The sequence below is a fragment of the Halanaerobium kushneri genome, assembly GCF_900156285.1.
Classification (GTDB): domain Bacteria; phylum Bacillota; class Halanaerobiia; order Halanaerobiales; family Halanaerobiaceae; genus Halanaerobium; species Halanaerobium kushneri.
The window spans coordinates 57672-115342 of record NZ_FTNC01000008.1; the positions used below are offsets into that span (position 1 = coordinate 57672).

Annotated in this window: 46 protein-coding genes (2 of these 46 cut by a window edge); 43 read left to right on the plus strand and 3 right to left on the minus strand. The window is 36.1% G+C overall.

Translation table 11 applies throughout. From position 1 onward, the window contains the following. The 23 genes from BW929_RS07030 to BW929_RS07140 all read left to right on the plus strand — a co-directional run. On the plus strand, positions 1-1193 hold the 3' portion of the coding sequence (locus BW929_RS07030) for an ABC transporter substrate-binding protein (RefSeq protein WP_084566120.1). 127 nt of this gene lie to the left of the window's left edge; only the last 1193 of its 1320 coding nucleotides appear in the window; its start codon lies beyond the left edge, outside the window; it ends in the stop codon at positions 1191-1193. 90 nt (positions 1194-1283) lie between these two features. Further along, the gene (locus tag BW929_RS07035; protein WP_076544666.1) at positions 1284-2150 is read left to right on the plus strand and encodes a carbohydrate ABC transporter permease; all 867 of its coding nucleotides are present in this window, start codon (positions 1284-1286) and stop codon (positions 2148-2150) included. Continuing rightward, complete coding sequence (locus BW929_RS07040) at positions 2144-2986, plus strand: carbohydrate ABC transporter permease (protein ID WP_076544667.1); 843 nt, start codon at positions 2144-2146, stop codon at positions 2984-2986. Before BW929_RS07035 ends, BW929_RS07040 begins: the two co-directional genes overlap by 7 nt. Before the next feature lie 33 nt (positions 2987-3019). Then, positions 3020-4837: a hypothetical protein gene (locus BW929_RS07045; protein WP_076544668.1), complete on the plus strand. Its 1818-nt coding sequence runs from the start codon at positions 3020-3022 to the stop codon at positions 4835-4837. A gap of 13 nt (positions 4838-4850) precedes the next feature. Next, positions 4851-6197, plus strand: a complete 1347-nt coding sequence (locus tag BW929_RS07050) for a glycosyltransferase family 4 protein (protein WP_076544669.1) — start codon at positions 4851-4853, stop codon at positions 6195-6197. Positions 6198-6220: 23 nt separating this feature from the next. Beyond that, positions 6221-7966, plus strand: a complete 1746-nt coding sequence (locus BW929_RS07055; RefSeq protein ID WP_076544670.1) for an alpha-amylase family glycosyl hydrolase — start codon at positions 6221-6223, stop codon at positions 7964-7966. A gap of 181 nt (positions 7967-8147) precedes the next feature. Further along, the gene (locus BW929_RS07060; RefSeq protein ID WP_076544671.1) at positions 8148-9122 is read left to right on the plus strand and encodes a D-2-hydroxyacid dehydrogenase; all 975 of its coding nucleotides are present in this window, start codon (positions 8148-8150) and stop codon (positions 9120-9122) included. A 62-nt stretch (positions 9123-9184) separates the two neighbouring features. Further along, entirely contained in the window at positions 9185-10312 is a 1128-nt protein-coding gene (locus BW929_RS07065) for a glycerate kinase family protein (RefSeq protein WP_076544672.1), read from the plus strand. A 259-nt stretch (positions 10313-10571) separates the two neighbouring features. Next, positions 10572-11843 (plus strand): MFS transporter, encoded by a 1272-nt coding sequence (locus BW929_RS07070; protein ID WP_234978072.1) that lies wholly within the window; start codon positions 10572-10574, stop codon positions 11841-11843. A 45-nt stretch (positions 11844-11888) separates the two neighbouring features. Then, on the plus strand, positions 11889-13265 hold the full coding sequence (locus BW929_RS07075; protein ID WP_076544674.1) for an MATE family efflux transporter: 1377 nt from the start codon (positions 11889-11891) through the stop codon (positions 13263-13265). Positions 13266-13368: 103 nt separating this feature from the next. After that, the gene (locus BW929_RS07080; protein ID WP_076544675.1) at positions 13369-14430 is read left to right on the plus strand and encodes a LacI family DNA-binding transcriptional regulator; all 1062 of its coding nucleotides are present in this window, start codon (positions 13369-13371) and stop codon (positions 14428-14430) included. Then, complete coding sequence (locus tag BW929_RS15620) at positions 14411-14665, plus strand: substrate-binding domain-containing protein (RefSeq protein ID WP_076544676.1); 255 nt, start codon at positions 14411-14413, stop codon at positions 14663-14665. Before BW929_RS07080 ends, BW929_RS15620 begins: the two co-directional genes overlap by 20 nt. A gap of 39 nt (positions 14666-14704) precedes the next feature. Next, complete coding sequence (locus tag BW929_RS07090; protein WP_084566121.1) at positions 14705-16654, plus strand: glycoside hydrolase family 127 protein; 1950 nt, start codon at positions 14705-14707, stop codon at positions 16652-16654. 124 nt (positions 16655-16778) lie between these two features. Further along, positions 16779-18827 carry a glycoside hydrolase family 31 protein gene (locus tag BW929_RS07095; RefSeq protein ID WP_076544677.1) on the plus strand — a complete coding sequence of 683 codons (2049 nt, stop codon included), beginning with the start codon at positions 16779-16781 and terminating at the stop codon, positions 18825-18827. 107 nt (positions 18828-18934) lie between these two features. Beyond that, positions 18935-20155, plus strand: a complete 1221-nt coding sequence (locus BW929_RS07100; RefSeq protein ID WP_076544678.1) for an ABC transporter substrate-binding protein — start codon at positions 18935-18937, stop codon at positions 20153-20155. Between the two features lie 67 nt (positions 20156-20222). After that, on the plus strand, positions 20223-21116 hold the full coding sequence (locus BW929_RS07105; protein WP_084566122.1) for a carbohydrate ABC transporter permease: 894 nt from the start codon (positions 20223-20225) through the stop codon (positions 21114-21116). A gap of 2 nt (positions 21117-21118) precedes the next feature. Next, a complete protein-coding gene (locus BW929_RS07110; protein WP_084566123.1) occupies positions 21119-21943 on the plus strand; it encodes a carbohydrate ABC transporter permease in 825 nt (274 codons plus the stop codon). Positions 21944-22065: 122 nt separating this feature from the next. Next, positions 22066-24423 (plus strand): alpha-xylosidase, encoded by a 2358-nt coding sequence (gene yicI, locus BW929_RS07115; protein ID WP_076544679.1) that lies wholly within the window; start codon positions 22066-22068, stop codon positions 24421-24423. Between the two features lie 129 nt (positions 24424-24552). Beyond that, positions 24553-25632, plus strand: coding sequence for a GGDEF domain-containing protein (locus BW929_RS07120; RefSeq protein ID WP_076544680.1), 1080 nt, complete (start codon positions 24553-24555; stop codon positions 25630-25632). A 164-nt stretch (positions 25633-25796) separates the two neighbouring features. Continuing rightward, positions 25797-26825, plus strand: a complete 1029-nt coding sequence (locus tag BW929_RS07125; protein ID WP_076544681.1) for a LacI family DNA-binding transcriptional regulator — start codon at positions 25797-25799, stop codon at positions 26823-26825. A gap of 169 nt (positions 26826-26994) precedes the next feature. After that, entirely contained in the window at positions 26995-29673 is a 2679-nt protein-coding gene (locus BW929_RS07130) for a GH36-type glycosyl hydrolase domain-containing protein (protein WP_076544682.1), read from the plus strand. A 27-nt stretch (positions 29674-29700) separates the two neighbouring features. Then, positions 29701-30123, plus strand: coding sequence for a WxcM-like domain-containing protein (locus BW929_RS07135; protein ID WP_076544683.1), 423 nt, complete (start codon positions 29701-29703; stop codon positions 30121-30123). 36 nt (positions 30124-30159) lie between these two features. Further along, positions 30160-33414 carry a hypothetical protein gene (locus BW929_RS07140; RefSeq protein ID WP_076544684.1) on the plus strand — a complete coding sequence of 1085 codons (3255 nt, stop codon included), beginning with the start codon at positions 30160-30162 and terminating at the stop codon, positions 33412-33414. Positions 33415-33555: 141 nt separating this feature from the next. Here the strand turns inward: BW929_RS07140 and mgrA are convergent, their stop codons facing one another. Continuing rightward, the gene (gene mgrA, locus BW929_RS07145; RefSeq protein WP_076544685.1) at positions 33556-34548 is read right to left on the minus strand and encodes an L-glyceraldehyde 3-phosphate reductase; all 993 of its coding nucleotides are present in this window, start codon (positions 34546-34548) and stop codon (positions 33556-33558) included. Positions 34549-34675: 127 nt separating this feature from the next. After that, entirely contained in the window at positions 34676-36064 is a 1389-nt protein-coding gene (locus tag BW929_RS07150) for a glycosyltransferase (protein ID WP_076544686.1), read from the minus strand. Positions 36065-36312: 248 nt separating this feature from the next. On the opposite strand from BW929_RS07150, the gene BW929_RS07155 reads away from it, so the two are divergent. The 11 genes from BW929_RS07155 to BW929_RS07205 all read left to right on the plus strand — a co-directional run bounded on the left by BW929_RS07155 (position 36313) and on the right by BW929_RS07205 (position 46702). Continuing rightward, on the plus strand, positions 36313-37701 hold the full coding sequence (locus BW929_RS07155) for an SLC13 family permease (RefSeq protein ID WP_234978073.1): 1389 nt from the start codon (positions 36313-36315) through the stop codon (positions 37699-37701). 173 nt (positions 37702-37874) lie between these two features. Then, the gene (locus BW929_RS07160; RefSeq protein ID WP_076544688.1) at positions 37875-39305 is read left to right on the plus strand and encodes a Na+/H+ antiporter NhaC family protein; all 1431 of its coding nucleotides are present in this window, start codon (positions 37875-37877) and stop codon (positions 39303-39305) included. A gap of 46 nt (positions 39306-39351) precedes the next feature. Continuing rightward, positions 39352-40017 (plus strand): HAD family hydrolase, encoded by a 666-nt coding sequence (locus BW929_RS07165; RefSeq protein ID WP_076544689.1) that lies wholly within the window; start codon positions 39352-39354, stop codon positions 40015-40017. A gap of 207 nt (positions 40018-40224) precedes the next feature. Beyond that, a complete protein-coding gene (locus BW929_RS07170) occupies positions 40225-40959 on the plus strand; it encodes a basic amino acid ABC transporter substrate-binding protein (RefSeq protein ID WP_076544690.1) in 735 nt (244 codons plus the stop codon). Between the two features lie 223 nt (positions 40960-41182). Further along, complete coding sequence (locus tag BW929_RS07175; RefSeq protein WP_076544691.1) at positions 41183-41869, plus strand: amino acid ABC transporter permease; 687 nt, start codon at positions 41183-41185, stop codon at positions 41867-41869. After that, positions 41859-42617, plus strand: coding sequence for an amino acid ABC transporter ATP-binding protein (locus BW929_RS07180; protein ID WP_076544692.1), 759 nt, complete (start codon positions 41859-41861; stop codon positions 42615-42617). Before BW929_RS07175 ends, BW929_RS07180 begins: the two co-directional genes overlap by 11 nt. Next, complete coding sequence (locus BW929_RS07185; RefSeq protein ID WP_076544693.1) at positions 42617-43261, plus strand: amino acid ABC transporter permease; 645 nt, start codon at positions 42617-42619, stop codon at positions 43259-43261. Before BW929_RS07180 ends, BW929_RS07185 begins: the two co-directional genes overlap by 1 nt. Before the next feature lie 198 nt (positions 43262-43459). After that, positions 43460-43999 (plus strand): cob(I)yrinic acid a,c-diamide adenosyltransferase, encoded by a 540-nt coding sequence (locus BW929_RS07190; protein WP_076544694.1) that lies wholly within the window; start codon positions 43460-43462, stop codon positions 43997-43999. Continuing rightward, the gene (locus tag BW929_RS07195; protein WP_076544695.1) at positions 43996-44442 is read left to right on the plus strand and encodes a DUF188 domain-containing protein; all 447 of its coding nucleotides are present in this window, start codon (positions 43996-43998) and stop codon (positions 44440-44442) included. Before BW929_RS07190 ends, BW929_RS07195 begins: the two co-directional genes overlap by 4 nt. Before the next feature lie 61 nt (positions 44443-44503). Continuing rightward, the gene (locus BW929_RS07200; RefSeq protein WP_076544696.1) at positions 44504-45772 is read left to right on the plus strand and encodes an MFS transporter; all 1269 of its coding nucleotides are present in this window, start codon (positions 44504-44506) and stop codon (positions 45770-45772) included. A 42-nt stretch (positions 45773-45814) separates the two neighbouring features. Next, a complete protein-coding gene (locus BW929_RS07205; RefSeq protein ID WP_076544697.1) occupies positions 45815-46702 on the plus strand; it encodes a zinc dependent phospholipase C family protein in 888 nt (295 codons plus the stop codon). 17 nt (positions 46703-46719) lie between these two features. On the opposite strand, the gene BW929_RS07210 is transcribed toward BW929_RS07205, so the two are convergent. Further along, positions 46720-47643, minus strand: a complete 924-nt coding sequence (locus BW929_RS07210; protein WP_076544698.1) for a sulfurtransferase — start codon at positions 47641-47643, stop codon at positions 46720-46722. A 176-nt stretch (positions 47644-47819) separates the two neighbouring features. On the opposite strand from BW929_RS07210, the gene BW929_RS07215 reads away from it, so the two are divergent. The 9 genes from BW929_RS07215 to BW929_RS07250 all read left to right on the plus strand — a co-directional run. Then, the gene (locus BW929_RS07215; RefSeq protein ID WP_076544699.1) at positions 47820-48734 is read left to right on the plus strand and encodes a nucleoside hydrolase; all 915 of its coding nucleotides are present in this window, start codon (positions 47820-47822) and stop codon (positions 48732-48734) included. Positions 48735-48789: 55 nt separating this feature from the next. Further along, the gene (locus BW929_RS15250) at positions 48790-48966 is read left to right on the plus strand and encodes a hypothetical protein (RefSeq protein ID WP_159437154.1); all 177 of its coding nucleotides are present in this window, start codon (positions 48790-48792) and stop codon (positions 48964-48966) included. Then, entirely contained in the window at positions 48963-49472 is a 510-nt protein-coding gene (locus BW929_RS07220; protein WP_159437155.1) for a TIGR04282 family arsenosugar biosynthesis glycosyltransferase, read from the plus strand. Before BW929_RS15250 ends, BW929_RS07220 begins: the two co-directional genes overlap by 4 nt. A gap of 109 nt (positions 49473-49581) precedes the next feature. Continuing rightward, the gene (locus BW929_RS07225; RefSeq protein ID WP_076544701.1) at positions 49582-49860 is read left to right on the plus strand and encodes a metal-sensitive transcriptional regulator; all 279 of its coding nucleotides are present in this window, start codon (positions 49582-49584) and stop codon (positions 49858-49860) included. 41 nt (positions 49861-49901) lie between these two features. Next, complete coding sequence (locus BW929_RS07230; RefSeq protein ID WP_076544702.1) at positions 49902-50660, plus strand: YdcF family protein; 759 nt, start codon at positions 49902-49904, stop codon at positions 50658-50660. Between the two features lie 220 nt (positions 50661-50880). After that, positions 50881-51747, plus strand: a complete 867-nt coding sequence (locus tag BW929_RS07235; protein WP_076544703.1) for a PHP domain-containing protein — start codon at positions 50881-50883, stop codon at positions 51745-51747. Positions 51748-51927: 180 nt separating this feature from the next. Further along, complete coding sequence (locus tag BW929_RS07240) at positions 51928-52935, plus strand: isocitrate/isopropylmalate dehydrogenase family protein (protein ID WP_076544704.1); 1008 nt, start codon at positions 51928-51930, stop codon at positions 52933-52935. A 54-nt stretch (positions 52936-52989) separates the two neighbouring features. After that, entirely contained in the window at positions 52990-55563 is a 2574-nt protein-coding gene (locus BW929_RS07245) for an aconitase family protein (RefSeq protein ID WP_076544705.1), read from the plus strand. Positions 55564-55771: 208 nt separating this feature from the next. Further along, positions 55772-57671 carry the 5' portion of an ATP-dependent helicase gene (locus tag BW929_RS07250; protein ID WP_076544706.1) on the plus strand. It continues 134 nt past the right edge of the window, so 1900 of the gene's 2034 nt are visible here — the first part of the coding sequence; it begins with the start codon at positions 55772-55774; the stop codon falls past the right edge of the window.

Consider the following 57671-nt stretch of genomic DNA (forward strand, 5'->3'; position numbering starts at 1 on the left):
TAATTAATCAGTTAATCGACCGTTTTGAAGCCCAGCAGGATGAATATAAGGTTGAGCTGGTAACAGTTCAGGAAAATGATATACCAACTAAACTGGCTGCTGGAATGGCAGCAGGTCGACTACCTCAGATGATTGAGGTGGGAGCTGAGAATATTCTTAAACTTGGTGCGGAAGGTATGCTTGATACTGAAGCGGTTAACGATGTTGTTAGCGATATTGGTGAAGATGATATTTACGATGGCGCTCTGAAAATGCTGGCAAGTCCTGAAGGCGGTTATTTTGGTGTTCCTCTCCATGGCTGGGTTCAGGGAATCTGGTATCGTGAAGATCTATTTGAAGAAAAGGGTCTGGAAGCACCAACAACCTGGGATAATATTATCAAGGCAGCAAAAGCGTTTCATAATCCAGAAGAACAAAAGTATGGAATTGTAATTGGTACAGATAAAGATTCCTATGCTAGACAGACCTTTACTCAGTATGCACTATCAAATAATGCGCGTATCTTTGATAAAGATGGTAATATAATTTTTAATTCTCCAGAAATGGTAGAGACTCTTGATTATTATAAACGTTTAGCAGAATTCACACCTCCAGGACCTAATGGCTGGCGTGACGCGCGTGACCTTTACTTAGCTGGTAGAGTTCCAATGATGATGTATTCAACCTACATTATGGATGATATTGGTCTGGGAGCGACCGGCTACGAAGGTGAACAGGGAGAAATGCTTAAAAATTTAGTAGATAAAACTAACTTTGCTAACACAATGAAGCATAAGTCTGATGCAGTATTTGGTCAGATTGCAGGCTTTACCTTTATTAAATCTGAAGATCAGAAAAAAGTTGAAGGAGCTAAAGCCTTTGCAGAATTCGTATTATCAGGTGAAAATTATATTGATTTTCTCCATATGGCTCCAGGTGGTATGAATGCAGTCCGTCCTTCTATCGCTAACGATCCAAAGTATTTAGATCATGAACTTTTAAAGGTATGGGGAGATAAGTCTGCTCGTATAGCCAGTGGTTTAAACAGTATAGGTAAATTTGGTTATGTAGGTGGAAAGGTGTTCCCTGAAATTGGGAATATTACAAGTCAGTTTATTGTAGGTCAGACAATTATGAAGATGACAGAAAGTGGCTGGACAGCAGAAGAAGCAGCTGAATGGGGTCAAAAAGAGATGGAAGATGCCCTAGAATAACTTCTGTCAAAAAAATAATTGATTTTAGCTTAAACTTAATCAACCCTGCTGGTTTCAAACCAGCAGGGTTGAAAATTAAAGGAGGCAGTTATGGAGATTAAAACAGATCAGGAAGCAAAACTTGGCTACTGGCTGATCCTGCCAACAGTATTAGCAATTGGTGGATTAATACTTTATCCGGTAATCTATAATCTTTGGTTGAGTTTACATAAAGTTAATATGAATCCAACTCAACCAAATACATTTATAGGGATAAAACACTTTATTGAAATTTTAACTGATGTTGATTTCTGGACAGCTTTTAGAACTTCTATACTTTTTACTTCTACTACTGTTGTGGGTACAACCTTACTTGGTTTAGGAGTAGCAATTTTATTAAATAGAAAATTTCCGGGGAGATCTCTAATTAGAGGAATAATTTTACTACCATATGTAACTCCCGTAATCTCAGCAGCATTTGGCTGGAAGTATTTATTTAATCCTGTTTTTGGAATGTTTAATTATATTATGGTTGATGTTTTAAGTTTGATGCCCCAGCATATTAACTGGATTGAATCACCGCGCTATGCAATCTTTGCAGTAATAATTTTTAATATCTGGCGCAACTTTCCTTTTGCCTTTTTGATGATTTTAGCAGAATTGCAGTCAATTTCAGGAACTTTATATGAGGCAGCTGAAGTTGATGGAGCAACAGGCTGGCAGAAATTTAAACATATCACTCTACCAGAACTTAAATTTGTCATTGGAGCTTTAGTAATCTTACGTACTATCTGGAATTTTTATAAGTTTTCAGAGATTTATCTCTTATCATCTTCAGTAGAGGTTTTACCAGTTTATATTTACGAAAAGGCTTTTGCTACCTATAGTTTTGGTGAAGCAGCAGCTATTTCCGCAATCTTATTTGTCTTTGTTTTTGGTTTCATCCTCTTTTATGTAAGGAAGGTGTTAGAATGGTAGGAAAAGATAGCTTGAGAAGTAAGATAATATTTGTCGTATTACTGATGCTAGTACTGGCTTTTGTTTTAATACCTTTTGTAACAATGATCAGTTCATCCTTTAAGCCAAATCAGGAGCAGACCCAGTTACCACCTAAAATTATTCCTGATAATCCGACGCTGGAACACTATCAGGGTGTCTTAAATCCAGATATTTTTCCATTTTTGAATTACTTTAAAAATAGTTTAATTGTTGCCTTCTTTTCAGCTGGAATCGGGGTAGTGATTTCAATTTTTGGTTCATACAGTTTTGCCAGACTTGAATATACAGGCCGCTCAGTTATTCAACGCGGTGTTTTAATGGTCTACATGTTTGGTGGAGTTCTACTGGTTATTCCTTTATTTCAGATGATCAGTAAACTAGGGCTTTTTGATACCAGAACTTCGCTGGTCATTACCTACGTTGTTCAGACTCTGCCTGTTTCCTTATATATGCTGGGAAATTATTTTAGAACAGTACCTGAAAGTATAGAAGAAGCAGCAATTATTGACGGCTGCAGCAGACTGGAGGTAATATTTAGGATAGTTTTACCACTTTCAGCTCCAGCTATAGTTTCAGTCTTTATTTACGCCTTTATGATTGCCTGGAATGAGTATCTATTTGCTTCAGTCTTTATCAACTCCAGCAGCTTAAGAACACTGCCGCTCGGTTTAAATCAGCTCTTCTATACACAGCATTATGTCTGGGGTAGAATGATGGCTGCATCTGTGCTGACAGCTATTCCGGTAATTATTTTATTCCTCTCAGTTGAGAGATTTATTACAGGTGGCTTAACCTTTGGTGGAGTTAAAGAGTAAATTATAATTTTTAAAGCAGGGAGGACTGAGGTTTTGTTTAAAAAATTAAATCAAAAAATCATTGATCATTACCTTGAATCTGTTCCCCAAAATGATTTGCAGCAGCTGTTGAGCAGTATTTTAAAAGATAAAGTTGAGAACAGTGATTTAACTGAGGATTATAAAAAAATAGCTGACTTTTATCAAAAAAGCAGAAAGAGGGCTGGAGCAGAAAAAGAGAAATTTCTCGAAAGGCTGGATTCTGAAAATCTTAAACTCGATGAAATCAGTTCTTTAGAGCTGGCTGAGGCCTTTTTTCCTGAACACAAACTCAATTATTCTCAAAAAACAATTGAAAATCTCAGGGAGCAGAGGAAGTTAAAAATAAATAAATTAAATGATAATCAGATTGAAGATCCTTTTGCTGAAATTTTATTTGCTTCCAATATTCTCTTAACAATGCCTGCTGATTTTAATAAAGTTAATCCGACTTTAAGAGAAAAATTGAATGAGTCTGAAAAACAGCAATATTTTTATGACCATCCGATACCTCTGGATATTGATGATCAAAAAAATGAAATTATCTATGGACTTAAACATTTAAATCAGGCAGTTAAAGCTGAGACAGATCAAAGGCTTGACCTTCTTTTATCTATTTCTGTTACCCATCCTTCAATTAATAAGATTGCAAGGGAATATATTGAGTCCAAGTTAGAAAATATTGAGCTTGAGCACTTAAATATCTATCTCTTTACTGAAAATGAAAGTGAAAAGCTGCTGGAAGAGTTTATACTTCCTTTTATAAGTGATGGAATAAAGGCTTCAGATCTTAAAAGTACAGTGGGAGCTGCCGGCAGCTACGGACGCCATTATTCATTTTTAAAGGCGGTGGCCCTCTGGTGGCAGAAATATATTAATTCCGATTTAAAAGCTACTTTTAAAATTGATCTGGACCAGGTTTTTGACCAGCAGAAGCTGAAAGAAGAAACAGGCCATTATGCCTTTGAAAATTTCAAATCTCCTCTCTGGGGAGCCCGGGCAGTTGACAGTCAGGGAAGAAGAGTTGAGCTTGGAATGATTGCCGGTCAGCTCGTCAATGACAGTGATATTGAAAAATCAATTTATGAGCTGGATATCAAAAGACCGAAAGCTGAGCTTAAATATGATCAGTATATTTTCTTTAAAGCAAAGCCCCAGTATATTTCTACTGCAGCTGAAATGGGGTATAGAGCAGATTCTAAAATTGATACAATTTTACGCTACCATGTCACCGGTGGTACTAATGGTATTTTGATTAAAGCTCTAAAAAAATATAAGCCCTTCTGTCCGACTTTTATCGGCAGAGCTGAGGACCAGGCCTATCTGCTTTCAGTTTTGTTTGAAGAGCATGATTCATCCTATTTGAGGTATTATCATCAGGATGGTCTGATTATGAGGCACGATAAAAAGAGTTTTATCGGAACAGAGATTAAAAACTCTAAAATTTCAAAGCTGATAGGTGATTATGAGCGGATTATAATTTTTTCTCATTATGTTAGGAATATTTTAAATGATTATCAGCGGCTGAGGGAAGAATTATTTCCCTTTACAGCAGCTTTTATCAGTCAGATTCCGGTTTTATTAATTTATTACCGCTCAATTTTAAAAGCTTATCAGCTGGCTGAGAGTGATGAAAATCAGGCTCTTGATTTTTTAACTGAGCTGACAGAGAGACTTGAGGATATTTATAATAAAGTTGACCAAAATTATTATCAGCAGAGATTTTTGCTGGAGAAAAAAGTCTGGAATGAATATTATCAGATTTTAGATGATGAAAAAGTTGAAGATCAAAAATTATTGGATGGTTTTACAACTAGAATAAAAATTAAGTAATGGAGGTTTGATAATGAAAATAGCTCTGGCACATTTTCGCACAGGTCAGACTGATGGAGTGTCTCTGGAGATGGATAAGTGGCGCCATGTTTTAGAAAAAAATGGCCACGAGGTAGTTTATATCTCTGGTACTCCAGAAGCTGAAATATATATTGAAGAATTATTTTATAAAGATAAAAAAAATCTAAAATTTGTAGATAATGCCTATCGTAAATTAGAGGATTATAATAATGAGAGAGAATTTAAAGCTGCAGTAAAAAAAGAGGCAGCAGTGATTGAAAAAAAACTGCAAAAAGAGATAAAAGAGGCAGGAATAGAGCTTTTAATTCCCAATAACATTTTTTCTCTGGGCTGGAACCTTCCGGCTGCAATTGCCTTTAAAAATGTAATTGAAAATCTCGGTTTAAATACAATCGCCCACCACCACGATTTTTACTGGGAGCGAGAACTTTATTCCAATCCTGTCTGCAGTTTTGTAGATGATTTATTGGAAGAGTATTTTCCTCCCCGGATTGAAGAGATAGAGCATGTGGTGATTAATAAAATTGCTCAGAGAGAGCTGGAAAAAAGAAAAGGACTTAATTCTAAAGTTGTGCCCAATGTTTTTGACTTTAGCGGGCCTCTCTGGCAGGAAGATCAATACAATAGTGATTTAAGAGCAGAACTTGGAATTAAGGAAGATGACATAGTAGTTCTCCACGCTACAAGAATTGCTGAGCGGAAGGCAATTGAGCTCGCGATAGAGTTTACTGCCAAACTACAGAATGAAGAACTAGCAGGTACCTTATATGATGGGCGCAGCTTTTCTGATGAAAATAGAGTTGTTTTTTTACTGCCGGGATTAACAGAAGGTAATGAAGAGTATGTAGATTTTTTAGATGAATATGCTGCAAAAGATAATGTTGAGTTGATATGGGCGGGCGAATTATTTGCTCACCAGCGACAAAAAGAAAATGGTAAAAAGATTTATTCTCTCTGGGACAGTTACGTAATCTCAGATTTAATTACTTATACCAGCATTAAGGAAGGCTGGGGTAATCAGCTTTTAGAAGCATTATTTGCCAAAAAGCCGGTAGTTATTTTAGAATATCCGGTCTTTAAAAGCGATATTAAAGAACATAATTTAAAGCTGGCTTCACTCGGTGGAGATTATCAGCGCCGAGAAGACGGCTATATTAAAATTGAAACAGAGAATTATGAGCCTGCACTTAAAGAGGTATTAAAATATTTAAAATCCGGTGATTACAGAAAAAAGGCAGTTGACGAGAACTTTGAAACTGCAGCTAAAAACTTTTCTTACCAGAGATTAGAAGAATTATTAAAAGAACTGCTTGAGCAGCTCAATATAGATAAGAGTTAAAAAATGAAATTGGAGTGATATTGATGGTTTTTGAAATTCCAAAATCAAAAAAGGAAATATTGAAAAAGAAATTAAAATTTATTTATGATCAGGAGACAGCAGAAGAATTTTACCCTGAATTAGAATCATTTATTCATGATTTTGCCGAAAAACATCCAGAGTTGAGAGAGAAGAATAAAAATGCGGCCAGACTGAGTGAAAAAGACAGTGTAGTCATCTGTTATGGAGATCATATTCAGGCAGAAGATGAGAACCCACTGCAGAGCTTAAATAATTTTTTTGAAAATCACTTAAAAGAAAGTATCAGTACAGTTCATATTTTGCCATTTTTCCCTTATTCATCTGATGACGGTTTTTCGGTTATTGATTATAAGGAGGTCAATCCTGACTTTGGTCAGTGGTCAGATGTAGAAGATATTAGAGAAAACTTTTCTTTAATGTTTGATGCTGTAATTAACCACATTTCTGCAGAGAGTGAGTGGTTTAAAAAGTATAAAAAACAGCAGGGTAAATATCAGGATTATTTCATTGAGGCAGATCCAGAACTTGATTATTCTGATGTAACAAGGCCGAGAGCCAAACCGCTTTTAACTGAGGTGGAAACAGCTGCGGGTAAAAAACACGTCTGGACAACCTTTAGTCCGGATCAGATTGACCTTAATTATGAGTCAACAGATTTAATGCTTGATATTATAGAAGTACTTTTATTTTATGCTGCTCAGGGAGCAGAGATAATTCGCCTGGATGCTATTGCTTATCTCTGGAAGGAGATTGGAACAAGTTGTATTCACCTCCCTGAAACTCATAAAGTGATTCAGTTATTTAAAGAGATTTTTAAGCTTGTGGCCCCGGAGACATTAATTTTAACGGAGACTAATGTTCCTCATGAGGAAAATATAAGTTATTTTGGTAATGGTGTTGATGAAGCAGATATGGTCTATAATTTCACCCTGCCTCCACTTGTGCTTTACAGCTTTTTAAAAGGAGATTCGACAAAGCTGACTGAATGGGCTAATTCATTAGAGGAATTGGATCAGGGCAATTACTTTTTCAATTTCCTGGCCTCACATGATGGTGTAGGTTTAAGACCTGTTGAAGGTATTTTAAGTGAAAAAGAGATTGAAAAAGTAGTAGATAAAGTCAAGGCCAAAGGTGGTCTCGTTTCTTATAAGACTAACTCTGATGGTTCAAAGAGTCCCTATGAGTTAAATGTGACTTATGTAGATGCAGTTAGAGATAAAGAAAAGGACTTAAAGACTCAGGTAGCTCAGTTTATGGCTTCCCAGTCAATTATGCTTTCCATGCAGGGAGTTCCAGGTATTTATCTCCATTCTCTACTCGGTTCTGAAAACTATCAAGAGGGTGTAGAAGAAAGTGGAGCCAATAGAAGAATCAATAGAGAGAAACTGGATAGAGATCAACTTTTAGCAGAGTTAAATGAGAAAGGTTCTTTTAGAAAAAAGGTCTTTGATCAATATAGAAAGCTTTTACAGATTAGAAAGAGTAATCAGGCCTTTTCTCCAGCAGCTCAGCAGGAAATTTTCAATTTAGATAGCAGAATTTTTGCACTGCAGAGGGGGGAAGGCAGTGAGAAGATTACAGCATTAACTAATCTTTCTGCTGAAGAAGTGGAAGTTAAACTACCGGGAGAAATTTTTGTTGATTCTAAACAATGCTTAAATGATCTAATATCTGGTCAGGAATATGAATTGAAAAAAGAGCAGGTCGAAATCACTTTAGAACCTTACCAGATCTCCTGGCTTAAATAATTAAATAACATTTTCAATTTAATAAACCTCCTTAAGCTGGCCCTGCTGAAAAGTAGGGCTTTAACTTTGCTTTTAGAACTGGCTGTTGTATAATTAAAGCAGTTAAATTTAAGCTTTTTAAAAAGAGGAGTAATTGACTGAGAAAGATTTATGTTAAAGAAATAAAAGGGAGGAATTTATTATGAAAATAGTAGTTTTAGATGGCTATGCCTTAAACCCGGGTGATCTAAGCTGGGAAGGCATCAAAGAAATGGGAGATGTTGAAATTTACGAGCGGACATCAGCAGCAAAGATCTTAAAAAGAGCCGAAGGAGCAGAGGTGCTGCTGACAAATAAAACCCCCTTAAGCAGGGAGACAATTAAGGCCCTGCCTGAACTTAAATATGTAGGAGTACTGGCCACCGGTTATAATGTGGTTGATATTAAAGCTGCAGCTGAAAATAATATTGTGGTTACTAATGTTCCAACATATGGAACAAATGCAGTTGCTCAGTTTGTGATGGCTCTGCTTTTAGAAGTCTGCCATCATGTTGGTGAGCATAATCGAGCTGTTAAAAATGGGGCCTGGACTGAAGCAGATGATTTCTGTTTCTGGAATTATCCTTTAATTGAGCTGCAGGATAAGACGCTGGGGATAATTGGTTTTGGCAGTATTGGTCAGAAGACTGCAGAGCTTGCTTCAGCTTTTGGAATGAAGATTTTGTCTTATGATAGGAGTCCGGAGAAAAAAATTAATAATCCTGAAATTAAAACTGAGGAGATAGAATTTGTGGATTTAATGGATCTTTATAGAAGAGCTGATGTAATTAGCCTTCACTGTCCCCAAAGCAAAGAGACTGAGGGGATGATAAATAAATTTAGTATTGCTCAGATGAAAGAAGGTGTAATTATTATCAATACTTCTCGGGGAGGATTAATAGTGGAATCCGATCTGGCAGCTGCTCTGGAAACAGGGAAGGTTAAAACTGCTGCTGTAGATGTGCTTTCTACTGAACCCCCGGCAGCATCAAATTCGCTTTTAAATTCTGATAGAACAATTATTACTCCTCATATTGCCTGGGCTTCTCAAGAAGCAAGACAGCGATTAATGAATACAGTTTTGGAGAATCTTAAAAGTTTTTTAGAAGGAAATGTGATTAATCAGGTTAATGGATAAATAAATTAGTTAATTTATTTAAGTTTGATTATATTTTTTATTTTAAAATGGAGGCGATATATTTGAAAATTCTTGTAGCACCTGATTCATTTAAAGGTTCATTAACTGCAATGGAAGCAGCTGAAAATATAGAAAGAGGAATATTAAAGGCTGATTCTGAAATAGAAGTTGACTTACTGCCAATGGCAGATGGAGGAGAGGGAACAGTTCAGTCTCTGGTTGATGCGACTGAGGGGAAAATTATAGAAAAAGAGGTAACTGGACCACTTGGAAATAAAGTTGAGGCTTTTTACGGACTGCTGGGGGATGGCAAAACTGCTGTGATTGAAATGGCAGCTGCCTCAGGCCTTCCTTTAGTTCCTGAGGGAAAGAAGAATCCCTTAAAAACAACTACCTATGGAACAGGAGAGTTAATTGCCTCAGCGCTGGAGCATGGTGTTAAAAAAATAATCATTGGCATTGGTGGCAGTGCTACTAATGATGCCGGGGTCGGGATGGCCCAGGCTTTAGGAGCAGAAATCTTGGATGCCCAGGGTAAAGAAATTGGCTTTGGCGGCGGCAATTTAGATCAGATAGCAGAGATTAATTTAGAAAATTTAGATTCCAGATTAGATGATATCGAAATCCTGGTGGCCTGTGATGTAGATAATCCACTTTTCGGTGAAAATGGCGCCGCCTATGTTTATGCTCCGCAGAAAGGAGCAGATAAAGAGATGGTGGAAAAACTTGATCAAAATTTACGTTATTTTAATCAAATTGCAATTAAGGAATTAAATAAAGATCCAAATCAGATTTCGGGAGCTGGAGCAGCTGGTGGCCTGGGAGCAGGGCTTGTAGTTTTTTTAGATGCAGAACTAAAAGCAGGAGTAAATATTATCCTTGATATTATTGATTTTGAGAGCAAATTAAAAGGAGTAGACTTAGTGCTTACAGGAGAAGGAATGTTGGATGGTCAAAGTATTTATGGCAAAACTCCTGTTGGGGTTTCTAGAACTGCAGCTAAAAAAGGGATTCCAGTTGTTGCTGTAGCTGGGACCTTAGGAGATGGAGTAGAAAAAGTTTTAGAACACGGAATTAAATCTTATTTTTCTATTATTGATCGACCGGCTGATTTAAAAGAAATTGTAGAAAGAAGCCCCGAGCTTTTAGCTAATTTAAGTGAACAAATAATTAGAACTATTAAGCTTTAGAACATTAAATAATATAATAATTTAAGTTTAGAAAATGAATTTATTTTGATGATTTTTTGATGATTGGAGTATATAAAATATTTATAATTTATAATTAATTTAATTTATAATTATTTTGGATTTATTAAAGGTATTTTAATAATTCTCTAGTATTATATAAGTAAGGTGTATTTATTAAAAACTTAAATTAATACTGGAAAGGAGATATTGGGTTCACATAATCTATTAAGTGCCCGGTACCTAAAAGATGTTGAATAACTTGATTAGAAAAATCAAAGCAAATGATTCCTATAAAATAATTGCAGAATTTTCATTTCTGCAATTTTTCTTCTGGAGCACCTGGGCCATCTACGGTGCTTATTTAGTTTATTATCTAACAGATTTAGGTTACAGCAATATGAGAATTGGAACTCTGATGTCGATTAGGACCTTTATGGGTTTAATTGGCCCTCCAATTGTTGGATATTTATGTGACCGTCTGGAAAGCAGAAAAATTGTTTTTTTGATTTCCATGTTTTTAATGGCGGTTTTTGTAACCCCTCTAACTTTTTATGGTGATTTTATGCTTGCAATTTCTATAGGAGTAGTTGGTTTTCTCTGGGAGCCTCAGCAGTCAGTTTTAGATAGCTGGATTTTAGAAACTTCTGCTCATACTGCTCATAATTATGGTTTTATGAGGGCCTGGGGTTCGATTGGTTTTGCAATCATTGTAACAGTTTTTGGTCAGATAATAGAACGATTTGGCTGGCGCATTCATTTTTTAAGTTATGGAGTAGTTGTTTTTATAGTAATTTTAATTGCTTTGAGTATTAAAGATAAAAGTTATAGTGGTCTTAATCAAAAAGATGATAATTCAATAAAAAATTCGCAAAAAGAATCTGAGGCTAAAAAATTAAATTTGGAAGCAGCTAAGGAGACTCCAGCTGAAGTTAATGAAAAGAATATCTTGCGGCTGTTTAAAAATCCCGATTATATTTTTATTCTTTTAATTACTTTGCTAATCTTTATTCCAAACCAGATGCTTTTTGTCTATCTGGCACCGATTATTAAATCTGTTGGTGGTAATTCTACGGATTTAGGATATACTCTCTTTTTTAATGCTTTAAGTGAGGCCCCTATTTTTTTTGTGGCTAAATATTTTTTAGAAAAGTATAAAACCAACTCATTACTTTTATTTTCAGCTTTCTTTTATTTAATTAGATTTATAATTGCTGCTTTAGCCAGTTCTCCAGTTTACTTCTTATTTTTTGGGATGCTGCAGTCGCTTTCCTTTGGAGTTTTTCTGGTAACAGTTCGCTATTATGTAAAACTGGTAGCACCAGCAGCACTAAAGACAACAGCTCAGAGCATTGCTATGATGTCTGCTTTTGGAGCAGCGGGTATTATTGGCAGTCTTTTAGGTGGCTATTTAATTGATAATTTTGGAATGTCAGTAATGTTTAAAGTAGGAATAGTCCTGGCTTCTGCAGCAGTTTTAATTCTTGCCTTGGTAGTTTTTAGAGATAATAAGGGTCTGGAAAACAGAGCTTAAAATATTTTATTGACTTTAATAAGAATATAAGACAGGTGATATATTATGAAAAAAGTAAAACAGAATAAAACAAATAATAGAGAAGCAATTTTAAATGGTTCAATACCTAAAACACTCTTTAAGTTATCCTGGCCAATTATGGTTGGTAATACAATGCAGGTGCTTTATAACCTGGCAGATACATTCTGGGTCGGAAAACTGGGAGCGGATTCGGTAGCAGCTATTTCTGTAGGTTTTCCCTTAGTTTTTTTATTAATTTCAATCGGTGGTGGAATGACTATTGCAGGGACTACCTTAGTAGCTCAGTATACCGGCTCTGATGATAAGGAAATGGCTGATCATGTAGCCGGTCAAATTTTTACTCTTGTAATTTTTCTATCAATTATATTTGGAACAACTGGATTTATTTTTGATAGAACAATTCTCGGCTGGATAGGAGCGCCTGCAAATATTATGGCTGATGCAGTTTCCTATCTGGATATTATTTTTGCCGGTGTTTCGTTTATGTTTATCTTTTTTGTTTTTACAGCGCTTTTAAGGGGAGTTGGAGATACAAAAACTCCTATGAAAATGATGATTTTTTCAACTGTTTTCAATATAATTCTTGATCCCTTTATAATTCTAGGATGGGGATTTTTTCCCCAGATGGGAGTGCGCGGTGCAGCAATAGCTACAGTTTTATCAAGAGCCTTAGCCGGCCTTTATGGAGTCTATCTATTATTTGAAGGTAAAAAAGGTATTAAACTCCGGGCCAAAAATTTAGTTCCTGATTTTGAAGTTCAAAAAAAGATCATAAAATTGGGAACACCTTCGGCAGCAGAGCAGTCAATTATTGCTCTGGGAATGACTTTTTTAATGGGTATAGTATCTGAGTTTGGAACTCTGGCGGTTGCTGCTTATGGAATTGGAAACAGGATTTTATCGGTAGTAATGATGCCGATGCGGGGACTCTCCATGGCCACTACAACTATGGTAGGGCAGACAATGGGTGCTGATAACGCCGATAGGGCTGAAAAGATTGCCTGGACATCTGTTGGTCTAACTTTTGGACTAATGACAGCATTAATTTTAATTACTCAATTTTTTCCGGCTCAAATCATTTCAGTATTTAATAATAATCCAGAAGTAGTTAAAATTGGAGTTGCGTTTCTCAAAATTGTAGGTTTATCTTTTGGCTTCTTAGGAGTTAGAATAGTAATTGGGGGCTCATTTAGAGGAGCAGGTAATACAGTGGCAGCAATGGTACTGGCAGTGGTTGCTCTCTGGGGTTTTAGAGTTCCTCTAGCCAGACTTTTATCCGAATATTTTCAGTTTGGAACCAGTGGTATCTGGTGGGGAATGTTTCTTTCCAATTTCTTAAGTGCAATTATTGGTGCTGTCTGGTTTAAAAGAGGTAAGTGGAAAGAGGAAAAGGCTATTTAATTCAAAAAAATTAGACAAATTCCTTAATTTAAGAAGGAATTTGTCTTTTTATGGTGAATATAAATAATGAGATACGTGTTTCATTTAGGAAAGGCTGATATTTATGAAAATGAAAAATATAACCATTTCAGATATAGCAGAAAAACTCAATTTATCTCGCAGCACCATAGATAGAGTAATAAATAATAGAGGGAGTGTAGCTCCCGAAACTAAGAGAAAAATTTTAGATTATATAGAAAAAATAAATTATAAGCCCAATCGGGCAGCAAAACATCTTTCTAAAAGAACAAGTTGTACAATTGGGATTTCTTATTATCTTCCTGAGAATTTTGCAGCTCAGATTAGAAAAGGTATTAATGATGTTTATAATGAGTTGCAGGCATATGGACTTAATTTAATTATTAAAGAGGCCGGTTCAGCTGAAGAACAGGAAAAACAGATTAAGCAAATGCAAACCGAAATAGATGGATTGATTGTAGCTCCCTGGAATCCCAAAAATTTAACTGAGTTAATTAATGAATTTATTGAGCAGGATCTTCCTGTAGTAACCTTTAATCGTGATGCACCTGAGAGTAAGCGCCTATTTTATTTTGGCTGTGATTATTTTAAAGCAGGGAGAATTTCGGGAGAAATAATTGAAAAAATAACTTCTAAACCGGGCAAGATAGCAATTATTAGTAATGAAGATGATTTAGTTGGTAAAAAACGGGTTGAAGGTTTTTATAGTATTTTAAAAGAAAGTTCTATTCACAAAATAATTGGTCCTTATACTATTTATGATCACTTTGGCATTAGTGATTCCTATACTGATAAAGATATTGATTACATTAAAAAAATTATTGAAGATAATCCAGATCTTAAAGCATTTTATGTAGTAAATCAGAGTTTATATTTGGTTGCCAAAGTAGTTAAGGAAATGGGCAAAAAAGATCAGATAAATGTAATTGGCTTTGATCTTTTTGATAAATTTATTCCTTTTATTAATGAAGATGTAATTGAAGCAGTAATCTGTCAGGAACCCTACAGCCAGGGTTATTTTCCGGTTCGAATTCTTTTTGAGATGCTGGCAGAAGATAGAGAAATAGAGAAATCAGAATATATAACCAGACTGGAAGTTGTGATGAGAGAAAATCTGAAATATTATAATGATTATCATTATTTATAAATTTTTAAGTATTTTGAAACACGTAACTCATTTCTATTTGAGTATATTGACACACGTAACTCATTTTAAGCAGATAAAACCAGCTTTAACAACTATGAAGGTCAGAAAAGTTGAAATGGGTAAAGAGGCAGCAAATTTATTATTTAATAAATTAAATGGTAATGAAAGAACTTATCCTGTTAAAATTACTGTGCCCACCAAACTTATGCTTAGGGATTCAACAATAAAAGTTTAAAGTGTTTTTGTGTTTCGAAATAGAAGAAAGGAGTATAGAATGAGCAAAAAAAATTTAAAAGCAGTTGATTTAAAAAGAGTAAAATTAATATCAGGATTGTTGGCTCAGAAAAATAAGCTGGTGCGGAAAGAAGTAATTCCCTATCAGTGGCAGGCTTTAAATGATGAGCTTCCTGATACTGAACCCAGCCATGCAATTGAGAATTTTAGAATTGCGGCTGGCCGTTCGGAAGGTGAATTTCACGGGATGGTTTTTCAGGACAGTGATGTGGCAAAATGGCTGGAAGCAGTTGCCTATCAGCTGACAGTTAATCCTGATCCTGAGCTGGAAAAGAGAGCAGACGAAGTTATTGATCTGATTGGAGAGGCCCAGCAGGATGATGGTTATTTAAATACATATTTTATTGTTAAAGAGCCTGAGATGAAGTGGAAGAATCTGGCTGAATGTCATGAACTCTACTGTGCCGGTCATCTGATTGAAGCTGCAGTAGCCTATTATAAAGCAACCGGGAAAGATAAGCTGCTGAAGATAATGCAGAAAAATGCTGATTTAATTGACAGCATATTCGGTCTGGAAGCTGATAAACTAAAGGGTTATCCCGGCCACCAGGAAATCGAGCTGGCATTAATTAAATTATTTAATGTTACTGGTGAAGAAAGATACAGAGATTTAGCCAAATATTTTATTGATCAGAGAGGTCAAGAACCATTTTACTTTGAAAAAGAGTGGGAAGAGCGAGGAAAAGTAAACCACTGGCCTGATTTTAAGCAGAATACAGAACGCGAATATTATCAGGCACATGCTCCGGTTAGAGAGCAAAATGCTGCAGCCGGTCATGCAGTCAGAGCACTCTATATGTACAGCGGAATGGCAGATACTGCCAGAGTAAGTGGAGATCAGAGTTTAATTGAAGCTTGCAGAAGGCTATGGAGTAATACCACTAAAAAGCAGATGTATATTACAGGGGGAACTGGTTCAACAGTTCACGGAGAGGCCTTTACTATTGATTATGATCTGCCCAATGATACAGCTTATACAGAAACCTGTGCAGCAGTGGCATTAGTCTTTTTTGCTCAGAGAATGCTGCATTTAGAAAAAAAGGGTGAATATGCAGATGTAATGGAGCGCGCCCTATATAATGGCGCTTTAAGTGGGATGTCAGAAGATGGCAGGAGATTCTTTTATGTTAATCCTCTTGAAGTAAAACCTGAGGTAGCTAAAAATAGGAATGATCACCGCCATGTTAAGACTGTAAGGCAGAAATGGTTTGGCTGTGCCTGCTGTCCTCCAAATCTGGCCCGCCTCCTGACTTCAATTGGCAGCTATATATATTCTCAAAATGAGGAAGAACTTTATGTTAATCTTTATAGTGACAGTCAAGCTAAGGTGGAATTTGGTGGTCAGGAAATAGAAATTATTCAAAATACTAATTATCCCTGGGAGGAAGAGGTAGAGATAGAGCTTAAAGCAGAACAAGCGGCAGAATTTACTTTAGCTTTAAGAATTCCCGGCTGGTGCAGAAAAGCAGCCTTACAGCTTAATGGGAAAAATATTAATATAACAGAACATCTGGAGGATGGATATCTGAGATTAAAGCGGAGCTGGCAGAATGATAAGCTAAAATTAATTCTCAAAATGCCAGTTGAAAAAGTTTATGCTAATCCCGAAATAAAAGAAGATCTTAATAAAGCTGCACTTCAGAGAGGTCCTATAGTTTATACTTTTGAAGAAGTGGATAACGGTAAAAATTTAGCTGCTTTAACATTTGCAAGAGAGGCAAAATTAAAAGCTGAATTTGAAAAAGACCTGCTGGGGGGAGTAACTACCATAAAAACCAGGGCTAAAAAAGTAGATAGTTTAGGCTGGGAAGGAGATCTTTACAGCACCCAAAAACCTGGAAGCAGAGAAGTTGAAGTTAAAGCTGTACCCTATTACAGCTGGAACAACAGAGGAGAAGGAGAAATGGCTGTCTGGTTAAATTCTAATTAATTAAAATAATTATTAAAAACGAGTAATATGAGATTAATTATTTATTATAAAAAACCACTCAGAAAGGGGGGTTTTTGAGTTAAAAATTCTGAAAATATAAGCAATTCAAAAAAGGGGGAGCGCAATGTTCAAGCAAGAAGGAGATAAACTATTATACTTATATGACAACGAAAAAGTAATGGTTGAAGCCTGGGGTAAAGATTCGCTGAGAGTTCGAGTTACTCATAACAGTGATTTTACCGAGAATGACTGGGCTCTACTTCCACAAAAATCAGCTGAAGTAGAAATCGAAATTGTAGAAAATGCTAAAGCAAATAAAGATGAACTATTAGAGATGAATCTTGAAGAAGATAAAAACTATGCCAGAATAAGCAATGGGAAAATAACAGCGATTTTTAATTCAGCCGGAGTTTTAACTTTTAAAAATCAAAAAGGAGAAACTTTAGTTCAGGAAAACTGGCAGCGGCGCAAAGATGATCCAAGTATGTCTCTGGAAATAAGCGGCCGGGAAATGAAGGCTGTAGAAGGAGAAAACTATCGGGCAGTTTTCCGCTTTAAAGCTGATGATAACGAAAAAATTTATGGAATGGGACAGTACCAGCATAACTATTTGAATCAAAAAGGCTGTACCCTTGAGTTAGCTCACCGCAACTCACAGGCCTCAGTCCCTTTTATGCTTTCAAATAAAGGTTATGGTTTTCTCTGGAACAATCCAGCAATTGGTTCTGTTACCTTTGCCAAGAATGGAACAGAGTGGCTGGCCAAAAGCACCAAACAGGTAGATTACTGGATAACTGCCGGTGATACACCGGCTGAAATTGAAGAAAATTATGCAGATGTAAGCGGTAAAGTGCCGATGATGCCTGATTATGGAATGGGGTTCTGGCAGTGTAAGCTGAGATACCGCACTCAGGAAGAAGTTATGGAGGTCGCCCGCAAACATAAAGATTTAGGTCTGCCGATGGATGTAATTGTTGTTGACTTTTTCCACTGGACTCAGCAGGGAGAATATAAATTTGATCCTGACTGCTGGCCTGATCCCGAAGCAATGATTGAAGAATTAGAAGAAATGGGGATCAAAGTGATGGTTTCTGTCTGGCCAACTGTTGATTATAGAAGTGAAAATTTTGCTGAAATGATGGAAAAAGGATATTTAGTTAGAACAGAGCGTGGGGTTAGAGTTACCATGCAGATGTTTGGTCAGGAAGTGTTTTTTGATCCTACAAATCCTGAAGCAAGAAAATTTGTCTGGAATAAAATTAAGCAAAATTACTGGGACAAAGGTGTAAATATCTTCTGGCTTGATGAAGCAGAACCCGAATATACAGAATATGATTTTGATAATTACCGCTATTATCTGGGCTCAAATCTTGAAGTTGGCAATATTTATCCTGTTAAATATGCCAAAACCTTTTATGATGGAATGAGAGCAGAGGGAATGGAAAACCCGCTTAATCTGCTCCGCTGTGCCTGGGCTGGAAGTCAGCGTTATGGAGCTTTAGTCTGGTCTGGAGATATTGACTCTACTTTTAATTCACTGCAGCGTCAGCTGCGGGCAGGTCTTTCAATGGGAATTGCCGGTATTCCCTGGGTAACTACTGATATCGGTGGATTTCAGGGAGCAAATATAAATGACGAAGACTTTAAAAAACTGCTGATCCGCTGGTTTGAATTTGGCTGTTTTAGTCCGGTCTTTAGACTGCACGGCTATCGGATGCCAGGCAGTGACTTTGAAAATGATATGATCTCAGGCATTGGAAAGCTGGGAAGTGGAGCCGAAAATGAGGTCTGGAGTTATGGTGAAAAGTATTTTGAAATTATGAAAAAATACCTTTTCCTAAGAGAAAGAATCAAACCATATATTGCTGAACAGATGGAAGCAGCCCACAGGGATGGAACCCCGGTTATTAGACCGCTTTTTTATGATTTTCCTGATGATCAGAGAAGCTGGGATATTGATGATCAGTATCTCTTTGGCCCTGATCTTCTGGTAGCACCTGTTATTGAAGAAGAAAAATATCAGCGTCAGGTATATTTACCTGAAGGAGCAGTCTGGAAAAATGCCTGGAGCGAAGAAGAATTTAAAGGTGGCCAGGTGGTAACAGTTAAGGCGGAATTGGATACTATTCCATTATTTTTGAAAAATGATGCAGATTTACCGATAAAAGAATAATTCTTATAGTAAAGTACTGGCTATAATTTAGAATAATAAAATAGGAGGTGAAAATGTAGTTACAGTTGGCTCTGATTATAAGTTAAAAAATTCTAGGAGGTAAAAAAATGCAAAAACGTTCAGTTTTATTAGTTAGTTTAATTTCAATATTATTGGTTCTGAGTATTTCTACAGCTGTAATGGCTCAGACAACTGTTACTGTCTGGCACTATTTTGCTCCAGGAACAAATGCCCTGCGTTGGGCTGTTGATAAGTGGAATGGAAGCCATGAAGATATAAAAATTGAACACAGATATATACCATTTGCAGATTTTAAGCGTGAGGTGACTAAAGCGATTACAACCAATACAGTCCCGGATATTATTTTTGTTGATAATCCTGACCATGCTCAATATGCTGCTATGGGTGCTTTTGCAGATATTACTGAATATGTTGAGGATTGGGGACAGGCAGACCTCTATTTTGATGGTCCCTGGAATTCAACAATGTATGAAGGCCGCAACTACGGAATACCACAAAATAGTAATACAATTGTCTTATTCTATAATAAAGATATGGTAAAAGCAGCCGGTTTAGAAGGGCCACCAGAAACCTGGGCAGACTTTAGAGAGTATGCAGAAAAGTTGACTGATAAAGAAGCAAATGTAAGAGGACTATCAATGTGTGCCCGCAAAGCAGAAGATGGAGTATTTCAGTTCCTGCCTTATTTACAGATGGCCGGAGCAGATATTTATAGTCTTGATACTCCAGAAGCAGCAGATGGTTTAAGATTATTAGCTGATATGTATCAAAATGGCTGGATGACTCCTGAATCAATTAACTTTGATCAATCCAGTGCCATGGGAGTTTTTGCCAGTCAGAATGCTGCAATGACAATGACAGGTCCCTGGGATTTAGGTCAGCTGGAAGATGTAGATTTTGATTGGGGTGTTGCACTACTTCCTTATAAAGAAGATGTTGGGATTAGAGCATCTGCGCTTGGTGGAGAAAACTTTGCCATTATGAGTGGTGCTAAACATGTCGAAGAAGCCTGGGAGTTTATTAAGTGGACTCAGCGTAGGGATTTTGTCGAGCAAATGTATATTGAAGGTGGTAGATTACCTTCCAGAAGTGATGTGGCAGAAGAGTCAACCTACTGGACAGATGATCCAGTTCAGAGTAAGTTCCTAGAACAATTGGAATATGCTAAAGCAAGAGGTCCACATCCAAAATGGCCGCAGATTTCAAACGAGATTCAGATAGCAATGCAGAAAGCATTAACCGGTCAGGCAACTCCAGAAGAAGCATTAGCAGAGGCTGCAGAAAATCTAAAATCAATACTTGAATAAAATATCATATCAGGGCCCTGGATTTGTACCAGGGCCTAATTTAGAAAAAGGAAGGAGTAGAGTCTAAATGAATTTTAAAAATTGGATGCGTAAAAAAGGTTATTTATATGTTTTTTTAGCACCCTCTATTATTTTTATGGGTATATTTACAGCCTATCCAATTATCTATAACTTTATTATAAGTCTTCAGGATGTAAATGTAATGACTTTAGCCAGACCGGACAAAGAATTTGTTGGTTTAGAAAACTATATTAATATAATTACTGATTCCACTTTCCTGGTAGTTTTTAAAAATTCAGTAATTTTTACTCTGGGAAGTGTTTTTTTTCAGTTTATAATTGGTTTTGCGTTAGCTATGTTTTTAGTTAAAAATTTTCCTTTAAATAATTTTGTCAGAGGTTTTATTGTAGTTGGCTGGGTTATACCACCAGTGGTTGTGGGTACTGTCTGGAAGTGGTTATTAAATACTGATTTTGGTCTAATTAATTATTTTCTTTCTCAATTTCATCTGCTGACTAATAATATTAGCTGGCTTACTAATCCTGATATGGCAATGATCGGAATCTTAATTGCAAATATCTGGCTGGGGATCCCCTTTAATATGATGCTTTTAATCGGTGGTTTAACTGGTCTGCCCCAGACTGTTTTTGAGGCGGCAGAAATTGATGGAGCCAACTGGTTTCAAAAGTTATTTTTTCTGACTATTCCGATGCTCAGACAGACAATTTCTGCTACTCTGATGCTGGGAATTATTTATACTTTTAAAGTTTTTGCTCTTATCTGGGTTATGACAGGTGGAGGGCCTGTAAATGCTACTAATGTATTGCCAACCTGGTCCTATCAACTTTCTTTTGACTTTTTCAACTTCAGTCAGGGAGCGGTAGTTGCCAATTTAATGTTTTTAATTATGCTTGTGTTTTCAATCGTTTATATTAATTATATAGCAGGGAAGGAAGATTAATAATGAAAAAATTAATGAATAATAAATATCTCTATTCAGTGATTGCAATTTTAATTTTAATACTTTATTTTGCTCCCCTGTACTGGATGTTTGTTTCGGGTTTTAAACCTCCACAGGATTTGTTTGAATATCCGCCAAAACTGATACCGACGAACATAACATTTGAGCCTCTGCAGAGAGTTTTTGCAGCAGGAGTCTTAAGATATTTGAGAAATAGTTTTATAATTGCTGGTTCTTCAATGATTTTTACAATGATTGTTGCTTCTTTTGGTGCTTATGCAATTGCAAGGCTAAAAGCTCGCTGGGCTAATTGGATTTTGCTGTTTTTCCTGGTGGCTCAGATGTTACCACCAGTTTTAATGGCAACTCCTTTATTTATAATTTTTTACAATATGGGGCTGACAAATACTTATCTAGCAGTGATTCTGGCAAATTCAACCCTGGCAGTACCTTTTGCTGTAATCATGCTGAGAACTGTATTTTTACAGGTGCCGAAAGACCTTGAAGAAGCTGCTATGATTGATGGCTGCACCAGATTTCAGACTGTAATTAAAATTACTTTTCCTGTTGCTAAAAGTGGAATGGTAGTAGTTTCAGTATTTTCTTTCATTTTTGCCTTTGGAGATTTTATTTATGCACTTTCAATGATGAATCAGGAACATATGCAGCCGGCAACTGTAGGCTTATATAACTTTATGGGTTCCCAGGCCATTCAGTGGAACAGTGTAATGTCTTTTGCCTCACTGACTGCACTGCCATTAATAATTATTTTTATTGTACTGCAGAAAAGAATTGTGCAGGGACTTTCTGCTGGTGCATTTAAATAATAGACTGGTCTGTAGAGAAAAATAATTTAACTTTTTATGAGTTTTGATTTGATAATTCGGTTAGTTGGTAATTTTAGTTAATTGTAAAAATGACAATATTAACTTAGAAATGGAGGCAGAAAATGAAATTTACAGAAGGATACTGGCACAGAAGTGAGAGATCAAATCCAGTTTATGCCGCTCAGGCCTATAAGATTGAAAAAATAAAAAATGGTATGCGGGTGGTTGCCCCTGAGAAAAAAATTGAGTCACGAGCTGATGCTCTTAATGTGGGGACAATAACTGTAGAATTTACCTCTACTGCTAAAAATATTATTAGTGTTAGAAGCTATCATCATCAGGGTTATGAAGTAAAGGATGTCGAATTTGATAAAAATACTGACCCTCAGCCTGTAGAAGTAGAAATCAATGAAAAAGAAGCTTTAATGAAAGTCAATGAAATAACCATAAGAATTGATCGAGAGCATTGGAATTATCAGTTTGAAGCTGAAGGAGAAATATTAACTTCCTGTGGCTTTAGAAATTTAGGTTATATGCGCTACGATAGGGAAATTTCTTCAATGCTGCCCGGAGACAACTATCTGAAGGCAGATTATGATCCTTATATGCTGACAGAATTATCTCTGGCTCCTGGTGAATGTGTATATGGACTGGGAGAACGCTTTACTGCTTTTGTCAAAAACGGTCAGGTAGTAGAAACCTGGAATGAGGATGGAGGAACTTCTTCTCAGGTAGCATATAAGAGCATCCCTTTTTATATGACCAGCCGCGGTTATGGAATTTTAGTCGATCACGCAGATAATGTTTCCTTTGAGGTGGCAAGTGAGAAAGTGGAATATGTAGGATTTTCTGTTCCGGGAGAAGAGCTGAGATATCAATTTATCTACGGTAAAAATAACAAAGAAGTTCTGAGCAATTATACAGCTTTAACCGGCAGACCAGCTTTACCGCCTGCCTGGTCATTTGGACTCTGGCTTTCTACTTCTTTTACTACTGATTATGATGAAGAAACAACGACCTCCTTTATCCAGGGGATGAGAGATAGAGATATTCCCCTGGATGTATTCCATTTTGACTGTTTTTGGATGGAAGAGCTGAACTGGACAAATTTAGAGTGGGATCAGAGAATTTTCCCTGATCCGGAAGCAATGCTTAAACGCTATCACGAAAAAGGATTAAAAATTTCAGTCTGGATTAATCCCTATCTTGCCCAGGGAACAGAAATGTTTAAAGAAGCACAAGAATATGGTTATTTATTGAGCCGAAAAGATGGAAAGGGTGTTAAACAGATTGATAATTGGCAGCCCGGGATGGCTCTGGTTGATTTTACCAATCAGGAAGCTGCCGAATGGTTTCAGGGGAATTTAAAACATTTACTTGATATGGGAGTGGATTGCTTTAAAACTGATTTTGGTGAAAGAATCCCGGTAGATGTAGAGTATTATGATGGTTCCAAACCAGAAGCAATGCATAATTATTATACTCACTTATATAATAGGGCTGTTTTTGAAGTTTTAGAAGAAGTTAAGGGAAAAGAAGAAGCTGTTTTATTTGCCCGTAGTGCTACAGCTGGTGGTCAGCAGTTTCCTGTTCACTGGGGAGGAGATAGCACAGCCAGCTATGCTTCGATGGCAGAGACTTTAAGAGGAGGATTATCTTTTGCCATGTCAGGATTTTCGTTCTGGTCCCATGATATTGGTGGTTTTGAAAGGACAACCAATCCGGATTTATATAAGCGCTGGGTGCAATTTGGTCTGCTTTCTACCCACAGCCGCCTGCATGGTTCTGAGTCTTATAGAGTTCCCTGGAATTTTGACGAGGAATCAGTTGAAATTTTAAAGAAATTTACTAAATTAAAAATGACTCTGATGCCTTATCTTTATTCAATGTCAGTAAAGGCTAAAGAATCTGGGATTCCGGTAATGAGACCTATGGTGCTGGAATTCGAAAGAGATCCAGCTGTCAAATATCTTGATATGCAGTATATGCTGGGGGATTCATTACTGGTGGCCCCTATTTTTAACAAAGCTGGCAGCGCCGAATATTATTTGCCAGCAGGAAGCTGGACTCATTATCTTACGGGAGAGGTTAAAGAAGGTGGCCGCTGGTATCAGGAAAAATATGATTATAATTCACTACCTCTTTATGTCAGAGAAAATACTATCCTTCCGGTGGGAAGCAGAAATGATAGGGCAGAATATAACTATCAAAATGACTTAACTTTGAAGCTTTATCAGCTGCAAAATAATAGAAAGGCTGAAGTCGAAATTCCAGATATTTACGGTAAAATAGCTCTAAAAGTTGAAGCCAGTAAAGAAAAAGATAGAATAATAATTAAAATCTCTAAATTAGCTGAAAATCTAAAAATAAAAATTTACGACTTTAATGAATTTAAAGCTGTAAATGGAGCAGAAGCAGAAATAGAAGCTAATATTTTAAAGCTATCAGCGTTAGAAAAAGAAGTTGAAATTAGATTATAAGAACTTTATTTTTTGAATGGCAGTTTCTTCTGAAGCTGTCATTTTTTTATGTATTATGATATAATTAAAAAAATTAGTAACTAATCTTAATTAACTTATAATAAATAGTTGACAGAGGGAGTAATAGTTATGGAGAAAGCACCTTTAACAAGAGAAAGTCTTGAAAATAAGATATTTAAGACCATCTTATTGTTTGGCTTAATTATTTCTCTGCTGAACATAGTTATTAATTCTTTAATTGGTTTCAGTCTGATAATAAATTTCAAATGGATGGTTATGGCTGGACTCTCATTTTTAATTCTGAGCTTTATTAAAAAAGAATCATTTAATATTTTTAAATTAAAATTAAGCTATTATCTCTTTTTAATTTTTCTTTTTCTACCATTTTCCTGGTTTCAGTCAGGAGGAAGTAAGAATAACAGTCTTTCTTATATATTCCTTATTTTAATTTCAATTACTTTTTTGTTTAAGAAACCCGGACTTAGAAACAATCTAGTTTTTAGTCTGATTTCAGTATTCATGCTAATGTTTACACTTTCACATTATTTTCCCGAACTTTTAATCACTCATAGTGAAAAGGCTCAATTTTTTGATAAATTGATTCAGACTCCAATTGTATTATCAGCTTCCTATCTTTTGCTGCTGCAGTTTGCTAATGCTTATAATCAGGAGAAAAGTAAGCTGGGACTTTCAACTAAAAAGTTAAGACTGGCTAACAAAAAGTTGAAAAATCTGGCTAATCGTGACTCACTAACTCAAAAATATAATAGGCGAGCATTTGATCGGGAAATTAGAAATATTTTCAAAGAGCAGCTGCATTTAAAAAAAAGTATTACATTAATTTTATTTGATATAGATAATTTTAAAGATATCAATGATAATTTTGGTCATGATATTGGAGATGAAGTGCTGGTTACACTTGCTGATAAATTGGAAAAAATAATGCCTGCCCAGAGCATGATTTCTCGCTGGGGTGGAGATGAATTTGCCGTAATCTGCTATAAAAGTGAAATAGAAGCTCAGAGCTTACTTGACAAATATTATAAAGAAATTGAAGATCTGGGTGATGAACGGGGAATTAAAATAACTGTTAGTGCTGGTTTAAGTAGATTGCAAAAGGGAGATCAGGTCAAGACACTTTTTAAAAGGGTTGATGATATTTTATATCAATCTAAAAAAGAAGGTAAAGCACAATATAAATTGGCTTAAATTAAGAGAAATCAGGGAACAAAAATATTTTTAAAAAATGTTTTTTTCTCAATTGTTAGAAAATTCGTTTGACAAAATAAATACCATATACTATACTAATATTAGTTTTTGGGATCGCTCCCGGCTATTAACTAAATCCTTTTAGTTGAGAAGTGAGGTTACAAATGAAAAATAAAAATATTGATATTTATAAAATTGCAGAATTAGCTGGAGTTTCAAAAAGTACTGTTTCCAGAGTAATCAACGATAAAGCTGGGGTTAAAGCCTCAACACGCGAAAAAGTTGCGCAGGTGATTAAAGATTTAAATTATAAACCAAATAGTTCTGCCAAGGGTCTTGCCAGTAAAAAAACACATACGATTGGCCTTGTAATTTCCGATATTACAGATCCCTTTTTTGCAATGTTTGTAAAAGGGGCAGAAAAAAAGGCTATGGAAGCTAATTATAATATGATGCTAGCCAACAGTCACTGGGTAGTTGAGGAAGAGTTAAAATGTATTCAGATGTTTGAAGAAGGTAGGGTTGATGGCATTTTAATGATCAGTGGTGGAAGTGAAGAAAAGCTGGATAATTATTTAGATAATCTGGCAAGTAATAATTTGGATATTGTAGTAGTTGATAGAAAGATAAAAAATGAAAATATTCCAAAACTGAATTCTGATAATTTCGATGCTGGATATCGGGCAACAAAGTACTTAATAGATCTGGGTCACACCAAAATTGCCCATATTAAGGGAGAGGATATTGCTTCTTCCCATGCATCCAGGGACAGAGTGGCAGGTTATGAGAAAGCGCTTTCCGAAGCTGGAATTAAAGAAAAAATTATTTATCCTGGTTTTTTTGCTCGTAAAAAAGCATATCAGGTAACGAAAAAATTAATAACTGAACATTCAGAGGTAACTGCTATTTTTTATTCCTCAGATATGATGGCGATTGGGGGGCTTAAAGCTTTAAAGAATATGGGATTGAGAGTTCCAGAAGATATTTCTATTATTGGAATAGATGGCATAGAAATGTCCGCCTTAATGGATCCACCAATAACTACTCTATCTCAACCAGCTTTTGAGATGGGATATCAGGGTATGGAGAAGTTAATTAATAAATTAGAAAATGAGATTAATAACTCTCATTCTGAAGATTTAATCTTTCAGATGGAATTAATAGAAAGAGCTTCTACTAAAAAATTAAATTAATATGGAATAATATATAATTTTACTGCAAAAAAGTAAAATTATATTTTTAATAAATTTGGGAGCATTCCCGAAAAGCATTTAGTTAATAACACAAATCATAGAAGTTTTGATGATAGGATAAAAAGAGGCTTAAGTTAAGATAATATTTTTATAAAGGTAGGGTTTAAAAATGAGAAAACTGGATAAATGGAAATTTATCGGTGACAATGGAGAATTTAAAGTTGAAAATATTGACCAGAGCACTTACTTATATTTTCCCCTGGCAAATGAAGCAGAAATGATGTCGGCAATCACACCACGTCTGCACGGAGACATCAAGACGGGGCAGAACACCTTTGCAATGAGACCGGTATCTTTAGAGGACCTGCACAATACCAAATCTGCCAGAAACTTCTGGTTAAAAATTAATGACCAGCATGTCTGGTCAGCTGCAGGTAATTCTGCCGCTCAATTCTCAAACCAATTTAGTGATGAAGCTGAAGAGGATGTTGAGCTGGAAGCGGGTCTGCTCTGGCATAAAATTACCAGATCAAACTCGAAATTAAATGTGCAGTCAGAGATCACAAATTTTGTTCCTACTAATTCGGATACAGTAGAATTGATGCGGGTTAAGATTAAAAATACTGGTGCTGAGGAATTAAAAATTGAGCCAACAGCGGCAGTACCAATTTACGGACGTTCAGCTGATAACTTAAGAGATCACCGCCATGTAACTTCACTTTTACACAGAACTAAGACTATAGAAAGTGGAGTTGTTGTTAAACCGACTCTTTCTTTTGATGAGCGGGGACACAAGCAGAACGAGGTTTCTTATGCTGTTTTAGGTGGAGATGAAAATGGAAAAGCTCCAGCAGGATTTTTTCCAGTGCTGGAAGATTATATTGGTGATGGTGGTAATTTAGAGTGGCCGGAAGCTGTTGTAAAGAGTCTGGATAATTATCTGGCAGCCGGAGAAGAAATAGATGGCTATGAAACAGTTGGTGCTTTAAGGTTTGATGAAGTTACTCTTAAAGCAGGGGAAGAGATTTCCTATGTTTTAGCAGTAGCTATTGCAGAAGAAGATATTGATTTTGATCAGCTGGCAGCTAAATACTGCAGCGGAGATAAATTTGAGAAATACCTGACAGAAAACAGGGATTACTGGCAGCAAAAACTTGCTGTAGTTGACTTTGACTCTGCCGATCAGGAATTTGACCAGTGGATGAAGTGGGTAACCCTGCAGCCTATTTTACGAAGAATTTACGGCTGTTCTTTTTTACCCAGTCATGACTATGGACGCGGTGGACGCGGCTGGAGAGATTTATGGCAGGACTGTCTGGCACTGCTTTTAATGGAGCCGGAGCCGGTAAGCGATTTATTATACAATAACTTTTCTGGAGTTCGAATTGACGGCAGTAATGCAACTATAATCGGATCAGAGCCGGGAGAATTTAAGGCTGATCGAAATGATATCAAAAGAGTCTGGATGGATCACGGTGCCTGGCCTCTTTTGACAACGAAATTATATATTGATCAGAGCGGAGATTTAGAATTTTTGTTAAAAGAACAGAGTTATTTTGAAGCGGGCAGTGAACTTAAAGATAAAAATGATGAGATTTATCAGGGAAGTGTAATTGAGCATTTTCTGGTTCAGCACCTAACTCACTTTTTTGATGTAGGAGAACATAATAACTTCCTGCTTAAAAATGGTGACTGGAATGACGGCCTCGACATGGCGGAAAATAAAGGTGAAAGTGTAGCCTTTACGGCCCTTTACGGAAGCAATCTGCTTGAGCTGGCTGAACTTTTAAAGGCCCTGGCTGCAGAAAAATCAATTGAAAAGATTGACTTAGCCGAAGAACTGAGTATTCTGCTCGATACAATAGAAAGAGATTTTAATTATCAGTCAGTTGACTATAAAAGGGAAGTTTTAAGTGATTATCGCCGCACCTGTAAGCAGGGAATTAGCGGCCGCAAAATAGAAATTACTTTAACTGATCTGATCAGTGACTTAGAAAGCAAAGGGCAGTCTATTTTTGATCATTTAAATAAAAATGAATGGATTGAAACAGAAGCCGGAGATAAATTTTATAACGGTTATTATGATGACGACGGTCAGCGACTGGAAGGCGACCATCCTAAAGGAGTTAGAATGACTCTTACCGGACAGGTATTCCCGGTAATGGCAGGTGCAGCAGATGAGGATCAAATTCAGCAGGTTGTGGATTCAGCCGATAAATATCTTAAAGATTTAAGTGTTGGCGGTTATCGACTAAATACTGATTTTAAAGAACTTAAGACGAATCTGGGCCGCTTATTTGGTTTTGCCTATGGCCACAAAGAAAATGGAGCAATGTTCAGCCATATGGCAGTAATGTACAGTAACGCTCTCTATAAACAGGGCTTTGCTGAGGCAGGTCACAAAGTAATTGATTATATCTATCAGCACTGCAGAGATTTTGATACAAGCAGAACTTACCCCGGTATTCCTGAGTATATTAATCAGCGGGGAAGGGGAATGTATCCCTATCTAACAGGTAGTGCCAGCTGGTTACTTTTAACAGTAGTAACACAGATTTTTGGTGTCAGGGGTGAACTGGGTAATTTAATTATTGATCCTAAATTACTTAAATCTCACTTTGATGATCAGGGTGAAGCTGCAGTGAAAACTATTTTTGCTGACAAACTTTTAAATATTACTTATTTAAATACAAATCAGCTTGAAGCAGCTGAATATCAGGTTCAGGAAGTTAAAATTAATGGTCAGGCTGTAGGTTTTGAAAACAAAAGCAGAGCTGCAGTTATTGAGCGCAGTTTAATTGCTGACAGCGGAGAAGAAGAACTAAAAATAGAAGTAGTTTTGAGTTAAAAATTAATTCAACAGGAAAGTGATAATATGAGAAAAAGAGAAGAATTAATTGAAATTAAAAGCTATACAGAAGAAGGATATCAGCCGGTTATTGATTTTAATAGCTGGCGGGTAGCTGTTTTAAACTACTGTGAGGAGCTGCTGGTAGAAAATATAGATAAGATGCAGAAACACAATCAGACTGACGAAGTTTTTATTCTGCTTAAAGGAGAATGTACTCTTTTTCTGGCTGAAGGAGAAGAAGAGATTGAGAATATTTATGCTCAAAAAATGGAGCCCTTTAAGCTCTATAATATAAAAAAATCTGTCTGGCATACCCATACGCTGAGTAAAGAGGCGATGGTTTTAATAGTAGAAAATCAGGATACGGATCTCAGTAATTCTCCCGAAATTGATTTAAATCAGAATCAGCAGCAGCGTTTAGTAGAACTCAGTCAGAGTCTTTCTTAGCTTTTAACAAAGGCAAATCGTGCAGGAGGTTAAATGATGAAAGATGTCTATTCATTAAATAATGAAGGTCAATTTATTATAAAAAATTATCAGGATCAGAAAACATTTGCCAGTTTTCTGCCGGGGATTGCAGGTAAATTTGGTATTCCAATCTGGGCTTTCTATGTAAATCGCGGTCAGGGAATTGCAAGTTTTGGCTCTCGGGATAAGGATAATGCCATCATGGAGTTTTATCCGGCCAATAAATCCTATCAGAATGTGGCAACTAAAGGTTTTCGGACCTTTATCAAATTAAAAGAGGAAAATTTAGTTTATGAAGCATTTAGAAATTTAAATGAAAATATAGAAAGTAAGATGATTATTGAAGCGGATTCTCTAAAAATTGAGGAAGAAAATAATGAGCTTGGTTTAAAAACTACTGTCAGCTATTATATTCTGCCCAATGAGGATTTTGGAGCCCTGGTTAGAGAAGTCAAAGTAGAAAACACTTCTGATCAGGAAAGGGAAATTGAAGTTTTAGATGGAATGCCGATTTTAATTCCTTTTGGAATTGAAAATGGGGCTTTAAAAGAGGTCAGTCAGACTATTTCTGCCTGGGCTAAAGTAGATTCTTTTGAGACAAAAACTCCCTTTTATAAGCTGAGAGCTTCGGCTGAAGATGAGGCTGAAGTTAAAGAAATGACAGCCGGTAATTTTTATATTTCTTTTGAAAAGGGAAGCAGAAATCAACTTTTAACACCACTTGTCGACAGGGATGTAATTTTTGCTGAAAAGACCAGTCTGGAGACAGCACCGGGTTTTGCAAGAAAAAAACTGGCTGAATATCAGGGTGAACAGATTTTAGAAAATCGCTTCCCCTCAGCTATGGCAGCCACAGAAAAGAAATTAAAAGCTGGTGAAAAATTAGAAATTTCTTCAGTCTTTGGTAATCTGGCTGATGAAGAGAGATTAAGTGAAGTTAAAGATAGAGTTTTAGAATCTGGTTATCTAGAGCAGAAGCGTAAAGAGTCAAAAAAGATTCACAATTATTATGCAGATCATATCTTAACTGTCAGCGGCAATAAAGAGCTTGATGCTTACAGCCGTCAGACTTTTATGGATAACCTACTCCGAGGTGGTTTTCCACTCACACTGGGAAAAAATAATAAAAAGACTTATCATATTTTCTCCCGCAAACACGGTGATTTAGAAAGAGATTATAATGAATTTCTTTTAGAGCCCACATATTACTCTCAGGGAAATGGTAATTTTAGAGATGTTAATCAGAACAGACGCTGTGATCTCTATTTTAATCCGGAAATTAAGAGAGATAATCTAAAGGTTTTTGCCGATTTAATTCAGACAGATGGCTATAATCCCCTGGTAATTGAGGGAAGTAAATTTATCTTAACTAACAGTAATGCTCTTGAAAAAGTTATGGGAGAACTTACTGGTGAGGCAAAGGATAAATTTAGAAAGCGTCTGGAAAAAGCTTTTACACCAGGAGAAGTTGCTGTTTTCATTGACAGCCATAATCTAGAAACTAAAACTTCTCTTACTGACTTTATAGACCTTTTAGTTGAAGAAGCAGAAAGCTGGACAGAGGCTAAGTTCGGTGAAGGCTACTGGATTGATCACTGGACCTACAACCTTGATTTAATCGAAAATTATCTGGCTTTATATCCGGAAAAAAAGGAAAGACTCCTTTTTGAAGATCAGGATTATACATTTTATGATTCCCATGTTCGGGTAAAACCCCGCAGCGATAAATATTTCTTAACTGAAAATGGAGTTCGTCAGTATAATGCGGTTGCTGCAGACAAGAAAAAACAGGAAGAGATTGCTTCCCGCAGTAAATTTCCATACTATCTGCGAACTAAAAAAGGAGAAATTTATAATACCAGTCTTTTCAACAAGCTCCTTACTTTAGTGCTCAATAAAACTGCCAGTCTTGACCCTGCTGGAATGGGAGTCGAAATGGAGGCTAATAAGCCCGGTTGGTATGATGCTTTAAATGGACTGCCCGGTATTTTTGGCTCATCAATTGCTGAGACAATGGAATTACTGAGGCTGGTTAGATTTATGTCAGAGGCTCTATCTGAACTCAATTTGGAGACAGAAATTGCTCTGGCAGCAGAAATCCATGATTTCTTTGCTAATCTTGATCACCTACTAACTGAACTTAAATCTGATCAGGACTTCCTTTACTGGCAGCAGGCCGGTAAAATCAAAGAGGAATATAGGGAACAGGTGTTTGCCGATCTAACTGGCAGAGAAGTTGCAGTATCTATAAGAAAAATGATGGGCTTTTTAAATAAAGTTGAATCCAAACTTGAGCGGGCTGTAAGGCTGGCTGAAGAAGATAATGGACTCTTTACAATGTACTACAGCTATCAGGCTGAAGAATACGAAAAGCTCGGTCAGAGATCAGAAAATGGACTGGGAAAGGTAGCTGTTAAGAAATTTAAGCAGCACAGACTGCCGCCATTCCTGGAAGCTCAGGTAAGAGGAATGAAAATTTTAAAAGATGATCAGAAAGCTCAAAAACTTGCTAAAGCAGTTCAAAATAGTGAACTATTTGACGAGAAGCTTAAGATGTACAGAGTTAATGGTGATTTAAGTGCAGAAAGCTATGAGATTGGAAGAGCAAGAGCCTTCAGTCCTGGCTGGCTGGAAAATGGATCAATCTGGCTGCACATGGAATATAAATATTTACTGGAACTTCTAAAGAGTGGCTTATATGAAGAATATTATCAGGCAATCAATGATGCACTGGTTCCATTTCAGGATCCAAACAGATATGGTCGCAGTATTTTAGAGAATTCATCATTTATCTTGAGTAGTTTAAATGGAGACACTAAAAATCACGGCCGCGGTTATATAGCAAGACTCAGCGGTTCAACTGCCGAATATATCAATATGTGGTCTTTAATGGCCTTTGGTGAACAGCCATTTAAGTATGAGTTTGAAGAATTAATCTATCAGCCGGAACCAAAATTAAGCGCAGATTTATTTACTGAAGATGAAAGAAAAGTAAAACTGCAGCTTAGTGAAACTGAGACAGCTGAAGTAGTGATTCCGGAAGCGGCATTTGCTCACAGATTTTTAGGGCAGACTCTGGTAATTTATCATAACCCGAGCCGCAAAGATACATTTGGCGAGGATAAGGCCGAAATTTCAAAATACAAATTAACTGCCATTAATGGTAAAGAGTTTGAAGTTGAAGCTGGGGAGATAATTGGAGAACTTGCTTATCAGATAAGAAATAGAGAATTTGAAAGAATAGATATCTTTTTAGTATCAGGTTCCTAGAATGCTTTCTAGTGCCGGTTTGAAAAAGAAACTAAGACAAAAGATTCTACAAAATAATTAAAAGTTTTAAAAAAGGCTAAAGCCCTGAGCAGGGTTTTAGCCTTTAACTATCTTCATTAATTTTTTAGTATTCGCCACCAATTAGTCGGCTACTATTGCTTCAATTGCAGCCAGTTCTTCGTTGGTAAAGCCTGTGTTATTTAAAGTTCCAGCATTTTCGATAATCTGTTCAACCTTGCTGGCACCTACGAGAACAGAAGTAACTCCCTGTTCTAAGATCCAGGCTAAAGCCATTTGAGATAAACTCTGTCCTCTGTCAGCAGCAATATCATTAAGCTGTCTTACCTTGTCTAATTTTTCTTCAGTAATACTTTCTTCTTTGAGGAAGCCGCTTTCTTTGGCAGCCCTGGAGTCTTCCGGAATACCACCGAGGTACTTATCAGTTAAAAGCCCCTGAGCCAGCGGCGAAAAGATAATTGAACCCATTCCAACCTCTTCCAGTGTGCCTAAAAGATCTTCTTCTTCTGACCAGCGATCAAAAATTGAATAATTATATTGATTTAAAAGCAGATTAACTCCCATTTTATCTGCAACTTCTACAGCTGCTTTAGTTTGCTCGGAGTTATAATTAGAGATCCCTACATAGAGAGCCTTTCCCTGGTCCTGAATCTGTTTTAAAGCACCGATTGTTTCTTCAAGTGGAGTATCTGGATCCGGGCGGTGATGATAGAAAATATCTACATAATCAAGTCCCATTCTTTTTAAACTCTGATCAATACTTGAAATCAAATATTTGCGAGAACCCCATTCACCATAAGGTCCGGGCCACATATAATAACCAGCCTTTGAAGAAATAATTAATTCATCACGATAGGGTTTAAAATCTTTTTCCATTAAAATCCCCATTGTTTCTTCCGCAGAACCGGCCGGTGGTCCGTAATTATTGGCAAGGTCAAAGTGAGTAATTCCCAGATCAAAAGCTTTGCGCAGCATTTTGCGGGCATTTTCCAGAGTATCAACCCCACCAAAATTATGCCAGAGTCCTAAAGAAATTGCCGGAAGTTTTAGTCCGCTGTTTCCGGTGTAATTGTACTCCATTTTTTCATAACGATTTTCATCAGCTAAATAAGGCATCAAAAAACCTCCTTTTGGAATTTTTATTTTAATTTTTATTCAATTCTAATTTATATTATATCAAATAGGAGACAGTAATTAAATGTAAATTGACTACAATTAAACTGTAGAGATCAATTACAGATTATTAGTCCTTCAATCTTTGAAAAACAGTTAACAAATAGGCATAGGCTACATCAATATTCATCCACCAGCGCAGTAAAGTTCCCTTTAAAAAACCATATTTCTTTTCTTTTAGAGTTTGATAATATTCGAACTTTTGCCAGCTATAACCGTTTCCCTGTCTTTTTGCTATAAAATTCAGTCCGGCTTCGATACGATAGCGGTATTTAAAATGTTCAGGCAATTTATTCCAGAGTTCACGCCTTAAGGCTCTTTCACCAGAATTTAAAGCAAATAGAGTTACTGCTTTTTGCATAACGTTATTTCTTACTCCAATGAACATATCATATTTTCTTTTAACAACAGGTTGAACAATTTGCTCAACAATTTCTGGTGTCAGACCTTTTAAGTCAGCATCACAGAAAAATAAAATTTCTGCATCAGTATTTTCAACTCCCTGCTGCATTGATTGAGCTTTGCCCTGATTACTATTATTTTTTAATAATTTTACTTCCTTAAATCTGCTTACGACTTCGGAAGTATTGTCAGTTGAGCCATCATCAATTACTATAACTTCATTTAAAATATCAGTCTCAGTTAAAATATCTAAAACCCGACTAATATTTTGCCCCTCATTATAGGCTGGTATAATAGCAGCTATTTTATTTTCTTCTTTTTTCGTTTCTCTGCTAATCGATTTATAAAAATCCCTAATATTTTCGTAAATTTCAGAACTTTTATTTGAAAAAAATAGATTATGATTTTTATTATCCACAATTTTTATATAGTGAGGTGCCTCAATCTTACGGCTGATATAACCAATTGCTTTATAATTACCGATCGGATCATTTTTAGAATAGATGGTTAAAACAGGACAGTTAATTTTAGGCAGCTCTGTTTTTAATAATTTATTTGCTTTTTTAACAATTTTTAGACCATTTGCATGCATCTGTTTATAATAAAATGTTTGTTTTCGTATTTCCTTTTCCTGATTTGAGATCGGTTTTTCCCAGTATTTTTTGAAAAAGCTGAGTATTGATAATCCCGGTAAATTAAAAGGAAATTTTAATTTATAAGGGAGACAGACATTAAAGACCCCATCAACAGGAAATTTACTGGCAAAATACATTGCCATTTGAGCTCCAAAAGAAACCCCCCCGAGAATAATTTGTTCATATTTTTCTAAATCAGCTTTTAGCTCTGGCTCAATTTGATTAGTAAAATCTTTTAATTTGATATTATCAAGATCCTGAACTTGAGTTCCATGGCCCTTAAGCAGCATTACCTTAACATCGACTGCAAGGTTTTTAGACAAATATTCCGGTAAACCATTAAAATCGTTTGGGCTACCTGTGTAGCCGTGAATTAAGAAAAATAACGTTTTAGAATTTGATTTCAAATTAATAGTTTGCATAAAACCATCTCCATAATATATCATTTATGATTTATTATTAACCTCTTAATTTATTATATCACTTTATACCATAAATATTAAAATATTATTAAAAAATTCCATTAATAAATTATTAGCAGCTGAGTTTATACATAGATTTAATTAAAGTATTAATCGGGAAAATGGCAACTTTTTTGAAAACAATCCTGAGTAATTTGCTTTATTTTAACTTTTCTTGTAAAATAATTATATAGTCTAAAATTCAACTGGTGGTGGTTAAAATTAAGGACAAACGCACAGTTTTTTTATTTATTGGAATAGCAGTAGCTCTACTTATCTGGAATCTCGATCTACCCGGTCTTTCTTTAGTCGGACGGAAAATGTTTTCCATAACTCTGATGACAGTGATTTTCTGGGCTGCTAAAGTGGCTGATTCAGCTTATGTAGCAGCACTATTTTTGATGTTGATGTTAATTTTTGAGATTGCTCCGGCAGAAGAAGTCCTTTCTCTCTGGACTTCCCAGACGGTCTATCTGGTGATTGGGGCATATTTAATAGCAGCTGCAGTAGAGCAATCAGGTTTGGGGGAAAGGATTGCTTATAAATTTATTATTCACTTTGTGGATTCCTACAGGTCAATTATAGTTTCTATTTTTGCTCTAACCTTTCTTTTAAGTCTGATTATTCCACATCCCTGGCCGCGAGCATTTATCATTATGTCCGTTATGTCAGTAGTAATTGAAAATGCTGGAATTAACAAAAAGGATGCCTCCAAGATTGGGCTGACTGTTTTTGCAGCTTCCATTCCAATATCAATGATTTTTTTAACGGGGGAAAGTACTCTTAATTTTATGACACTGGAGTTTGCAGGAGTTGATTTAAGCTGGGGAAGATGGTTTTTATATATGGGAGCTCCAGCAGCACTGGCAGCTTTATTAACTATGTTAGTAATTTTAAAATTATTTCAGCCTGATGAAGAAGTGGAGATCAATAAAAAACAAATCGGGCAGAGATTATTAGACTTAGGGATGATGTCAGCAGAAGAGCAGCGGACAGTTTTCTGGTTAATCGTAGCTGTGGTTTTATGGATGACGGACTCATTTCATGGTGTTGAACTGGGGTGGCTTACCCTGACGATTGCAGTAATGATGAGCCTGCCAGTGAGTGGAGATATACTAAAAAAAGAAGACTGGAACCAGGTTCCAATCAAAGTCTTAATTTTTTTAACGGCAGCAGTAGCAATTGGTAAGGTAGGTTCTCTAACCGGGATGAATCAGTGGCTGGCTGAAGTAGTACTGCCGGCTCAAACTCCAAATAATATGTTGATTTTTGCCCTGATGACAGCTGGAATTTCGATCTTTCTACACATGTTTTTGGGAAGTGTAATTGCGGTGATGGGAATAGCTATTCCAGCCTTTATTATTTTTGCCAAAAGCTGTGGTATTAATCCATTGGTACCTGCTCTTTTTGTCTATACTGCAATTGGTACTCATTATATCCTCCCTTTTCATCATTTAAATATTCTGGTTGGAATGGGAAAAGAAAATGGTAATTACAGTGAAAAGAGTGTCATTAAGCTGGGCATTCCTCTAACAGCAGTATCTCTAATTACTGTTGTTTTTGAATACTTTTGGTGGCAGTTAACAGGTTTAATTTAATTAGTTTTTACAGGGGCAGGTGCAATATAATTTTAAGCCATAAACTAAACTTTTCAGAAAATTTATGTTATAATAGTAAATGGTATTTTAAGCTGTTTTTAAGATTTGAGCTTATTTAGATAATCAGAAGCAGCAGGCTAATATCAGGAATATAAATTATGAGGAGGGAAAGTATGGACTATGGTATATGGAGTATTTTACCACCGTTAATTGCGATTTTACTTGCTTTAACCACAAAACAGGTTTTTATTTCACTAATTTTAGGTATTTTTTCGGGTGCTATGATATTAACTGACTGGTCTTTTTTTGCGGCTGTTAATATGACTTTAGAAGAAATTGTGGCTATTTTCTCGGAAGCCTGGATTACAAAAACTATAATTTTTTCATTTATGGTTGGAGGTTTGATAACTGTAATTTCTGCTTCGGGTGGAGTGCAGGGATTTATAAATTACCTTACTCAAAAAAGAGATATTGTTAAAGATAAAAGGGGTGCTCTGCTTCTGGCCTATATTACAGGTCTGATCATTTTTATAGAGTCCTCAATTACCAGTCTTGTTTCCGGTACAGTTGCCAGGCCTCTAACAGATAAGTATAAGGTATCTCGCGAAAAACTTGCTTATGTTTGTGATTCAACCTCTGCACCAGTTTGTGGTTTGATTCCCCTTAACGGGTGGGGAGCTATGCTGATGGGGGTAATTGGAGTTCAGATAGCAAACGGAGTTGTGGATGGAACTTCTGCTGAGCTGCTGGCTAAATCGCTTCCTTTCCAATTTTATTCAATTATTGCAGTTCTGGCAGTTGGCTATTATATCCTGACTGGCAATGACTGGGGACCAATGGCTAAAGCAGAGAAAAGAGCAGCTGAAAAAGGCCTTTTGTTAAGAGAGGGTGCTACTCCAATGGTTTCTGAGGAAGCAACTGCTACTCCTCCTAAAGAAGGCATTATTCCCAATATGTGGAATATGATCTTGCCTATTTTAGTTTTGATTTTTATGATGCCTCTTAGTCTTTACATAACTGGAGCTGGAAATATACTTCAGGGCTCAGGTTCAACCTCGGTTTTTTGGGCTGTTATTACAGCAGTTACTTTTGCTGGATTTTTATATGTTATTCAGGGTCTTATGAGTTTAAAAGAATATATTGATTATATATATCAGGGAATTGGAGCGATAGTTCCGGTGGCTATTCTTTTAATCACAGCTTTTGCAATTGGAAATGTAATTGGTTATTTAGAGACAGGAGAATATATGGCTTCTCTGGTTGAAGGTAGAGTTAGTGGAGCATTTGGACCGGCAATAGTTTTCATCATGGCTTCTTTGATGGCTTTTGCAACCGGAACCAGCTGGGGGACTTTTGGTATTATGATGCCAATTGGAATTCAAATGGCTGTAGCAATGGGTGCGCCTTTATATCCAACAATTGGCGCTGTAGTTTCTGGTGGTATTATGGGAGATCATTGTTCTCCAATCTCAGACACCACTATTATTTCTTCAATGGCTTCTGCTTCAGATCATATTGATCATGTAAATACTCAGCTGCCTTATGCACTGGCCAATGGGGCAATAGCTTTAGTTCTTTATCTGGCGGCAGGATTTATGATATAATATTAAAAAAGAAATATAAAATTATAAATAATTGGGTGATAAATTAATGATTAAAGCAGTGATTTTTGATATGGATGGAACAATTATTGATTCAGAACCAATTTATGAAAAAATAAATGAAGAAATATATGAGAAGTATGGTTTCAATTTGAGTCAGGAAGACTATGATCGACATATGGGTGCCAACCTAAAAGATATCTGGACAGATATTTTAGATCGTTATCAGGTTAAAGAAGAGTATTCTCATTATAAGATTGAAGATTTTATGGAAGATCATATTCATAGTTCTTACGTGGGGCTGGCTGAAGCTGAAGATTTAGAATTGATGCCGGGAGTTGAAGGGTGGTTTCAATTTTTTAAAGATCACGGTTATAAAATGATTATTGCTTCTTCTTCCTATGAGCCAGTAATTGAGCATATTTTTCAACGTTTTGGTCTTGAAAAGTATATGGAAGGTTATGTAGATGGGAATGCTATTGAAAATGGTAAACCTGCTCCTGATATTTTTCTTGAGGCCGCAGAAAGACTGGGAGTTGAGCCGGAAGAATGCATTGTAATTGAAGATTCGGAGAATGGAGTTAAGGGTGCTCACCGAGCAGGAGCAAAGGTAATTGGTTTCAACCGGGCTAAAGATGAAAGTCAGGATCTTTCCAGTGCTGATCTAATTATTGAAGAATTTAATCAGGATAATTTAAATAAAGTCTTAAAATAATAATTCAAGCGGAGATCTTTAAAAAGATCTTCGTTTTAGTTTTAACTATTAATTTTTCAGAAAATTAAAGCTTGTATTAAATTAAAATATTACTTTTGCTGATTAAAGTATTGTGGTATAATGAATTTTAAGATTAATTTTTATCATTTTTCGCCGGTTAAAAGTAGCGAGAAGGTAGAATATCAATTTAAAGGAGGAAATAGTTAAATGAAAAAAACTTTAGTAACAATTTTAGTGATTCTGGCAGTATTGGCTTTTAGCTCAGGGGTTATGGCTCAGCGCTATGTTGTAGGAACAAATGCAAGTTTCCCACCTTTTGAGTATGTAGAGAAGGGTGAGATTGTTGGTTTTGATATTGATCTGGTTAAAGAAATAGCAAAACTGCAGGACTTTGAAGTTGAATTTAGAGATATAAGTTTTGACTCTTTAATTCCTGGTCTTGCTTCAGGTAGTTTAGATATAGTAGCGGCTGGAATGACGATTACTGATGCCAGGAAAGAAGTGGTATCATTTTCAGATCCTTACTATTCTGCTAATCAGTCAGTTTTAGTTCATGAAGGATCGGAAGAAGATTTAACAGTTTTGTTTGGTTCCAATGATATTGGTGTTCAGACAGGAACTACAGGTGATACCTGGGTCAGAGATAAACTGGTTAAACCTGATATTTTAACAGGTGAGCTCAGAAATTATGATTCTTATGTTTTTGTTATCAGAGACTTAGCAAACCAAAACATTGATGCAGCTGTTTTAGATAAACCTGTTGCTGAAACTTATAGCAAAAATAATCCGGTTAATGTTGTAGCAGAAGTAATTACCGGTGAAGAATATGGTATTGCTGTTGGTAAAAATAATCAGGCACTGCTTAAAGAAATCAATGCAGGTCTGGCAAAAGTTATTGAAAATGGAACTATGGATAAGTTGATTGAAAAGTATTTTGAGTAAAATCTGATCAGGCTTTTTCTCTGCTGTCAGGGTCTGGAAAGTTTTCTGAACCCTGCAGCGGAGTAAGGCCTTTTATATTTTTAATTTATAATTTTATTACTTGTTTAGAGCCAATTTTGTTCTCAAGAGTTTAATTATTAAGCAGCAGAAAACACTTGAACTTTAGGGTGTAAAATTGGATTCTTAAATAATTTTTATCAAAAAATTTTAGAAAGGACAGATTATGAATAATTTAGAATTAATAAAAAGTGCACTACCTTATCTTCTGGAAGGGACCCTGGTAACAATACAACTGACATTCTGGAGTCTTTTAATCGGAATAGTTGTTGGGTTACCAATCGCCTTTGCTCAGGTGTATGGAAATAAAATACTTCAGGCTACTGTTGCAGTCTATGAGCGTCTTGCTCGCAGTATTCCCCTGCTGGTAATGCTTTTACTTTTAAATTATGGTCTACCAATGCTGGGATTAAGAATTCCAATTTTTAGAGCCGCAGTTATTGGGATTGGACTTAGATCAGCAGCCTATCAGTCTCAGATTTATCGAGGTGCAATTCAATCGGTAGGTGGGTCTCAGATGAAGGCTGCCCGTTCTTTGGGAATGAGTAAAATGAAAGCTTTCTTTTATATTATTGCTCCCCAGGCAATTAGAATTGCAATTCCACCGGTGGCAAATGAGTCTGCAATTGTGCTCAAAGATACCTCACTTGCCTTTACCATTGGGGTGGTTGAGCTTTTAAGACAGGGTGAGTATTTTATTGCGACTTCAAATGAGCCAATGGTGATTTATTTAACCATTGCTGCGATTTATTTTATTTTAACTACGATAGTAAACGGTGGTTTATCCCTTTTTGAGAAAAAATATCAAATTCCAGGGATAGGAATTGAAGGAGGACATTCAGATGCCTACTAAGCATTTATTGAGAATAGAAAATTTGCACCATAGCTTTGAAAATGAAGAGGTTCTCAAAGGAATTTCATTTTCACTTGATAAGGGTGAGACCAAGGTTATTGTTGGTCCCAGTGGTACCGGAAAGAGTACTGTTTTAAATAATATTATTCGGCTGGTACCTCCCACCAGAGGTAAAATTTATCTTGAAGATACTGAAATTACTTCTGCCAAAAACATAAATGAAATTAGACAGCAGATTGGTTTTGTGTTTCAGGATTTTGGTCTTTTTAATCACCTGACAGCAAAAGGTAATGTAATGATTGGCCTGACTAAAGTCAAAAAGATGGATAAAAATGAGGCAGAAGAGCTTGCCTTATTTGAGTTGGATCGGGTTGGACTTAAAGATTATGCTAATTCTTATCCTTCTCAGTTATCAGGTGGACAGAAACAGCGGGTGGGTATTGCTAGAGCTCTGGCAATGCAGCCTAAACTTATTCTATTTGATGAACCAACTTCGGCCCTGGATCCAGAGCTGACTGGCGAGGTTCTTAAAGTTATGCGTAATTTGGCTGAAGAGGGGATGACCATGCTTGTTGTAACTCATGAGATGGGTTTTGCCCGCAGTGTTGCTGATGAACTAATTTTTATGGAGGGTGGCAATATTGTAGAACAGGGTGATCCTGAGAAACTGTTTACCGATCCTGATCATAAAAGAACCAAAGAATTTCTCTTCCAGCTGACTAATTTATATGGTGAGGGTGAGAAATAATGTTAGATATTTTTATGGAATATTACCCTTTATTTTTAAGAGGACTTGGGGTAACGGTTTTTGTAACCATTATTTCCTGTTTTTCCGGTACAGTTCTGGGAACTTTTCTGGCTCTGGGTAAGATTTATGGAAATAAATTTGTTTCAGCACTGGTTCGACTTTTTATTTCGATTATTAGAGGTACCCCACTTTTAGTTCAGCTATTTATTATCTATTATGGACTTCCTGCTTATGGAATTAGACTGACTCCAATCATAGCAGCAGTGATCAGTTTCATTATTAACAGTGGAGCTTATCAGGCTGAATACTTAAGGGGGTCAATTCAGTCAATCAGCGGCAGCCAGCTTAAAGCAGCCCAATCAATCGGGATGACTAAATGGCAGGGGATTAGACACATTATTTTACCTCAGGCTCTGCGCCGGGTAATTCCTTCCTGGACTAACGAGTTTATTTATATGATTAAATATTCTTCTCTGGCTTATGTAATTGGAGCCAAAGAATTAATGACAGAAGGAAAGCTGATTGCCAGCCGTAATTATCAGTTTTTTAATGTTTATTTTATTGTAGCTTTAATTTATCTGGTAGTAATTGTTATTTTTGTTTATCTTTTTAATAAAATTGAGAAAAAAGTTACTATCCCTTAAAATTAAGGTATATAATCTTGTCTTCTTAAAATTAAAGTGCTATAATTAATTAAAGGAAATAAATGTAATCTAAAAGGGTTTTTGAAAGGCAGTTTCTGGTCAGGAGCTGTCTTTTTCTGATAAATAACAGATTGATTTTCATAAATTGCTTGGGGAAATGGTGCGGACAGCGACAGGTTCACATAAAAGGAGGGAAAGATGAAAATTTATACCAAAAGCGGCGATAAGGGTAAAACCAGTCTTTTTGATAATACAAGGGTGGCTAAAGATTCACTGCGGGTTGAAAGTTATGGTACTATTGATGAATTAAATTCTTCACTGGGTTTTGCCAAAAATTTTGTAGAAGAAAAAGAAGTTTATAATATTATCCGTTCTGTACAGCGTAAACTTTTTAATCTGGCAGGAGAGCTGGCTACACCGGATTGGGAAAGTTTCCCTGAAAAAATCAGTCAGGAAGATATTAAGTTTTTGGAAGAAAAAATTGATCATTATTTAGATCAGATGAATAAAAAAGAGAGGTCAATGTTTATTATTCCCGGCAGCTCAAAGGCAAGTGGTGCTCTGCATCAATCCCGGACAATTTGTCGGAGAGCTGAACGCAGAATTACAGCTCTTGCAAAAGAGGCGGATATTAGCAGTGATCTTCAGAAATATATTAACCGTCTTTCTGATTTGCTTTATACACTGGCTCGTTATTTAGAGAAAGAACTTGACTATGTGGAGTTTAAAAAACAGTGAGAATTTTAGTTGATGGGGACGGATGTCCAGTAATTGAAATAATTACCAAGGTTGCTGCAGATAAAAATTTAGAATTAATAGTTTACACTGACTTAAACCACCGTCATCAGCTCGCTTATGGGACTTTAGAGGTTGTTGATCAGGGGTTTCAGTCAGTTGATATGATTTTATATAACAAGATTCAGGCTGGAGATCTTGTAGTTACATCTGATTATGGGTTGGCTGCCTTAGCTTTAGGTGCGGGAGCATTAGTTCTTGGTTTTTCCGGCAGAGAATTTACTAATCAGAATATAGAAAGACTTCTGGCCACAAGACACCGTCAGTTTAAAGAGAGAAAAAGAACAGGCCGTCATACTTCTCATAAAAAACGGAGTCCAGCTGATGATCAGCGTTTTAAAGAAACTCTATTAAATTTAATAGAAAACAGAACAACAGAATTATAATATAAATTGTTAATAATTAGAACCGTTATTTTTGCCAATATTAAAACAGAGGGTGAGCTCAATGGATAAAAAGAAAAAAACAGTTTATGCCTGGGCCATGTATGATTGGGCTAATTCTGCTTTTGCCACAGTAATTTTAGCCACAGTCCTGCCCATCTTTTACAAAGATGTGGCTGGAATTAATTTACCAGGTAATTTGGCTACTTCTTACTGGGGATATACGCAGACTATTGCTATGATTATTATTGCTATTATTTCTCCAATCCTGGGTGCAGCTGCTGATTATTCTGATTCAAAAAAAACTTTTCTCAAATTTTTTGTATTTCTGGGTATTACAGGCACCTCTCTTTTGTTTTTTGTTAATGAAGGCAATTATTTACTTGCCTCTTTCTTTTTTATTATCGCCAACATTGGTTTTTCTGGAGGTAATGTATTTTACGATGGTTTTTTAACCGACATCAGTGATGCTGATTCAATAGATTATATATCAAGCCTTGGTTATGCAGCTGGCTATCTGGGAGGTGGTCTGTTGCTGGCATTGAATTTATTAATGATTTCCAAACCTGCTCTATTTGGAATAAGTACAGTAACTTTAGCAACTCAAATATCGTTTATCACTGTTGCAGTCTGGTGGTTTATATTTTCTTTGCCTGCTTTTAAATATCTCCCTGCTCCTGAAAAACGGGTTGAAAAAATACCGCTGGCTAAATACACCAAAATGGCTTTTGGCAGACTTAAATCTACCTTTGTTCATATCCGTAAATATCGAGAACTGTGGAAATTTTTACTGGCTTTTTGGATCTATAATGATGGAATTGGAACTATCATCAGGATGGCTACAATCTATGGTCGGGAAGTGGGTATTGGTCAGACTGACCTGATTGGAGCCCTGCTTTTAACACAATTTATCGGAATACCCTTTGCTCTTATTTTTGCTAAAATAGCTGGGAAAATCACAGCTAAAAAAGGCATTTACCTTGCTCTAACCATTTATACTGCAATAACTTTTTATGGTTATTTTTTGGATTCAGCTCTTGACTTCTGGATTTTGGCAGGTATTGTGGGGATGGTTCAGGGAGGAGCACAGGCTTTAAGTCGATCTTTATATGGAGCAATGGTACCGGAATCAAAATCAGCAGAATTTTTTGGGTTCTATGGAGTCTCCAGTAAATTTGCTGCCATAATTGGTCCGACAGTTTTTGCTTATGCAGGACAGTTAACGGGCTCAAGTCGTTATGGAATAATTGCAGTTGCCTCCTTTTTTGTTCTAGGTATTATATTTTTAAGTAGAGTTGATGTAGAAAAGGGAAAATTAGAAGCCAAAAGTTAAAAGCAATATAATTAATATCACAAATTATTAGGGGGGAGAAAGATGCCAGATTTCTGGACACATATTATTGCTGGCGAAGAAATAGTTGCTGGTCTTGAAGATAAAAATATTAAAGCAATGTTAAATAAGAATTATCAGCTTTTTAATTATGGTTGTCAGGGCGCAGATTTTTTCTTTTATAATGACTTTTTACCCTGGCAGTGGGCAAAAAAAGGGCCTAAAAAAGGGGAGTTAGTCCATTCGCTGAGTGGTAAGAAAATTTTCTCCGAACTGCTTACTGCTTTGAAGAGAGAGGGGATTTATTTCCGGGCTAAGCTTCCTGACTCTGAGTACTGGCAGCATAATCTGGTTTATCTACTGGGGTTTATTTCGCATTATGCCCTGGACCGCGAATGTCACCCGTTTATTATTAAAAATGGGGGAGAAGGTAAAAATCACAAGTTAATTGAGGCCAGTATTGATATATATATTATGCAGCAGAGATGGAATCAAAGTCCAGTAGTTGTTGATCCCCTTCCTTATTATCAATTACAGGACAAACATCAGCAGAATCTTAATTATTTTTATCAATTGATTTTTGAGAATCTTATTGAGGAAAAACTTGATCAGGATTTGATCTGGGAATCTTACTTAGACCTACGTAAATATCATAGATTATTTATTTCGGATAGTTCTTTAAGACATCATATTTTTAGGGTTTTAAATTTAATTCTACCTCAAAACTTAAGCCAGTACAGCTATCTGCTTAACGAAAAACAAAGTATCTGGCCTGCAGAAAATTATCAACAGTTTGAAAATCATTTTAATAGAGGAATTGCTGTTGCCCGCTCTTTAATCGGACAGAGTTTAAAGTATTTGCAGTCAGAAGAATCTCTTTCAGAAAGCCTGATCTTATTTAGTAACAAAAATTTCATGGGAGAAGAGAGCTGATATTATTAATTTTGAAATCACTTCAGTTCAATTGGTAAATCACTGCGGTTGCTCCAGCCAAGCCATGATTCATCAAATAATTTTAAGTTATCATATCCCAGGAGTTTAAGAGCAAAAAAACTGTGAGCTGCTCTGACCCCAGTGTGGGAGATAAGAGCAATCACTTCTTTATCTTTTGTAATTCCTTTTTCCTGATAAATTTGTTTGATTTCTGAAGCAGATTTAAAATTGTAGTTTTCTTTTAAAACTCTATTCCATTCTAGGTGGATAGAGTTTGGTATTCTACCTTTTCGCGGAGCACTAGAACCTTTTTTTTGCCCCAGATATTCAGCCTCAGTTCTTGTATCAAGAACTATAAATTTTTCATTATCAAGATTTTCAGCAATAGTATCAGAATTTACAATCCACTCATTAATTACATCCTGAACTAAAAAGTTACCCTTGTCTGGATAGTTGGGCAGTATATTTGTTTCAAAATCATTATCCTTCCAGTTATCATATCCACCTTCCAAAACTTTTATATTTTGATGTCCATAAACTCTGAAGACCCACCATAATCTGGCTGCCCAGACACTGTTATTTTCATCATAGACAATAATTTTGGAGTCATTATTTATTCCCTTTTTCTGTACAGTAACACTAAAAGCTTTTGGGTCAGCAATCAATCCTTCCACCCAACCTTCAGGATCAGAAAAATCAGATCCCCACATATTAACTGCTCCCGGTAGATGTCCGAGTAAATATCTGGCACTGTTGCGAACATCAATTATTTTCAGTTTATTATTTTCATTTTTGAGTCTCTTATTCAATTCAGAAGCTGAAATTAAAAGGTCTGGATTTTCAAATCCTCTTTCTTCAGCAGCTACAGCTGAAAAACTTAAGCTGGTAGAAATTATAATAATTGAAATAAAGATAAGAATTAATATTTTATCATTATTCATTGTGATTCCTCCTTAAAATTTGTCTCTTTCTTCATAAACTATTATATACCTTAAGTAACAAATTTGCATTATTATTACATAAATTACTCAGATAATTTTAATAAGGCAGGATTTTATAGATTTTTGTTGAAATTAAATTAAGAGAGAATAGAAAAAATCACTGTTAGGGGGATAAAATGAAAAAGGTTATTTTAGACTGTGATAATACAATCGGAATTCAGGAAAAAGATGTTAGTGATGGCCTTGCTTTTTTATTTTTACTTGGGCGTGAGGATATAGATCTGATGGCGGTTACCAGTGTCTTTGGGAACAGTAGTTTAGAAGCTACTTATGAGACAACGGAAAAAATGATCAGTGATTTTGGTTTAGAAAATAAAATTAAACATTATAAAGGAGCAGCTGAAGCTGGAGACGATAAGACGGAAGCTGCAAAATATTTGGCTCAGACTGCTGCCGAAAATAAAAATGAGATTACTTTAATTGCTATCGGACCTCTGACTAACCTTTATGCTGCCTGGAAAATTGACAGTGACTTCTTTAAAAATTTGAAAGAAATTATTATTATGGGTGGAATAACTGAACCACTGCAGTTTGGAGAGCAGACTATTAATGAAATTCATTTTAGTCAAGACCCAGAAGCAGCAGAGCAGGTAGTTAAAGCTGAGGTTCCAGTGGCCCTAATGTCCGGCAACTTATGTCTGGCAGCGCGTTTTGGGGAAAAATCATGGCAGCGGATTAATCGTTCAAAAAATAAGGCTATTCGTGCCTATATCAGTGATAAAATTAAGCCCTGGTATGAATATTCTTCAGAGATGATTGGTTTAACAGGTTTTTATATGTGGGATGTAGTAGCAGTTGTTTATATGATGGCACCTGAGATCTTTCCTTATAATAAAAGGAAATTTGTTTCCAGTAGGGAGGATTTAAAAACTGGACAGATAAAAACAGAAAAAGCAGCAGGCCGTCTGCAGGATTCTGGAATTATAAACCTACCTTCTACTATTCTTGATACTAAAAGATTTAAAGATATTTTATTTTCTGCCTGGGATCAAATTAAGATTGTTCCAAAAGGATACAGCAGCGAAGGATAGAGTTTTGATCTTTTTATAATAGTTTTTAATTTCAAGCAGATAGGAGGAGATTATCTTGCAGGCTGCAGTAGTGCTTATGAGAGGAGCTTCCGTAGCAGGGAAAACGAAGACTAAGCTTAATAGTCATTTAAAAGCAGAAGAATGTGCTGCCCTGGATAAAGCTTTTTTAAAAGATATGAATTTTAAGCTTTTAAACTTAAAAAAAGTTGCTCAAAATTGGAGCTTTTTTTGAGTTATAAGCCAGAGCAAAGCCCAAAAATATTTGCTGAGGTTATTGCTAAAGACTTTATTAGAATTCCTCAGCGTGGAGAAAGTTGTGGGGAGATAATGTATAATGCAGTAACTGAAGCTTATCAAAAGAGTAAATTACCTGTAGTTATTGTTGGTTCTAATTTTCCTCTGCTGGCTACAGACACTTTTACTGAAGCCTTTGCAGGTTTAAAAGAGAGAGATATTGTTATTGGACCGTCTGTGGATGGCAGTTATTATCTTTTAGGAATGAAAAAGCCAGAAGAATCTCTTTTTTATTTTAAGGACTGGAGAAAGCAGTCAATACTAGAAAAAACTATTAAAGCAGCAAGTCAGCATAATTTAAAGATTCATTTTTTGCCGGAGGCAGCTGAAATAAACACTTTTAAAGAATTACTTCGATTAAGGTTTGAATTGATTGGGAAAAATATTGATTCAAATTATCTTAAAAATACCCGAAAAATAATAGATGAATTGTTTATTTATTAATAATTTTAAGTTTAGCCAGCTGAATAGTTGGTGGTTAAGTCAACAAATATTTAGCTTTATGGTAATAGTATTATTTTATATTTATTTTTGAGAACTGTGGGGTGAAAGAATGAACTCACTATCAGATGAGGATAAGAAAAATTTAATTGTGAGACTGCGGCGGGTCGAAGGTCAGGTCAGGGGACTGCAGAGGATGATTGATCAAGAAAAGTACTGTGTTGATATTTTAACACAGATTAATGCCTGTCGGGGTGCCTTAAAAAAAGTAGGACTTAAAATATTGGATCGACATGTTAATGGTTGTGTTAAAAATGCAATTTCTCAGGAAGAAGGAGAAGAAGAGATTATATCTGAATTGATGGATGTTTTAGACAAATTTACTGATTAAATTTATCCCCGCTGCTGGCGGGGTTTTTTTAGGAGGGAATCATGTTAGTTTTAGAAAAAATTATTGCTTCTCTAGTTATGCCGCCAGGATTATTTATATTATTATTGATAATTTTGACTGGCTATTTATTTAAAAGATCAAAGTCAGGGATCATAAAATTAACAGCTTTATTTATGCTGTTTTTATGTTTTTTTCTTTCCACTGCCTTTGGTGTTCAGCTGTTACTTCATCCACTGGAAAATTATGCCGAAAAAATTTCAGTTAATCCCTTTAAAAGATATCCAATTGTGGTACTTGGGGGAGGGTTAAATTATTATTCTGACAACGAAGTGGCTCCTTCACTGCACAGTATTCAGAGACTGGTCAGAGGGTATCAGCTGCAGCGACGTTTAAAAACACCTTTAATTTATTCAGGGGGAGTTGCTATTGGCCAGGAAAAGATTTCCGAGGCTGATGCTGCGGAAGATTTCCTGGAGAGTCTGGGAATGAATAAAGAATTTTATATTAGCGAAGATAGGGCTCAAACAACATTTGAGAATGCAGCTTATTTAAAGAAATGGCTTGAAGAAAACGAAGTTGAAAAAGTTTATCTTGTAACGTCAGCCTATCATACTTTACGGGCTGCAGCTGTTTTTAAAGCTCAAAATATAGATTTTTTGGCAGTGCATTCTGGTTTTATTTATGATCATCAATTTAGCTGGCTTGATTATCTGCCAAATAGAGGAGCTCTTAGTGCCAATCTTGCAGCACTGCATGAGTGGGTTGGGTTATTCTGGTACTATATTCGTGGTCGGATTTAGATAATTTAAAGCAGAAAGAGTTCGGAGAGTAGTTTAATATTTTGGATTTTGAATAAATTATTTTAGATTAATTGTTAAACTTTAATGATATTTTAAAGTTTTTCTGATAAACTATAAATGTATCTTAGAGAGAGTATTTAAAATCAAAGAGCAGAGAGTAATCAAATCTCTTTTTAAGTAAATTAATGATAAAAATTACTCTTAAGGAGCTTGATATTTTATGGCTAAAGATATGTTTAAGAAAAGGAAGAAAATTGATCTGCATATGCATACAACTGCCTCTGATGGTGCTTCCACTCCGGCAGAATTGGTAAAAAATTGTATAGAATTAGGTTTAAAAATTATTGCTGTGACCGACCATGATAATTTGACTGCAGTTAAGGAAGTACAGGAGTTGGGCCAGAAACAGGGATTAAAAGTTGTGCCTGGAATAGAAATTTCTACTTATCGTGGGGAAGCAGAATATCATATCCTGGGTTATTTTGTTGATCCAGAAAATGATGCCCTACTGGGTTTAACCGAAGCAATTTTAGATTCTAGAGTCGAGAGAACTCATAAAATGATAAAAAAATTGACAGAGATGGGTTATCCGCTTGAATTTAAAGATGTTAAAAAATATGCTACTGGTGTCAGTCTTGGTCGTCCCCACGTGGCAAGGGCCATGGTTGAGAAAGGATATATTGAAGAAATTGGTGATGCTTTTACTGAAGAGTTTATTGCTGGTGGAGGCAGGGCCTATGTCGAAAAGAAAAATGTTCTACCCGCTGAAGCAATAGAAGTTATTTTAAAAGCAGGAGGAATACCTGTAATTGCACATCCGCATGTTATTAATCACGGTCAGTCACTGGCTAAAGAGGAGATAGCTCGTTTAAAAAGTGTTGGTTTAAGAGGGGTAGAAGTCTATCAGACAAAACATAACCAAAGAATCACTCAAAAATATAAAAAGATTGCAGAAGAACTTGATCTTTTAGTTACAGGAGGTTCTGATTATCACGGCGAAAACTCACCCGGGATTTTGCCTGGCGATTGTGGAATAACAAAAGCTGAATTTGATGAGCTGGAAAGTTATGCCCATTCTATGCTATAATAAATATCAGTCATTATAAGGGCTGATTATTTTGAAAATGGAGCCGGATAAAAGTCCGGCTTTTTTCAAACTTACTTATTAATATTTTAGTTTATTAGGCTAGAATAGAGGAACAGTCAAAGTTTTGAGATTGTATAATTTGATTATTTAATAATTAAAAAGGAGTAGTGAGTAAAGAGAATGTATAATGTAACAATGATTGCTGGAGATGGTATTGGTCCTGAAATTTCTGCGGCTGTTGCAGAAATTATTGCTGCTGCAGGAGTGGATATTAACTGGGACAGGGTAGAAGCCGGGGCAGGCGTAATGGATAAGTATGGAACACCACTGCCAGAGGAAGTATTTAAATCAATTAGGAAAAATAAAGTTGCCTTAAAAGGGCCGATTACAACTCCTGTGGGTAGTGGATTTAGAAGTGTAAATGTGGCTATTCGTAAAGAATTAAACTTATATGCCAATGTCCGTCCCCTACAGGTGCATGCTAAAAAATTTGCCAAAGATGAAAATATTGATATGGTTGTTTTTCGAGAGAATACAGAAGGTCTTTATGTAGGGATTGAGCATTATGTAGGAGACCAGGCTGCAGAAAGTATTAAAATTATCACCCGCAAAGCTTCTCGCAAAATTACCGAAAGGGCTTTTGAATATGCAGTCCGGGAAGGTCGCAAAAAAGTAACAGCTGTGCATAAGGCTAACATCTTAAAATACAGTGATGGTCTATTTTTAGAAGAGGCCCGTAAAGTTGCTGAGAAATATAAAAAAACAAATCCCGAAATAGAATTTAATGATAAAATTGTAGACAATATGTGTATGCAGATGGTTCAGTATCCAGAGCAGTATGATGTTTTAGTTATGCCTAATCTCTATGGAGACATTGTTTCTGATCTTGGGGCCGGCCTGATTGGTGGGCTTGGACTTGCTCCGGGAATGAATCTCGGTGATGAGATTGCAGTTTTTGAAGCAGTTCACGGCAGTGCACCTGATATTGCCGGTCAGAATAAGGCCAACCCAGTAGCACTGTTATTTTCTTCTGTTCTGATGCTGAGGCATTTAGGAGAGACTAAGGCGGCTGAGAGAATAGAAAAAGCAGCTTCTGCAGTTTTAAATAAAGGTGAAGTTTTAACTGGGGACTTAGGTGGTAGTGCTGCCACTGATGAGATTACTAAAGCAATTATTAATGAACTATAATTAATATAAGTCTGTCCATATGTTGGGCAGAAGATAAGGGAGGAGAGTTAGTTAATGGAAGAAAAATTAAAAATTTTATTGGACTGTTTAGAAGAATATAAGAGTAAAGCAGTAGCGAGAAAAAATACTTATGGACTGGATCCCCGTCCTCTGGAGGCTGAAGAGGTTGAATGTCTATTTAGTGGTTTGCAGGCAGAGGGGCTTGAGCATAAAAGTTTTGAGATATTTAAAGAAGAAAGGCTTGATCTTCTGGTATTGAGGCTTTTAAGGGAAGAGGTTAAGCGTGGTACTTTTCCTGCTTCTCACGCAAAGGCTCAAGGTCTGGCTCAAATTATAAAGGAAGCAAAGATTAGGGAAGAAGAAAATAAATATTTAACTGCTGATCAGGCACTTGAGCTGCTGGAAGCTATGAAGGGAGGGGCTGCTACTTCAAGACTAATTGATCTTTTTGCTAAGGAGATATATAGAGATCAAATCACTGAAATTTTAAAAGAAACAGTACTTGTTACTCAGGCTGATTTTGAACAGCTGGAAGAACTGGCGGGCGAAAATCCTTATTTTAAAAAGAAAATTAATGAGCTGATGCTGAGCTGGGCCTACCGAGATTTTTCAGCTGACTGGGAGCTTAGAGATCAGTATTTTGGTTTATCGCTGCGGGTCGGTGATAATATTACTACAGGTCACCTGAGTCCTTCCAAAAATGCAGACAGCAGAACAGATCAGCCCCACCATGCACAATTTGTAATGGATGGACGTGATGACGAAGAAGATCTTTGGGGGCGTCTGGATAACTTAAAGTCTAAAACCAGTAAAAATGAAAGTGTATTTTTTACTGCTGGTAAGGCTTTAGGAGAGGGTTCATCCCGTAAATCTGCAACTTACACAATGCAGCAGCTTTTGGGTGAGGTAGTTAAAGGTGAACCGGAAAAGAAAAAAGGTGGTGTGGTAGTAGCTAAGAGTTTTGCTCCTATTTTTAAAGAATCTCTGGTGGCATCAGGTATTTTACCACTGGAAGCCGATACAACTGAGATTAAAGAAGGAGACAGTTTAAAAGTAGATTTGAATTCTAAAAAGCTTTTTGTTAATCCTGATTCTGATTCTGAATATGAGCTGGAGATAAAACTGCCAATTGACTATAAAATGAAAAAAATTGCTGCTGGTGGCATGACCTATTTTGATGCTGGTAATGAACTACAAAAAATGGCGCTTAACTATTGTAAAAAGAATGGAATTGAAACAGGTGATGTTAAAACTCCTGCTGAAGAGAATGTTGTTGAGGAAGATTCGAAACCTCCTCAAACTCTGGCCCAGAAAATTGTAGCCTATAATCGACTTGATGGTAAGGATACAATTTTGCCGGGGGAAACAGCCCAGGTTAAAATGAGAGGAGCTTTTTCTCAGGATACCACCGGACCAATGACAATGGATGAATACCAGTCAATGGCCGGGGGAGATTTTGGAGCTGAATTTGTAGTTCAATCTCTATGTCATACAGGTGAGTGTCCTTCCAGTGCTGAAAGAGATACTCATAAATTTTTACATGATTTCGTTACTGAACGTGGTGGAGTTTGTCTGCAGACTGGTGAAGGAATTATCCATACAATTGGGAACCGGTTTGTACTGCCGACTGATGTAATTGTTGGTGGGGATTCTCATACCAGAACTCCCAGGGGAGTTTCTTTTCCTGCGGCTTCGGACATTGTAGCAGGAGTTATGAAATATGGTAAACAGGATCTGACCATGGACGAATCAGTAAAAGTTAAATTTATCGGTCGTCCTCCGGAGGGAATTACTGCTCGTGATTTAGTTTCGGCTTTAGTTATTTACGCAGATAAAACTGTTGGTAAAGATATTTATAACGGACGGATTATTGAAATGGAAGGAGTAGAATTTTTAAGTTCTGATGAGCGCTATATTTTAACAAATGCTGTTGCTGAAAGAAGTGCTTCAGCAGGTGTTGTACCTTCTGATAAGACTACAGTTAAGACGATTGAAGATAATCTCCAATATTTAAAATCTAGACCTGATGCTGAAAGCTCACCATCTGTAAGAAATACGATTAAGGCAATAGAGGATTATCTGGAGGCTCCAGTTTTATTTACAGCAGATGAAGATGCAGAATATGCTGCAGAAATTGAAATTCCTCTTGAAGAACTTGATCAACCTCTGGTTGCCAAACCGCATCATCCTGATAATGTTGCTCCCTTAAGTGAAGTTGAAGGAGAAAAAATTGATGAGGTTTATATAGGTAGCTGTGTAGGTGGAGATTTGAAAAGTATTAAGGAAGCAGCAGATGTTATAGAAGGTCATAAGATTCCTCAAAGTGTTAATGTAGTAGTCGGACCTGCTTCGCGGGATATTTATGAGGAATTAATTGTAGATGGAACAATGGCTAAATTGACACACGCAGGGGCAACAGTGATTATGCCAGGCTGTGGCCTTTGTATGGGTAATAAACGTAGAATTGGATCAGGAGCAACTGCTTTTACCACAACTACCCGGAACTACCAGTCCCGGATTGGACCTTCTGATTCTCGTACTTATCTTGGAAGTGCTCAGGTGGCAGGCTGTGTGGCTGTACTTGGTCATATACCTTCCAGGGAAGAGTATTTTAAGTTATATAAATAAAAAATGTGCAGGTACCTGGTACCACCCGATATTTGTCGAAATATGCGATAAAAGATTTGCTGAAATAAGCTTGTAATTTAAGTTGAATTTCTATATAATTAGTAATCGTTGCACCAAAATATTAGCTGTCTGTTGATTTGATATTTTATCAGCAGGCGGCTTTCTTTTGTTTTAACTTATAAAATTCTGAAAATAGAAGGAGACAAAAATGAGTCATTTATTAAATGATTTAAACCCAAAACAAAAAATAGCTGCCGAGACTCTGGAAGGTGCAGTATTAGTGCTGGCTGGAGCAGGTAGTGGTAAGACCAGGACTTTAACATATAGAACAGCTAATTTAATTAACAAGGGAGTCAGTCCCAGTAATATTTTGACAGTAACATTTACAAATAGGGCTGCCGATGATATGAAAGCTAAAATTGATGATTTAGTTGGTTCAGAGACCATTGAAGAAATGAATCTTGGGACGTTTCACAGTATTTGTCTTAAAATACTAAGAGAAAATCTGGCAGAGGTTAATCGTTCTGAAGGTTGTTTGATTTATGATACTAATGATTCTATTGCCATAGTAGAGGATATTATTTTCGAATTTGGTCTGGAAGAAACAGAATATGCCCCTAAAATGATCTTCAATATTATTTCTAAAGCCAAAATGGAGTTGGTTATTCCATCTGAACTGATCGAAGAATATGCTCAGAAAGATAATCAGGGCTCCCAACATTTTTATCAGATTATAAGCAGAATTTATAGTGAATATGAGCGAGTACTGGAGAATAATAACTGTTTTGATTTTAATGATTTAATTAAAAAAACTATTGAACTTCTTGAAGATAATTTGGAGATTCTAGCTAAATACCAGAATCAGTTTCAGTATATTCAGGTAGATGAATATCAGGATGTAAATCATTCACAATATCAGCTCGTATCTCTTCTGGCCAGACCCCAAAACAATATTTTTGTTGTTGGAGATGACTGGCAGGGAATTTATGGTTTTCGCGGTGCAGATATCAGTAATATTTTAGAATTTGAGCATGATTATCCGGAAGCTAGAACTGTAAAACTGGAAAGAAATTATCGCAGTTCTAATAATATTATTACTGCTTCTAATCAGCTAATTAATAACAACAGTCAGAATAAAGTTAAGGAGGCCTGGACTGAAGCTGATGATGGTGCTCCTATCTTTGTAGCCCGGGCAGAAAATCCTCTGGTAGAAGCTAAATATGTTTGTAAGCGAATTAATCATCTGGTTGATTTTTATAATTACAAACTTAGTGATGTCGCAATTTTATGCCGCAGTCACTTTCAATCAATGCAGCTTCAGAATCAGCTGCCAAAGTTTAGAATTCCTCACCAGTTGGTGGGAGGAGTCAGCTTTTTTGACAGACAGGAAATCCGATATTTTGTTAATTATTTAAAACTGCTGGTTAACCCAAATGACAGATTGGCTTTAAAACGACTATTTAGAATTGAGGTCCATGGTGTTGGAGAAATTTTACTCAGTGAAATTAATAAATATGCCAGAGAACATAATTTAAAAATTACAGATGTCTTTGAAAGTCCAACTCGGGTTAAGGGAATTGGAAATAATAAGGCAGCCAATATTATTGAATTTCAAAGGCGGGTAATTGACAGTATTTATGATCTCCGGGAGGAAAAGCTGCCGATGCAGAAAAAAGCCCTTGAACTTTACCAGCGAGTTAACTTTGACCAGAATGTTCTGGCAGAGCTTGATAATCCAGAGGAACGAAAAAAATATATGGATATGTTTTTAGAAGATATGGCAGATTTTCAGAAAAATAATCCTGGACGTGGATTATATGATTATTTATTAATTAATAAGTTGATTACGGATAAAGATATAACAGAGGATACTCAGGAAAAGGTCAAGGTAATGACTGCCCATTCTGCTAAGGGGCTTGAGTTTCCAGTGGTTTTTATAATTGGAGCGGAAGAAGAAGTTTTCCCTCATTTAAAAAGTCTGGAGGAAAAAGCTGCTGGCTTAAATCCCTATGCTGTTGAAGAAGAAAGAAGACTATTTTATGTAGCGATGACTCGGGCAGAAAAGCTGCTGTTTATTTCATTTTCCAATCGTAGAGTTTCTGGAGATC

Bases quoted from the DNA above. Each gene is read 5' to 3' on its own strand.
- BW929_RS07190 (WP_076544694.1), top strand. From the start codon at position 43,460: ATGAAAATTTATACCAAAAGCGGCGATAAGGGTAAAACCAGTCTTTTT.
- BW929_RS07215 (WP_076544699.1), top strand. From the start codon at position 47,820: ATGAAAAAGGTTATTTTAGACTGTGATAATACAATCGGAATTCAGGAA.
- mgrA (WP_076544685.1), bottom strand. From the start codon at position 34,548: ATGCCTTATTTAGCTGATGAAAATCGTTATGAAAAAATGGAGTACAAT.
- BW929_RS07105 (WP_084566122.1), top strand. From the start codon at position 20,223: ATGAATTTTAAAAATTGGATGCGTAAAAAAGGTTATTTATATGTTTTT.
- BW929_RS07200 (WP_076544696.1), top strand. From the start codon at position 44,504: ATGGATAAAAAGAAAAAAACAGTTTATGCCTGGGCCATGTATGATTGG.
- BW929_RS07035 (WP_076544666.1), top strand. From the start codon at position 1,284: ATGGAGATTAAAACAGATCAGGAAGCAAAACTTGGCTACTGGCTGATC.
- BW929_RS07170 (WP_076544690.1), top strand. From the start codon at position 40,225: ATGAAAAAAACTTTAGTAACAATTTTAGTGATTCTGGCAGTATTGGCT.
- BW929_RS07050 (WP_076544669.1), top strand. From the start codon at position 4,851: ATGAAAATAGCTCTGGCACATTTTCGCACAGGTCAGACTGATGGAGTG.
- BW929_RS15620 (WP_076544676.1), top strand. From the start codon at position 14,411: ATGATTATCATTATTTATAAATTTTTAAGTATTTTGAAACACGTAACT.
- BW929_RS07175 (WP_076544691.1), top strand. From the start codon at position 41,183: ATGAATAATTTAGAATTAATAAAAAGTGCACTACCTTATCTTCTGGAA.
- BW929_RS07040 (WP_076544667.1), top strand. From the start codon at position 2,144: ATGGTAGGAAAAGATAGCTTGAGAAGTAAGATAATATTTGTCGTATTA.
- BW929_RS07125 (WP_076544681.1), top strand. From the start codon at position 25,797: ATGAAAAATAAAAATATTGATATTTATAAAATTGCAGAATTAGCTGGA.
- BW929_RS07160 (WP_076544688.1), top strand. From the start codon at position 37,875: ATGGACTATGGTATATGGAGTATTTTACCACCGTTAATTGCGATTTTA.
- BW929_RS07080 (WP_076544675.1), top strand. From the start codon at position 13,369: ATGAAAATGAAAAATATAACCATTTCAGATATAGCAGAAAAACTCAAT.
- BW929_RS07090 (WP_084566121.1), top strand. From the start codon at position 14,705: ATGAGCAAAAAAAATTTAAAAGCAGTTGATTTAAAAAGAGTAAAATTA.
- BW929_RS07140 (WP_076544684.1), top strand. From the start codon at position 30,160: ATGAAAGATGTCTATTCATTAAATAATGAAGGTCAATTTATTATAAAA.
- yicI (WP_076544679.1), top strand. From the start codon at position 22,066: ATGAAATTTACAGAAGGATACTGGCACAGAAGTGAGAGATCAAATCCA.
- BW929_RS07245 (WP_076544705.1), top strand. From the start codon at position 52,990: ATGGAAGAAAAATTAAAAATTTTATTGGACTGTTTAGAAGAATATAAG.
- BW929_RS07240 (WP_076544704.1), top strand. From the start codon at position 51,928: ATGTATAATGTAACAATGATTGCTGGAGATGGTATTGGTCCTGAAATT.
- BW929_RS07135 (WP_076544683.1), top strand. From the start codon at position 29,701: ATGAGAAAAAGAGAAGAATTAATTGAAATTAAAAGCTATACAGAAGAA.
- BW929_RS07180 (WP_076544692.1), top strand. From the start codon at position 41,859: ATGCCTACTAAGCATTTATTGAGAATAGAAAATTTGCACCATAGCTTT.
- BW929_RS07120 (WP_076544680.1), top strand. From the start codon at position 24,553: ATGGAGAAAGCACCTTTAACAAGAGAAAGTCTTGAAAATAAGATATTT.
- BW929_RS07185 (WP_076544693.1), top strand. From the start codon at position 42,617: ATGTTAGATATTTTTATGGAATATTACCCTTTATTTTTAAGAGGACTT.
- BW929_RS07235 (WP_076544703.1), top strand. From the start codon at position 50,881: ATGGCTAAAGATATGTTTAAGAAAAGGAAGAAAATTGATCTGCATATG.
- BW929_RS07225 (WP_076544701.1), top strand. From the start codon at position 49,582: ATGAACTCACTATCAGATGAGGATAAGAAAAATTTAATTGTGAGACTG.
- BW929_RS07110 (WP_084566123.1), top strand. From the start codon at position 21,119: ATGAAAAAATTAATGAATAATAAATATCTCTATTCAGTGATTGCAATT.
- BW929_RS07095 (WP_076544677.1), top strand. From the start codon at position 16,779: ATGTTCAAGCAAGAAGGAGATAAACTATTATACTTATATGACAACGAA.
- BW929_RS07150 (WP_076544686.1), bottom strand. From the start codon at position 36,064: ATGCAAACTATTAATTTGAAATCAAATTCTAAAACGTTATTTTTCTTA.
- BW929_RS07165 (WP_076544689.1), top strand. From the start codon at position 39,352: ATGATTAAAGCAGTGATTTTTGATATGGATGGAACAATTATTGATTCA.
- BW929_RS07055 (WP_076544670.1), top strand. From the start codon at position 6,221: ATGGTTTTTGAAATTCCAAAATCAAAAAAGGAAATATTGAAAAAGAAA.
- BW929_RS07130 (WP_076544682.1), top strand. From the start codon at position 26,995: ATGAGAAAACTGGATAAATGGAAATTTATCGGTGACAATGGAGAATTT.
- BW929_RS07210 (WP_076544698.1), bottom strand. From the start codon at position 47,643: ATGAATAATGATAAAATATTAATTCTTATCTTTATTTCAATTATTATA.
- BW929_RS07100 (WP_076544678.1), top strand. From the start codon at position 18,935: ATGCAAAAACGTTCAGTTTTATTAGTTAGTTTAATTTCAATATTATTG.
- BW929_RS07205 (WP_076544697.1), top strand. From the start codon at position 45,815: ATGCCAGATTTCTGGACACATATTATTGCTGGCGAAGAAATAGTTGCT.
- BW929_RS07075 (WP_076544674.1), top strand. From the start codon at position 11,889: ATGAAAAAAGTAAAACAGAATAAAACAAATAATAGAGAAGCAATTTTA.
- BW929_RS07230 (WP_076544702.1), top strand. From the start codon at position 49,902: ATGTTAGTTTTAGAAAAAATTATTGCTTCTCTAGTTATGCCGCCAGGA.
- BW929_RS07060 (WP_076544671.1), top strand. From the start codon at position 8,148: ATGAAAATAGTAGTTTTAGATGGCTATGCCTTAAACCCGGGTGATCTA.